General features: G+C 52.2%; 50 protein-coding genes and 2 pseudogenes (1 of these 52 running past the window's edge). 15 read left to right on the top strand and 37 right to left on the bottom strand.

From position 1 onward, the window contains the following. Together EO763_RS23835 and EO763_RS00260 are read left to right on the top strand one after the other, a co-directional pair. Positions 1-254 (top strand): annotated as a pseudogene (locus EO763_RS23835) (RHS repeat-associated core domain-containing protein) (its annotated part extends 2 nt beyond the left edge of the window); the annotation flags it as partial. Positions 255-642: 388 nt separating this feature from the next. Next, complete coding sequence (locus tag EO763_RS00260) at positions 643-1,074, top strand: hypothetical protein (RefSeq protein WP_103183549.1); 432 nt, start codon at positions 643-645, stop codon at positions 1,072-1,074. Positions 1,075-1,147: 73 nt separating this feature from the next. On the opposite strand, the gene EO763_RS00255 is transcribed toward EO763_RS00260, so the two are convergent. Further along, complete coding sequence (locus EO763_RS00255; RefSeq protein ID WP_244322104.1) at positions 1,148-1,237, bottom strand: SymE family type I addiction module toxin; 90 nt, start codon at positions 1,235-1,237, stop codon at positions 1,148-1,150. A gap of 177 nt (positions 1,238-1,414) precedes the next feature. On the opposite strand from EO763_RS00255, the pseudogene EO763_RS00250 reads away from it, so the two are divergent. Continuing rightward, positions 1,415-2,065: pseudogene (locus EO763_RS00250) on the top strand (RHS repeat-associated core domain-containing protein); the annotation flags it as partial. 105 nt (positions 2,066-2,170) lie between these two features. Here the strand turns inward: EO763_RS00250 and dppF are convergent. From dppF to dppA, 5 genes are all read right to left on the bottom strand, one after another. Continuing rightward, entirely contained in the window at positions 2,171-3,181 is a 1,011-nt protein-coding gene (dppF, locus tag EO763_RS00245; RefSeq protein ID WP_116186836.1) for a dipeptide ABC transporter ATP-binding subunit DppF, read from the bottom strand. After that, positions 3,178-4,158: a dipeptide ABC transporter ATP-binding protein gene (gene dppD / locus EO763_RS00240; RefSeq protein WP_010281083.1), complete on the bottom strand. Its 981-nt coding sequence runs from the start codon at positions 4,156-4,158 to the stop codon at positions 3,178-3,180. The genes dppF and dppD overlap by 4 nt, the downstream gene beginning before the upstream one ends. 13 nt (positions 4,159-4,171) lie before the next feature. Further along, entirely contained in the window at positions 4,172-5,074 is a 903-nt protein-coding gene (gene dppC, locus EO763_RS00235; RefSeq protein WP_039363567.1) for a dipeptide ABC transporter permease DppC, read from the bottom strand. 13 nt (positions 5,075-5,087) lie between these two features. Further along, entirely contained in the window at positions 5,088-6,107 is a 1,020-nt protein-coding gene (gene dppB / locus EO763_RS00230; protein WP_161527729.1) for a dipeptide ABC transporter permease DppB, read from the bottom strand. Between the two features lie 210 nt (positions 6,108-6,317). After that, positions 6,318-7,925, bottom strand: a complete 1,608-nt coding sequence (gene dppA, locus EO763_RS00225) for a dipeptide ABC transporter periplasmic-binding protein DppA (RefSeq protein ID WP_161527728.1) — start codon at positions 7,923-7,925, stop codon at positions 6,318-6,320. Between the two features lie 1,465 nt (positions 7,926-9,390). On the opposite strand from dppA, the gene EO763_RS00220 reads away from it, so the two are divergent. Beyond that, positions 9,391-10,734: a 2-hydroxycarboxylate transporter family protein gene (locus EO763_RS00220; RefSeq protein ID WP_044204080.1), complete on the top strand. Its 1,344-nt coding sequence runs from the start codon at positions 9,391-9,393 to the stop codon at positions 10,732-10,734. Between the two features lie 858 nt (positions 10,735-11,592). Here the strand turns inward: EO763_RS00220 and EO763_RS00215 are convergent. From EO763_RS00215 to ibpA, 7 genes are all read right to left on the bottom strand, one after another. Continuing rightward, positions 11,593-12,486 carry a hypothetical protein gene (locus EO763_RS00215; RefSeq protein ID WP_103157867.1) on the bottom strand — a complete coding sequence of 298 codons (894 nt, stop codon included), beginning with the start codon at positions 12,484-12,486 and terminating at the stop codon, positions 11,593-11,595. Between the two features lie 110 nt (positions 12,487-12,596). Further along, positions 12,597-13,319, bottom strand: a complete 723-nt coding sequence (dcuR, locus tag EO763_RS00210) for a two-component system response regulator DcuR (RefSeq protein WP_010281107.1) — start codon at positions 13,317-13,319, stop codon at positions 12,597-12,599. Beyond that, the gene (locus EO763_RS00205; protein WP_039493788.1) at positions 13,312-14,940 is read right to left on the bottom strand and encodes a sensor histidine kinase; all 1,629 of its coding nucleotides are present in this window, start codon (positions 14,938-14,940) and stop codon (positions 13,312-13,314) included. The genes dcuR and EO763_RS00205 overlap by 8 nt, the downstream gene beginning before the upstream one ends. A 189-nt stretch (positions 14,941-15,129) precedes the next feature. Then, positions 15,130-16,542: an anion permease gene (locus EO763_RS00200; protein WP_039533541.1), complete on the bottom strand. Its 1,413-nt coding sequence runs from the start codon at positions 16,540-16,542 to the stop codon at positions 15,130-15,132. A 572-nt stretch (positions 16,543-17,114) separates the two neighbouring features. Then, entirely contained in the window at positions 17,115-18,773 is a 1,659-nt protein-coding gene (locus tag EO763_RS00190; RefSeq protein ID WP_161527726.1) for a putative transporter, read from the bottom strand. A gap of 353 nt (positions 18,774-19,126) precedes the next feature. Further along, on the bottom strand, positions 19,127-19,579 hold the full coding sequence (gene ibpB / locus EO763_RS00185; RefSeq protein WP_039533543.1) for a small heat shock chaperone IbpB: 453 nt from the start codon (positions 19,577-19,579) through the stop codon (positions 19,127-19,129). Between the two features lie 166 nt (positions 19,580-19,745). Beyond that, positions 19,746-20,159 (bottom strand): small heat shock chaperone IbpA, encoded by a 414-nt coding sequence (ibpA, locus tag EO763_RS00180; protein WP_005976748.1) that lies wholly within the window; start codon positions 20,157-20,159, stop codon positions 19,746-19,748. A 266-nt stretch (positions 20,160-20,425) separates the two neighbouring features. Between ibpA and EO763_RS00175 the strand changes: the two genes are divergently transcribed. Continuing rightward, positions 20,426-20,812, top strand: coding sequence for a YceK/YidQ family lipoprotein (locus EO763_RS00175; protein WP_161527725.1), 387 nt, complete (start codon positions 20,426-20,428; stop codon positions 20,810-20,812). A gap of 35 nt (positions 20,813-20,847) precedes the next feature. On the opposite strand, the gene EO763_RS00170 is transcribed toward EO763_RS00175, so the two are convergent. Further along, positions 20,848-22,128: a YidR family protein gene (locus EO763_RS00170; protein ID WP_208851973.1), complete on the bottom strand. Its 1,281-nt coding sequence runs from the start codon at positions 22,126-22,128 to the stop codon at positions 20,848-20,850. Between the two features lie 235 nt (positions 22,129-22,363). Here EO763_RS00170 and bhsA (EO763_RS00165) point away from each other — a divergent pair, with 235 nt between their 5' ends. After that, positions 22,364-22,621, top strand: coding sequence for a multiple stress resistance protein BhsA (gene bhsA / locus EO763_RS00165; protein WP_161527724.1), 258 nt, complete (start codon positions 22,364-22,366; stop codon positions 22,619-22,621). A gap of 205 nt (positions 22,622-22,826) precedes the next feature. Here bhsA (EO763_RS00165) and EO763_RS00160 read toward each other — a convergent pair whose 3' ends face one another. Genes EO763_RS00160 through EO763_RS00150 form a run of 3 tightly spaced genes read right to left on the bottom strand, consistent with a single transcriptional unit; the run spans position 22,827 to position 25,907 of the window. After that, positions 22,827-24,239, bottom strand: coding sequence for a glycoside hydrolase family 1 protein (locus EO763_RS00160; RefSeq protein WP_161527723.1), 1,413 nt, complete (start codon positions 24,237-24,239; stop codon positions 22,827-22,829). Between the two features lie 25 nt (positions 24,240-24,264). Continuing rightward, on the bottom strand, positions 24,265-25,587 hold the full coding sequence (locus EO763_RS00155; protein WP_161527722.1) for a PTS sugar transporter subunit IIC: 1,323 nt from the start codon (positions 25,585-25,587) through the stop codon (positions 24,265-24,267). Further along, positions 25,584-25,907, bottom strand: a complete 324-nt coding sequence (locus tag EO763_RS00150) for a PTS sugar transporter subunit IIB (RefSeq protein ID WP_029367717.1) — start codon at positions 25,905-25,907, stop codon at positions 25,584-25,586. The genes EO763_RS00155 and EO763_RS00150 overlap by 4 nt, the downstream gene beginning before the upstream one ends. A 429-nt stretch (positions 25,908-26,336) precedes the next feature. On the opposite strand from EO763_RS00150, the gene EO763_RS00145 reads away from it, so the two are divergent. From EO763_RS00145 to bhsA (EO763_RS00125), 5 genes are all read left to right on the top strand, one after another. After that, complete coding sequence (locus EO763_RS00145) at positions 26,337-27,347, top strand: sulfonate ABC transporter substrate-binding protein (protein ID WP_425281368.1); 1,011 nt, start codon at positions 26,337-26,339, stop codon at positions 27,345-27,347. 59 nt (positions 27,348-27,406) lie between these two features. Beyond that, positions 27,407-28,549, top strand: coding sequence for an FMNH2-dependent alkanesulfonate monooxygenase (gene ssuD, locus EO763_RS00140; protein ID WP_161527720.1), 1,143 nt, complete (start codon positions 27,407-27,409; stop codon positions 28,547-28,549). Positions 28,550-28,559: 10 nt separating this feature from the next. After that, positions 28,560-29,354 carry an aliphatic sulfonate ABC transporter permease SsuC gene (gene ssuC / locus EO763_RS00135; RefSeq protein WP_161527719.1) on the top strand — a complete coding sequence of 265 codons (795 nt, stop codon included), beginning with the start codon at positions 28,560-28,562 and terminating at the stop codon, positions 29,352-29,354. After that, positions 29,351-30,151: an aliphatic sulfonates ABC transporter ATP-binding protein gene (gene ssuB, locus EO763_RS00130; RefSeq protein WP_161527718.1), complete on the top strand. Its 801-nt coding sequence runs from the start codon at positions 29,351-29,353 to the stop codon at positions 30,149-30,151. Before ssuC ends, ssuB begins: the two co-directional genes overlap by 4 nt. A gap of 172 nt (positions 30,152-30,323) precedes the next feature. Continuing rightward, a complete protein-coding gene (bhsA, locus tag EO763_RS00125; protein WP_039493767.1) occupies positions 30,324-30,581 on the top strand; it encodes a multiple stress resistance protein BhsA in 258 nt (85 codons plus the stop codon). A 75-nt stretch (positions 30,582-30,656) separates the two neighbouring features. On the opposite strand, the gene EO763_RS00120 is transcribed toward bhsA (EO763_RS00125), so the two are convergent. The 7 genes from EO763_RS00120 to EO763_RS00090 form a co-directional block, all read right to left on the bottom strand. After that, positions 30,657-32,462, bottom strand: a complete 1,806-nt coding sequence (locus EO763_RS00120) for an ABC transporter ATP-binding protein (protein ID WP_161527717.1) — start codon at positions 32,460-32,462, stop codon at positions 30,657-30,659. Between the two features lie 39 nt (positions 32,463-32,501). Next, positions 32,502-33,410, bottom strand: coding sequence for an ABC transporter permease (locus EO763_RS00115; protein WP_103862388.1), 909 nt, complete (start codon positions 33,408-33,410; stop codon positions 32,502-32,504). Then, positions 33,407-34,384 carry an ABC transporter permease gene (locus EO763_RS00110; protein ID WP_103943231.1) on the bottom strand — a complete coding sequence of 326 codons (978 nt, stop codon included), beginning with the start codon at positions 34,382-34,384 and terminating at the stop codon, positions 33,407-33,409. The genes EO763_RS00115 and EO763_RS00110 overlap by 4 nt, the downstream gene beginning before the upstream one ends. After that, the gene (locus tag EO763_RS00105) at positions 34,384-35,373 is read right to left on the bottom strand and encodes a nucleoside hydrolase (protein ID WP_161527716.1); all 990 of its coding nucleotides are present in this window, start codon (positions 35,371-35,373) and stop codon (positions 34,384-34,386) included. Before EO763_RS00105 ends, EO763_RS00110 begins: the two co-directional genes overlap by 1 nt. A gap of 1 nt (position 35,374) precedes the next feature. Beyond that, positions 35,375-36,328 (bottom strand): nucleoside hydrolase, encoded by a 954-nt coding sequence (locus EO763_RS00100; protein WP_161527715.1) that lies wholly within the window; start codon positions 36,326-36,328, stop codon positions 35,375-35,377. 101 nt (positions 36,329-36,429) lie between these two features. Further along, positions 36,430-37,314 (bottom strand): dihydrodipicolinate synthase family protein, encoded by an 885-nt coding sequence (locus EO763_RS00095; protein WP_161527714.1) that lies wholly within the window; start codon positions 37,312-37,314, stop codon positions 36,430-36,432. Positions 37,315-37,385: 71 nt separating this feature from the next. After that, positions 37,386-38,936 (bottom strand): ABC transporter substrate-binding protein, encoded by a 1,551-nt coding sequence (locus tag EO763_RS00090; protein ID WP_039493748.1) that lies wholly within the window; start codon positions 38,934-38,936, stop codon positions 37,386-37,388. 142 nt (positions 38,937-39,078) lie between these two features. Between EO763_RS00090 and EO763_RS00085 the strand changes: the two genes are divergently transcribed. Beyond that, positions 39,079-39,975: a LysR family transcriptional regulator gene (locus tag EO763_RS00085; protein ID WP_161527713.1), complete on the top strand. Its 897-nt coding sequence runs from the start codon at positions 39,079-39,081 to the stop codon at positions 39,973-39,975. 45 nt (positions 39,976-40,020) lie between these two features. On the opposite strand, the gene EO763_RS00080 is transcribed toward EO763_RS00085, so the two are convergent. The 8 genes from EO763_RS00080 to EO763_RS00045 all read right to left on the bottom strand — a co-directional run bounded on the left by EO763_RS00080 (position 40,021) and on the right by EO763_RS00045 (position 46,211). Continuing rightward, positions 40,021-40,446, bottom strand: a complete 426-nt coding sequence (locus EO763_RS00080; RefSeq protein WP_161527712.1) for a lysozyme inhibitor LprI family protein — start codon at positions 40,444-40,446, stop codon at positions 40,021-40,023. Then, the gene (locus EO763_RS00075; protein ID WP_072041017.1) at positions 40,443-41,063 is read right to left on the bottom strand and encodes a pesticin C-terminus-like muramidase; all 621 of its coding nucleotides are present in this window, start codon (positions 41,061-41,063) and stop codon (positions 40,443-40,445) included. The genes EO763_RS00080 and EO763_RS00075 overlap by 4 nt, the downstream gene beginning before the upstream one ends. A 10-nt stretch (positions 41,064-41,073) precedes the next feature. Next, on the bottom strand, positions 41,074-41,541 hold the full coding sequence (locus tag EO763_RS00070; RefSeq protein WP_010296920.1) for an Hcp family type VI secretion system effector: 468 nt from the start codon (positions 41,539-41,541) through the stop codon (positions 41,074-41,076). A gap of 254 nt (positions 41,542-41,795) precedes the next feature. Continuing rightward, positions 41,796-42,611, bottom strand: a complete 816-nt coding sequence (gene yidA / locus EO763_RS00065; RefSeq protein ID WP_161527711.1) for a sugar-phosphatase — start codon at positions 42,609-42,611, stop codon at positions 41,796-41,798. 154 nt (positions 42,612-42,765) lie between these two features. Next, entirely contained in the window at positions 42,766-44,208 is a 1,443-nt protein-coding gene (locus tag EO763_RS00060) for a 6-phospho-beta-glucosidase (RefSeq protein ID WP_161527710.1), read from the bottom strand. Positions 44,209-44,244: 36 nt separating this feature from the next. Continuing rightward, entirely contained in the window at positions 44,245-44,586 is a 342-nt protein-coding gene (locus tag EO763_RS00055; protein ID WP_103160421.1) for a PTS lactose/cellobiose transporter subunit IIA, read from the bottom strand. Then, entirely contained in the window at positions 44,576-45,889 is a 1,314-nt protein-coding gene (locus EO763_RS00050) for a PTS sugar transporter subunit IIC (protein ID WP_161527709.1), read from the bottom strand. Before EO763_RS00050 ends, EO763_RS00055 begins: the two co-directional genes overlap by 11 nt. Before the next feature lie 16 nt (positions 45,890-45,905). Continuing rightward, entirely contained in the window at positions 45,906-46,211 is a 306-nt protein-coding gene (locus EO763_RS00045) for a PTS sugar transporter subunit IIB (RefSeq protein WP_039275979.1), read from the bottom strand. Positions 46,212-46,422: 211 nt separating this feature from the next. Between EO763_RS00045 and EO763_RS00040 the strand changes: the two genes are divergently transcribed. Beyond that, positions 46,423-47,436: a LacI family DNA-binding transcriptional regulator gene (locus tag EO763_RS00040; RefSeq protein ID WP_161527708.1), complete on the top strand. Its 1,014-nt coding sequence runs from the start codon at positions 46,423-46,425 to the stop codon at positions 47,434-47,436. Between the two features lie 248 nt (positions 47,437-47,684). Then, positions 47,685-49,688, top strand: a complete 2,004-nt coding sequence (locus tag EO763_RS00035; protein ID WP_167521830.1) for a methyl-accepting chemotaxis protein — start codon at positions 47,685-47,687, stop codon at positions 49,686-49,688. 52 nt (positions 49,689-49,740) lie between these two features. On the opposite strand, the gene EO763_RS00030 is transcribed toward EO763_RS00035, so the two are convergent. After that, positions 49,741-50,109: a GFA family protein gene (locus EO763_RS00030; RefSeq protein ID WP_161530304.1), complete on the bottom strand. Its 369-nt coding sequence runs from the start codon at positions 50,107-50,109 to the stop codon at positions 49,741-49,743. A 160-nt stretch (positions 50,110-50,269) separates the two neighbouring features. Between EO763_RS00030 and EO763_RS00025 the strand changes: the two genes are divergently transcribed. Next, entirely contained in the window at positions 50,270-51,460 is a 1,191-nt protein-coding gene (locus EO763_RS00025) for an MFS transporter (RefSeq protein ID WP_161527707.1), read from the top strand. A gap of 137 nt (positions 51,461-51,597) precedes the next feature. Here EO763_RS00025 and gyrB read toward each other — a convergent pair whose 3' ends face one another. From gyrB to dnaA, 4 genes are read right to left on the bottom strand one after another with little or no spacing between them, the layout of a single operon-like run. Beyond that, positions 51,598-54,015 (bottom strand): DNA topoisomerase (ATP-hydrolyzing) subunit B, encoded by a 2,418-nt coding sequence (gene gyrB / locus EO763_RS00020; RefSeq protein ID WP_161527706.1) that lies wholly within the window; start codon positions 54,013-54,015, stop codon positions 51,598-51,600. A gap of 18 nt (positions 54,016-54,033) precedes the next feature. Next, positions 54,034-55,119, bottom strand: a complete 1,086-nt coding sequence (recF, locus tag EO763_RS00015; protein ID WP_039494037.1) for a DNA replication/repair protein RecF — start codon at positions 55,117-55,119, stop codon at positions 54,034-54,036. Positions 55,120-55,168: 49 nt separating this feature from the next. Next, the gene (gene dnaN / locus EO763_RS00010) at positions 55,169-56,269 is read right to left on the bottom strand and encodes a DNA polymerase III subunit beta (protein ID WP_161527705.1); all 1,101 of its coding nucleotides are present in this window, start codon (positions 56,267-56,269) and stop codon (positions 55,169-55,171) included. A 4-nt stretch (positions 56,270-56,273) separates the two neighbouring features. Further along, on the bottom strand, positions 56,274-57,671 hold the full coding sequence (dnaA, locus tag EO763_RS00005) for a chromosomal replication initiator protein DnaA (protein ID WP_161527704.1): 1,398 nt from the start codon (positions 57,669-57,671) through the stop codon (positions 56,274-56,276).

Here is a 57,671-nt window from a genome sequence, read left to right as displayed (position 1 = left end):
AATCCTCAAAAGCACCCTTTGGGGTCAGCGACAAGGCTCCACGGAAGACCCTGCCGACCCGGGCCTTGCCTTTGCAGGACAGTACCGTGACACCGAAAGCGGGCTATGTTATAACCGTTTTCGGTACTACGACCCAGCCGGTGGATGTTATGTCTCGCCGGACCCGATAGGGATAGCGGGGGGTGATAATAACTATGGGTATGTACCGAATCCGAATACGTGGGTTGATCCGTTTGGGTTGGCTGGTTGTGATTTACTATTCGGTCAAAAAAGGATTAGTAATACGTTTAGGAATGTTGGTTCTGATGCGCCTGACTATATTCGAGGACGAAGTATCTATGACGTTGCTGGTGATTTGAGAAGTGGCGTTTTGCATACAGACCAATTACCTGTTAGCTATTTTATTCATCCTCAAACAGGCCAAAGAATAGCTGAGAGCAATAGGACTCTCGCGGCAATATCTGCGGCGGGAATGAAGCCAACAATATTAAAAGAAGTTCCAGTTACAGAGACTTTGCTTAATAGATTGAAGGAAATACCTCTAAGGCAACGAGGTGAAGTGTTCTCTATGCCTGGCTCATCTATCCCTATTACCCCAGGACCAAACAACAACACTATTCTTGATGTTATAAGGTTGGTTAAATGAATTTATCACTAAAAAATATTGAATTCCCATGGATTATGGAAAGTGTAGCTGAACCATCCTTTTCTTATTTAGGAAGCTATTTGAATGTACATTTTTTGGTTTTTTTAGGTATCGATAGCCGAGAAAAAGATATTAATAGTTACCTTAAATGCAACGAGTTATATGACGAGTCAAACATGCCTGATGAAGTTTATAATAATGCTGGGTATAGAATAGCTAATTTTGACTTTAAAATTTTCGACTTCTTTTATTGCACTGACAAAAACTCTGGTTTATCTAATTATCTTAATGGCACTGAACTTCATCCTGGTGTCTATGAAGAGATTAATGAGAATAATGAGTTAGTAGGATATGTTTTCATTGGAAATGATCTACTTTTGTCAGTAAAAGCGAAAAAATACGTGATGTCTATTGATAATAATTTATAAATAAAAACCGGAAGCGATCCCAACTATCCTTCCGGCTTTATTTTATCTGTTATTTATTCCGTGATATTCGATATCAGAGATTAATCTCCGCCTCAATCACTATCCTTCCCCGCTCAACCATCACGGTTATCGGCATCCCGGCCATAAAGCCTGACTCCTCCAGCCAGCGACCTTTAAGGTTAATTGCTGACGGCGGGTTGGGCTTGCCGTTTTACTCGTCTCATTCTGAGACTCGCCCTTGCGGGCCAGCTCAAGCTGTTCAAACCTGTTATAACAGGTTTGTGCGGGCGTATCCCACCGTGTAGTAACGCGCTGTTTTGGTTGTTTTATTTACTATGACACCTGGCGTTACGAGTACGACAAAGAGAGCCAGCAACTGATCGCCGTTATCGCCCCGGACGGCAGCCGCTGGCAGTGGTGGCTGGATGCCGATGCGCGGGTTATCCGCGAGCGGGATATGGCCGGCACCGACACCCACTACGACTATGACGACGACGGCCACTGCATCGCCATCCGTAATGGCGAAGGCGAAACCCGCCACTTCCTGTATGACGGACGCGGGTTGCTCATCAAAGAAACCGCACCGGACGATACCCTGCACTACCGCTATGACGCGGCTGGCAGGCTTATCGAAGTCACCTCCGCCACCAGTCATCTCCAACTGGAGTATGACCTCCGTGACCGGGTAGTGCGGGAGTGGCTGAACGGCTCGCTTATCACCCGACAGTTTGATGATACCGCACGCACCGTAACGCGAACGCTGGCCAGAGAAGATGAGCGCGATGAAGAGCTGACCAGCACCTTCAGCTACAGCGCAGCGGGTGAACTGCGGCAGGTACAGTTGCCAGACGGCGCAGAGCTCACCCTTGCTCATGATGCCGCCGGGCGCGAAGCCTACCGTTCAGGCGGTGAGTTCATACAGCAGCGGGAATATGACGTGATGGGCAGGCTGACCCGTGACATGAGCGGTCAGCAACAGGAGAGACGAATCGCTGAAGTCAGGTTAAATTTAGCGGAATACATACACAGCAGCAGTCAGGTAAAATCCACTTCCCACTCACCTACGCCTTAACAGCGTAGGTGAGTTGAAGGCAAACTAGGCGACAGCGGTACCCTGTTCGTCCTGATCGACAGCGAAGCAGGCGACCTGCTGTTCACCGTAGGTTTTAAGCTGCGGCTGGAACTGGGTGCAGGTGCTGAAGCTGCGCTGACAGCGGGCATTGAACGCGCAGCCCGGTGGTGGATTCAGTGGACTAGGCAGCTCACCCGTCAGCTTGATACGCTCGCGGCGTAAATCTGGGTTCAGGCGCGGCGTCGCGGAAAGTAACGCCTGCGTATACGGGTGGCGCGGGTTGTTGAAAATGGCATCTTTACTGCCCTTCTCAACACAGCGACCCAGATACATCACCATCACTTCATCAGCGATATGTTCGACAACGGACAGATCGTGCGAGATGAAGACGTAAGACAGCCCCAGATCCTGCTGCAAGTCCATCATCAGGTTCAGCACCTGTGCACGAACCGACACGTCCAGCGCCGAAACAGGTTCATCTGCAATCACCACGTCCGGATCCAGCATCAACCCACGGGCGATAGCGATACGCTGACGCTGGCCGCCGGAGAACATATGCGGGTAGCGATCGTAATGCTCCGTTTTCAGCCCCACTTTCGCCATCATCGCCAACGCTTTTTCACGACGCTCAGCTTTTGACAGTTCCGTGTTGATCTGGAGCGGTTCTTCCAGGATCTGACCGACTTTCTTACGTGGATTGAGCGATCCATAAGGATTCTGGAAAACGATCTGGATCTTCTGCCGACGCAGTTTCTGCGCCTCAGGATCGTGCTTCAGCAGATCCTGCCCCTGATAGTACAGCTCGCCATCCGATGGGGTTTCAATCATCGTCAGCAGACGGCCTAGCGTGGATTTTCCACAGCCGGACTCTCCGACCACCGCCAGCGTTTTACCGCGTTCCAGCGTAAAGGATACGCCGTCCAGCGCTTTCACCATCCGCTCTGGCGCGAAAAAGCCCTTTTTCACTGGATAGTGTTTCTTCAAATCAATCGCATGCAGCAAATACGGCTGCGATGGTGCGTTCAGTTCACTCATAGGGTTGGCCTCCCCGCATCATCGAGCGGTGTATGACATTTCACCTGACGACCAGGAATATCGCGCAGTGCAGGTTCTTCCTGACGGCAGCGGTCCTGCGCATAGGGGCAGCGCGGGTTTAACAGACAGCCGTTCGGGCGGTCATATTTACCCGGTACCACACCCGGCAGCGATGCCAGTCGGGATTTATCTGCCGCAAACTCCGGCAGCGCACGCAGCAACGCCTGGGTATACGGATGACGCGGCGCACTGAAAATATCCGCCGCTTTGCCTGATTCCACCACCTGCCCGGCATACATCACGATGATGTGGTGTGCCGCTTCGGCCACCAGCGCCAAATCGTGCGTAATCAGGATCAGTGCCATGTTTTCGCGCTGTTGCAATTCGAGCAGCAGTTCGATGATCTGCGCCTGAATGGTCACGTCGAGCGCCGTCGTTGGCTCATCGGCAATCAGCAGCTTCGGCCGGCAGGCAATCGCCATCGCGATCATCACGCGCTGGCTCATCCCGCCGGAAAGCTGGTGCGGATACACATCAAGACGCGAACCCGGATCGGGAATCCCAACCAGCGTCAGCAGGTCAATCGCACGCTGACGACGGGTTTTGCGGTTACCGCCCTGATGCACCTTGATGGCTTCCATGATCTGGTAGCCCACGGTGTAACACGGGTTCAGGCTGGTCATCGGATCCTGAAAAATCATCGCGACTTCAGAACCCACCAGATTACGCCGTTCTTTCTCAGAAATTTTTGTTAAATCGCGCTGGTTAAATTCCAGCTTGTCGGCCATCACTTTGCCTGGGTAATCAATCAGCCCCATAATCGCCAGCGAACTGACGGATTTACCGGAGCCGGATTCCCCGACGATACCGACGACCTGACCTTGTTCAACCTGGTAGCTGATACGATCGACCGCACGAAACGGCAGATCCTCATCACCAAAGTGAACCGACAGTTTATCTACATTGAGCAACGCCATCTCTCTACCTCTACTACTGCTTGAGTTTGGGGTCGAGAGCGTCACGCAAGCCGTCCCCCATCAGGTTAAACGCCAATACCGTCAGTAAGATTGCCAGACCGGGGAACGTCACCACCCACCAGGCGCTTTGCGCAAACTGCAAAACGTCCGACAGCATGGTGCCCCACTCTGGCGTTGGCGGCTGTGCGCCCATACCGAGGAAACCCAAAGCAGCCATATCAAGAATGGCGTTAGAAAAACCGAGAGAAGCCTGCACAATCAGCGGTGCCAGACAGTTAGGCAGAATGTTGACGAACATCTGGCGTGCCGAACTCGCTCCCGCCACGCGTGAAGCCGTGACGTAATCGCGATTGACTTCCACCAGCACCGCCGCACGGGTCAAACGGACATAGTGCGGCAACGCCACAAAGGTCAGCGCCAGCGAGGCATTCACAATCGAAGGTCCGAAGACGGCCACCAGCACCAGCGCCAGCAGCAGGCTTGGCAGTGCCAGCATGATATCGACGATACGCATGATGAGCGCATCGACCACACCGCCGAAATACCCGGCCAGCAGACCGAAGATCACCCCCAGCACCAGCGACAGCGCGACGACCAGACAGCCGACCAGCAGCGACAGGCGTGCGCCGTACATCAGACGGGACAGGACATCACGTCCGACGTCATCCGTCCCCAGAATAAACTGCCAGCTTCCACCTTCTTGCCAGACTGGTGGACGAAGCAGCGCATCGCGGAACTGCTCGGCGGGCGCATGCGGTGCCAGTACGTTGGCGCCAATGGCGATAATCAGCATCAGCACGACATACACCATGCCAACGACCGCCCCTTTGTTACGTTTAAAATAGTGCCAGAATTCCTGTAGCGGGGTCATCGGCTTCGGTGCGCTATTTACAACAGGTTCAGTGACGTGTGTCATCTTAGCCTTCCCCTTATTTCTTGTGACGGATGCGTGGGTTAACCACGCCGTAGAGCACATCAACCAGCAGGTTAACCAGAATGATCATGGTTGCCACCAGCAGTACGCCCCCCTGAACCACCGGATAGTCACGACGCTGTAATGCATCGATCAACCACCGTCCCAGCCCCGGCCAGGAGAAAATGGTTTCCGTCAGAATTGCCCCGGCCAGCATGGTGCCAACCTGCAAACCTATGACCGTCACCACTGGCAGCATCGCATTACGCAACGCGTGCACGACAATCACACGCAGGCGGCTCAGGCCTTTAGCACGGGCGGTACGAATGTAATCCTCTCCCAACACTTCCAGCATCGCGGAACGCGTCATACGCACAATCACCGCCAGAGGAATGGTGCCCAGCACGATGGCAGGCAGGATCATGTGTTCAACCGCGTCGATAAAATCGCCTTCCTCGCCCCAGAACAGGGTATCGATCAGCATAAAGCCGGTCAGCGGCATGCTGTCATCGAGGAAAATCGTGTCGCTGATACGCCCCGAAACGGGCGTCAGGTTGAGCTGAACGGAGACCAGCATAATCAGCATCATGCCCCACCAGAAGATAGGCATGGAGTAGCCCGTCAGCGCCAGGCCAACAGAGGTATGATCGAAAATGGAACCACGTTTGACCGCAGCCAACACACCAACCGGAATCCCCACTGCGATAGCAAACAGCATCGCGCAGATACCCAGTTCCAGCGTCGCTTTGAAGCGAGGCACAAATTCTTCCCACACGGGGATACGGCTTTTGAGGGAGATCCCCAGATCGCCCTGCATCACACCGCCAATATAGTGGAGGTATTGCTGCCAAAGCGGCTTGTCCAGCCCCATTTCAGCCAGCAATTGCGCATGGCGCTCGGCGGAGATACCTCGTTCCCCTGCCATGATCATGACCGGGTCGCCCGGAATCATGTGCACGAATGCGAAGGTCAATAGGGTGATACCAATAAACGTTGGGATAACGAGCCCCAAACGCCGGAGTATGAACTGCAACATATCCCGAACTCTCTATTCATGCCCGTTGGCTCATTGGCCATCAGGCTTATCATTGCTCACAGCATAAAAAATCGTCAGGAACGATTTTAAACGTCGTGTACGACGGCCCACCATAAAATTTAACGGGCAAGAAACCCCGCCTCCACGGCTCCTCTAACGAGAAACCGCAAGGTCGGGGTTTTTAATGTCCGTGAAAAACGAGTGGCTGACTTAATCCAACGTCACGTTGTTGAAGCTATGCACGCCACGCGACTGAATCACATAACCTTTCACGTTTTTACGCACTGGCTCGTACACGGTGGAGTGCGCAACAATCAGTGCCGGAGCCTGATCGTGCATCACAACCTGCGCCTGCTTGTACAGCTCAACACGTTTTTCGTGATCGGAAACAGCGCGCGCCGGTTGGATCAAATCTTCAAACGGCTTGTAGCACCACTTGGAGTAGTTGGAGCCATTTTTGGCCGCGTCGCAGCTGAACAGGGTCGCGAAGAAGTTATCTGGATCCCCATTGTCGCCAGTCCAGCCCATCAGCACGGTCTGGTGCTCGCCGTCTTTCGCGCGCTTCAGATACTCGCCCCACTCGTAGGTGACGATCTTGGCTTTCACGCCCACTTTCGCCCAGTCGGACTGAATCATTTCCGCCATACGACGAGCATTCGGGTTGTACGGACGCTGTACTGGCATTGCCCACAGGTCGATAGAGAAACCGTCAGCCATACCTGCTTCTTTCAGCAGTGCTTTCGCTTTTTCAGGATCGTAGCTGTAGTCTTTAACGTCGTTGTTGTAGCCCCACATAGTCGGCGGGATCAGGTTAGTCGCGGCCTGACCAGCACCCTGATAGACCGCCTCAATGATGGCAGACTTGTTCACTGCATAGTTCAGCGCTTGGCGAATCTTGACGTTATCCAGCGGTTTTTTCTCAACGTTGTAGGCCAAATAACCAACGTTCAAGCCCGGCTTTTCCAGCAACGTGATGTTTTTGTCTTCTTTCATGCGGGCAAGATCGGCCGGGTTTGGATACGGCATGATCTGGCATTCGTCTTTTTGCAGCTTGGCGTAACGTACAGACGCATCTGGCGTGATAGAGAAGACCAGACGGTCAATACCCGGCTTGGTGCCCCAGAAGCCTTCAAAGGCTTTGTACAGAATACGAGAATCTTTCTGGTACTGTTGCAGCTGGAACGGGCCTGTACCAATTGGGTTCAGGTCAACTTTCTCTGGCGTACCCGCTTTCAACATCTGATCCGCATATTCCCCCGACAGGATGGAAGCGAAGTCCATCGCCAGGTTTGCCAGGAACGGCGCTTCAGGGCGGTTCAGCACAAAGCGGACGGTGTAGTCGTCGACTTTTTCGATTTTGCTGACCAGCTCTGGCATGCCCATACCTTGATAGTATTCATAGCTGCCGCCAGATACTTTATGGTACGGATGGTTAGCATCCTGCTGACGCATGAAGGAGAAAATCACGTCATCGGCATTGAATTCACGGGAAGGTTTGAAATCCTTGCTATCTTGCCATTTCACGCCTTTGCGCAAATGGAAAGTGTAGGTTTTGCCGTCTTCGCTAATATCCCATTTTTCAGCCAAACCCGGACCGGTGTCCGTGGTGCCGTCCTTAAATTCCACAAGACGGTTATAAATAGGAATAGAGCTGGCATCAAACGTCGTACCAGAGGTGAACAGCTGCGGGTTAAAACCTTCTGGGGAGCCTTCTGAGCAGTAAACCAGCGTTTTTGCCTGAACACCTACCGCGACGGACATGGCGAGTAAGCCAAGGCCGAACTTCAATACCCTTGATCTAACGAGGGATTTTTCCATTACTTGTGCTCCATTGTAGATGATGTTGTGTGCTATACCCGCCATACTCCAAGCTGCATACGCGTTAATACTGTCGTTAAAAACGCAGTGGTTAACAGCGCTGATATTCCGTCCTGCATCTCGAAATCAATTGGGTATGGTTGGCCAGACCTGTATTTTTACGAACTGTGGTCTGTACCCTGTCGCCCGAAGGCAAAATCAAAATAGTGGGGAGAGGAATGATGGTTACCAAAACCGATGGCCGTCACGCTGTTGGATACAGTCATAATAACTACAACGTATACCTCGAAACGCCACAACCCGCTCACGGATGCTGGATGAAGACGTAGAATCATTCAGACAAGCCGCTGCTTTCCTCCTTATATCCCTATGACGCCCTCAATTTCTCAACAGATAGCGGTGACGTCAATATAAGCTGTAAGGATTTACAAAATTTCCTTACATTTTCTTAAAAGAGAAAATACAAGCTCACCACCTCAAGAAAGGCATATTCTCTGTCTTTTGATGAAAAAACAGCGATAGAAACTGATACATTGCGGACATAAAGAAATTATCACCATTAAAAAAACTATAGTCATCTGGTCTTACATGTCCAAGATTTGAGCACTATTTTTTGTTAAAAACGTTAACAACAGGTGAAAATCCTGAAGGATAATAAGAAATTCTGATATTTACCACGGCACCATAAGTAGACAAATGACTATCTACGCTACATAAAAAAACTCTATGCGACATAAAAAACGTGGTTTCCCCCTCCTTTAACGGGCAGCAAGCGCGCTCTACATCGTTTTTTATCTGTGGGATAGCCGTTACCAGAGATCCGTTGCTGGATACACCCGTTAGATAAAGCATAGATAAAAAGGCGACTGACATAGGGTCGAGAACGCATTTTGTCCTGCGGCAGCGTCGTCAGGGCGACGGCCAGCGAAACAATGATATTGCTCAATAATTACCCGGCTACTTTAGTTAAATAAATATTTTCACTAAAATGAAAACACGCTATTTACTTATTCTCATAAAGTGGTATTTTTCACTCAGTGCGTTGCCTCTCCTTCTGCTTTAATCCCCCACACTCCCTCAATAAATTATTTTAATTACAAAAAAACAATATAAGTTATTTAAAATAGAGTTGCTGATAAGTTCACAAATACGTAATTAACGTATTATTTTTAACATTCCCTCATGCTAGATTACTCTCCAACATGATTCATTGTTAAATAACATCAACCATTCCTTATCTTTTTGTTACTAACTGATAAAAAAACAAAAAAACGAATCTTTCTGCTTTCTGATAATAAACATCCCGCCGTCATTGGCATTAGCGACGCTCGATAGTCACACAGATATCGGCGAGAAAAAAGCCAATAAAATGTGTCGATAACGATGCACTACCAATATCACAACGATATAAAACGGCAGGTATGTAATTTCTTTCTGTACCAACTGTCCTAGCAGGGTGAATATAATGAAAAAAATTGAAACTGATATTTTATGTGAGAACGATCTCGCTCTGGAAACACAAGAATCGTTTATCGGGGGCTTTTTTAAAAAGAAAATCGGCTCCGTTCCCGTTGCGCTTTTTATGGCGATTGCCGCCATTGTCGCTATCGCGGCCTACGAAGGATATTTGCCTAAAAATATGATTGGCGGTTTCGCCGTCATCATGACGATGGGTTTTTTGCTGGCACACATTGGCAGCAACATTCCCGTGTTCAAAGATATCGGCGGCCCGGCCATTCTGTGCCTGATGGTGCCTTCCGTTATGGTGTATTTTGAGCTGTTCAACGACAACACCATGAAAACCGTCCACCTGCTGATGAAAGAGGCGAATTTCCTGTATTTCGTCATCGCCTGTCTGGTGGTCGGCAGTATTCTGGGTATGAACCGCAAAATCCTGATTCAGGGGATGGTGCGCATGTTCGTCCCGCTGGTTATCGGCACCGCAACCGCACTGGCAACCGGTTTACTGGTCGGTAAACTGTGCGGCTACAGTTTCTACCACACCTTCTTCTTCATTATCGTGCCGATCATCGGCGGCGGTATTGGTGAAGGCATCCTGCCGTTATCCTTAGCCTATTCTGCGATTCTGGGACAAAGCCCAGATGTGTATGTCGCTCAGCTAGCGCCCGCAGCCGTCGTCGGTAACATCTTCGCGATTCTGTGTGCCGGCGTGCTGTCCCGTCTGGGTATGCGCCGCAAGGATCTGAACGGCGAAGGCCGTCTGGTTCGCAGCGATGAAGACAATGCAATGTTTGCCGTCAACGACGCGCCAAAACCGGTCGATTTTCACCTAATGGGCGGCGGGCTGTTGATGATTTGCGCCTTCTTCATCGTCGGTGGCCTGTTTGAGAAACTGGTACACATCCCAGGCCCAGTTCTGATGATTCTGATCGCCGTCTTCTGCAAATACGGACGCGTGATTCCTGCAATTATGGAAACTGGCGCGCACAGCGTTTACAAATTCGTATCAAGCTCTCTGGTATGGCCGCTGATGATCGGGCTGGGCATGCTGTATATCCCACTGGAGAGCGTCGTCGCGGTATTCTCTGTGGGTTATGTCATCGTCTGTGGTTCTGTGGTGCTGTCTATGGCGCTGGTGAGCTTCCTGATTGCGCCTTACCTGAACATGTACCCAATTGAAGCGTCCATCGTGACCACGTGCCACAGCGGGCTGGGCGGTACGGGTGATGTGGCTATTCTGTCCGCTTCTAACCGTATGTCTCTGATGCCGTTCGCACAGATCGCTACCCGTATCGGCGGTGCCTCTACCGTCATCGCCGCAACGCTGCTGCTGGGCTGGGTTGTCTAACCCAACCACGGTTCCCCACTAACGAAAACGCCACGGTGATTGCCGTGGCGTTTTTATTTATTCAGCGCTATTTATTTGCCACTCTTTATTCACAGTACTGGCGCAGCGAGTCCTGCTTTTCCGGCAGCAGCCATTGGTAACGGTTTGGCTTACCGCAACTACCTAACCTTTTTGAAAATGATCAGAATCAGAGCCACGCAGATGGGAAAAGCTATGAACGCAGCTAAATACACCGAATTAGTATGTTCCTGCATAATTTCTAGGCTAGCTCTGTGATATTCAACAGATATAGTTTTTTCTGAAAAATACATAATATCCTTATCAAAGGAAATCGCACCCCCCCCCCTACCAGTAGATAATAAAATAGAGAGACAAGGGCAATACTGACCCATCGAATAAATGACTTGCACTTACTTGTTAACATCATGCATCCCTTCTAATAACCCACCGATAGTACCACCAGAATAAGGTGAAACCTTATTGCATGCACGACCCTGTTCGGTCCGACCTCTGCACCTATTCCGATCACTGCCGACTTGAATCCAACCCACAAAAACGCCACTGCCAGCCGCCATTGGTAACGGCTTGGCTTACCGCAACTACCTAACCTTTTTGAAAATGATCAAAATCAGGCTCATACAGATGGGGAAACCAATTAATACAGCTGAATACATGGAATCCATAGACTCTCGCATATCAGCTAATATCGCAAAATGGTATTCAACTGGCACTGTTTTATCAGATAAAAAAACCATTCTTTCCTTATCTTGAACATGTCCAAAAGAAAAAAGAGCAATACTTATCAAATAAAAAAAAGAGACAAGGAAGATACTGAACCATCGAATAAACGTCTTGCATTTACTTGTTAACATCATGCATCCCTTCTAATAACCCACCAACAGTACCACCAGAATAAGGTGATATTTTACCTATACCAGAAACAACCTCGGAGACGACCCTTAACGCGGTATCTTCGCTTATCGGTGTGTAGTTATCGGTATTCGGGTACTGCTTTCTAAACTCATTGGTCATATCAACAACAAGCATGGATGACTCACCGCTTTTTCGTTCTAAATACCGCTGTAGCGATACCGGCACGGCAAAATCTTCTTCGTAATTAATCCGTATCTGAGTGTGAGTGGTATATCCTCCCTCAAATACTTGTGATCCCGCGACCTTCACGCCCTTTTTTGTATGCGTTGTACAGTTAACCCCTGTCACATCATATTGATCGACTGTACGGCCATTTCTTTTAGTGCTTTCTCCCATCTTGATTGTTTCTTTCACTTTGCCCCCTGAGCGCCATAGCTTTTCAAAGTACAATCGAGCAATCGTAGGATCCGCATCTGTAATAAGAAAAACCTTAGCTTCTGTTTGGTACAGCTCTTCTCGGTAATATGTTCGCGCATCTTCAAACTGCAAAAAATTTAAGATGCCATCACCGACAGCCCCTGCAACACCAGACCGTCTACCGAATCGACCATAAGTGAAAACAGAAGCATTATTACCCTCATGCACAGAGACAAAGGCGTGACCTGTACCCTTAATTTCTGTCCAGATAAATACACCGTTCTCTAACGGGTTATTTTCTTTTTTGCACTCTTGAATTTGATTAACCCATTCCCCTTTTGAAGGCGTGAGGTAAATCGGGTCATCTCTGAAGTAATTTGTTGGTTCGGGCTTAATATTTTCCCGTGGGTTACGCCACAGCCCTAACCCGCGGCCGTACTGCATAAATTTATCGTGTTCCACTCAACCAACTCCATTTGGTTTCATCGTCACTGAATGGTGTATAGCACAAGGCGGGATCGCTCCCGCCTCGTTTCTGTTTACCTTATTTACTGCTAATTACTCACCGCTCTTTATTCACAGTATTGGCGCAGCGAGTCCTGCTTTTCTGGCAGCAGACGATACAGATAAACCGGGCGACCGGTAGAGCCGTACAGGATATTGGTGGTCAGGATGCCGGTATCGGACAGATAGATCAGGTATTTACGGCAGGAGACGCGAGAAATACCAATCGCATTCGCCAGCATTTCGGTAGAGAACTCAATGCCCTGATTGCCTTCAATCCACTCACAAACGGTACGCAACGTCAGGCTGGTCAGCCCTTTCGGCAATTTCTTACGTTCGCTAACCGTGCTGCTGCTGGTACGGCGAATCAGGTTATCAATATCCGACTGCCCAACAAAATCGCGGTGTTTGAACAAATTCGCCTCTTCGCGATAAGCGGTCAGCGCCTGTTCGAAACGCGAGAACTGGAAAGGCTTAATCAGATAATCCACCACGCCGTAGTGCAGCGCTTTTTTGATGGTATACACATCGCTGGCAGAAGAGATGATGATGACGTCCGTTTTCTCACTAAATTCACGGATAGTCGGCAGCAGGTCCAGTCCATTATCCTGCTGCATATAAATATCCAGCAGTACCAAATCGATTTCCGAGTCAGGTTGCATCAGCAGGTTTCGCGCCTGCTGCAACGTGGGGACGGTCGCATAGCAGCTAAATCCAGAAACCTGGTTCAGATAAGATTTGTTAAGCTCTGCAACCATGGCATCGTCATCAACAATCAGTACATTAATCATGGTCAAACAGCCTTGCTTGATAAGGAATAGTAACGAAAAACTGGGTGTACACCTCAGGTTCTGATTCAAACTCGATAGTGCCGCCAATCTTCTCCAGACTCTGCTTGGTCAGGTACAGGCCGATACCGCGCCCGCTGCCTTTGGTAGAGAATCCCTGTTCATAAATGCGCGCCTGACTCTCCGGTGAAATGCCGGGGCCGTCATCCCCCACGGTACAGTGAAGGCGGCCATTCTGATGATGGAAGCTCACGCTGATTTCGCAGTTTTCCTGCCGATCAATCGCGTCCATCGCATTCTCAATCAGGTTACCCAATACGGTAATCAATTCATTCGTGGCATCGACATCATCGGTATCCGGCAGCAGACTCTCCTCGCTGATGGAGAGCGTGATGCCGAGATCGCGTGCGCGGTTGATTTTACCCAACAGGAAGCCGGCAATCACTGGCGATTTCACTTTACGAATAATCGAACCAATTTCCGCCTGATAATTATTGGCGGTCTTCAGGATATACTCTTCCAGTTGCGAGTAATATTTTAAGTGCAGCATCCCCAGGATAACGTGCAGCTTGTTCATAAACTCGTGCGACTGCGCCCGCAGCGCATCCGCATAGTAGGACATCCCGCTCAACCGTTGCAGCAGCTGGCTGATCTCCGTTTTATCACGGAATGTCGCAATCGCGCCGATAATGTCGCCCTTCACAAAAACCGGAACGGTGTTGGTCAGCAGCAGGTGACCGTTAAAGTTAATCTCTTCATCGCGTCGTGGTGTACCGCTCTCCAGTACCTGTTTCAGGTGCAGATGTTCAAGCCATTGTTCGCTAACGCGTTCGGCTGGCTTCGGAGCCGGCGTTTCACTGCCCTGCGGCTTATTCTGCCGGAAAAGCCGTCGCGCCTCATCATTGATGACCGTAATCCGGCCATGCTGATCGACCGCGATAACGCCTTCTTTGATGTGTTTGAGCATCGCGTTACGCTGTTCAAACAGGTTCGAGATCTCAAACGGCTCGAATCCCAGCATAATGCGCTTAAGCACCTTCACCAGAATCAACGTGCCCAGCCAGCCGACCAGCGCTCCTGCCAATAGCGTCCAGGGAATCATCCAGCGGTTATCGCTGATCACCTTCTGCACGCTGGTTAAGGCAATACCAAGCGCGACGACGCCAACCTGCTTATGGTTGCTGTCGAAAACCGGCGTAAAGACCCGTAGCGCGGGATCGAGCGTACCTCGGTTGATGGAGGTATTTTCCATGCCCAACAGCGCCGGATAGATATCCCGACCGGCAAAATGCTCGCCTATTCTTTCCGGTTCTGGGTGGCTATGGCGCACTGTATCCATGTCCGTGACGGTGACGAAGAGCAGTTGATTACGCTGGCGGATCGCCTCCGCAGCAATCTGCACTTCCTCCGGTCGGCCAATTCCTTTCAGTTCATCAATAACCACAGGAGAGGACGCAAATGTGCGCGCAATGGCAAAGGCTTTTTCTCGCAGATGATCTTCTGAAAGCTGATTAATGCGAAAAAACAGCAAGGAATAGACCACCAGCAACACCGCGCCAAGCACAACCGACACCATCAGAAACACCGATGTTCCCAGCTTTAGCGGTGCCTTTTTCTTGCCCATGTCACTCTCCGAAACCACCATCATCACACCGTTATCTTATACTGTTTCGTCGCGTTTCGCGTGCCGTGAGTGCATACGCCCCGTCACAAGGACAGGGCGTAGGCTTGAAGAAAGGAAATCGGGCTTAATGTTGCGGTACATTTTTTGTGTCAGGAATGTTTCGCATCAGGAAAGCCAGCAGTACTGCGTTTACCAGAAACCGAGCAGTTTCCACCACATTCCGCCAACACCCAGCCAGATAGGGATGATGACCAGACTGACCAGGAAACCGATCTTCCACCAGGTTCCCAGCGGCACGTAACCGGTGCCGAACAAAATCGGTGCCGGACCACTGGAGTAGTGGGTCGTGGACATAAACAGGTTACTGAAGATACCGAATACCAGTACGGTCAGCATCGGCGGCGCACCAGCGGCCAGCGCGATAGAGACGAAAATCGCATACATGGCACTGATGTGGGCAATCGCACTCGCCATCAGGTAGTGGCTGTAGTAGTAAACCAACAGCAGCAGACCCAGCATTGGCAGCCAGTGCATCCCGCTGACCGCATTACCGGCCAATCCGCCCAGCCAGGCAATCAGGCCCATCTTGTTGAGCTGGCCAGCCAGCGTCATCAGTACGGCAAACCACACCACGGTGTGCCAGGCTTCTTTCTCACTGACCACATCGTCCCAGGTCAGCGCACGGCTGAGCAACAGCACGCTCAGGCCCGCCAGCGCGGTCAGGGTTGCATCGATATTCAGCGTGGAACCCAGCACCCAGAACGTCACCAGACCCAGGAACACGCCCAGTACCACCCACTCGTCGCGGGTCATTTTGCCCATTTCACGCAGTCTTTCGACGGCGATCGCACGCATTTCTGAGGTTTTCTTCAGTTCAGGCGGATAGAAACGGTAGATCAGGTAAGGAATCAGCGCCAAAGACAGGAAGCCCGGCAGCAATGTCGCCAACGCCCAGTCCGTCCAACTGATGTGAATACCAAACTGAGAAGCCAGCTTCGCCACCATCGGGTTACCCGCCATGGAGGTCATGAACATCGCGGAAGTCACGGCGTTACACTGGAAAATGGACTGCACCAGAAACGCACCAATACGACGCTGCGTGCCTTTTTCCGGCGTGGAGTCATAGGCTTCGGCAATGGACCGGAACAGCGGGGTGATGATCCCGCCGCAGCGTGCAGACGTAGAAGGCATCGCCGGAGCGAACATCAGGTCGGTAAACACCAGACCATACGCCAGACCGAGAGAGCTATTCCCCAGCTTGCTGATGAACAGCAGACCAATGCGTCGGCCAAAGCCGGTTTTGATAAAGCCGCGAGAGATAAAGAAGGCGCAGGCGATCATCCAAATGGTGGGATCGCTAAAGCCCGCCAGCACATCTTTAATGGGTAATAACCCTAATATGGCGACCGAGGTCAGGCTGAACATCGCCATCGCGCCAAGCGGGTAAGGAGAGAGAATCAGACCGACAACCGTGGCAATGAAAATCGCCATCAGATGCCAGGCATCGGGTTTAACCCCATCAGGAACCGGCAATAACCATAAGCCACCGGCAATACAAAGGATAACTAGAAGCTTTATCAACCTGCTGTTATTCGCAGACATAAGAACACCACTCTTCATTAAAACGGATTCTGTATTCCCCGTCATACTTCGAGTCACACTCAAATTATTCAGGAGATATTCACGACGGATGTCCCGTGCGGAGGAGTGGGTATTTCGTTATTCTTCCTTCGTCACCCTGCTGAAAACAACGCAACAGGAATCATCTGCGGAAAAAAAAGACGAGAAAACAAGGGTTCAGGGTGCTTTTCTCGTCTTATCAAATCAAGTGATTAATGAAGAGATAGTATTATAATGCGCCTACAAAATAGCGTAACTTTAGTTACTAAAGGGGTTCATTAATTTATTTAAGAAACCATCACGGTTTTAATTCCCCGATAAAAAACCCTTAAAATTCAATAATAATTGACATTTAAAGAACATAAAATTAACGAAATTAACGACAAATAAATGATAAAAAAACCTTATATATAATAGTGGAAATATAATTCTTTTCCAGACAGTCAGTTATCCATTCCTTATTTTTTCACTCAGGTATTCCACTATTCAAAAATAAAGAAATAAATCGCCATTATTCGGCGAGAAAATAGTAGTTTTTATCCAGCTGATAACATTTAGAGGGTCAGGAACAGTACGGCTAGTAACTGCGGCGACATAATTCGCAGAAACATCGCCAACGGATAAACCGTCGCATAAGACAATGCCGCCGCACCGCTGGTCGGGTGTAGCCCATTGGCAAACGCCAGCGCAGGCGGATCGGTCATGGAGCCCGCCAGCATGCCGCACAGCGTCAGGTAGTTCATCTTACCCAGCGTTCGCGCCAGTATGCCCACAAGCAGTAGCGGCACAATGGTAATCAGCGCACCATAGCCAATCCACCACACCCCGTCGCCGTCCAATAACGTCTCGACGAAGTCGCCGCCGGATTTCAGCCCCACCACCGATAAGAACAGCACAATGCCGAGTTCACGCAGTGCCAGGTTCGCGCTGGGCGGCATAAACCAGTGAAGTTTACCAATCCCGCCAATGCGCCCCAGCACCAGCGCGACCACCAGCGGCCCCCCCGCCAGCCCAAGCCGCAGCGCGACGGGAAAGCCGGGAATCATCAGCGGTACTGACCCCAGCAGGACACCTAACCCAATGCCGATAAAGACGGGCAGCATCTGTACCTGCTGGAGTTTTTGCTGCGCGTTTCCCACGATATCCGCGACGGCATCAATCGCCGCTTTTCGTCCGACCAGATTCAGAATATCGCCAAATTGCAGGCTGGCCTGATTGCTGGCGACCAGCTCGACGCCCGCACGATTCAGGCGCGAGATCACCACATCATAGTTTTGCTTCAGATTCAGCTCGCGAATCTTGCGTCCCAGCACCTTCTCATTCGTCACCACCACGCGTTCAACGTGAAGATCCGTGCCGCGCGTCGAGAGCGACGTCTCAACTTCATTACCAATGACCAGACGCGCTTGTTCCAGATCGTTTTTCGCACCAACCAGATGCAGGTAATCGCCCAGTTGGATCAGCGTCTGCGGCGACGGCACCATCAGTTCATCGCCGCGTTTCAGGCGGGAGCAGACGATGGTGTCGCGGTTCAGAATCGGCACATCCTGAATCGCCAGCCCTTGCAGATTGGTATTCGTCACCGACACATTCATCGTGTGCAGTTGCTCATGATTCAGACCATTGCTGACTTCAAACTGCTTTGCCTCGTTCTCCACCGCCACGCGAAACAGGACGCGCATCAGCCACATCACCAATAGAATGCCGCAGATCCCCAGCGGGTACGCCATTGCGTAGCCTGTTCCCATCTGGTTAACCAATGCCGAACTCGACCCAAGATCGGTCAGAATCTGTTGACCCGCGCCGAGCGAAGGCGTGTTGGTCACCGCACCGGAGAAAATACCGAGGATAATGGGCAAAGGAATATTAAGCAGCTTGTGCAGCAGCACGGTCACCACGCAGCCGAGGAACACCGTCAGCAGAGCAAACGCATTGAGGCGCAGGCCAGATACCCGTAGAGAGGAAAAGAAACCCGGCCCGACCTGAATGCCAATGGTATAGACAAACAGGATCAGCCCGAACTCCTGGATGACGTGCAACATGTCATCATTCAGTTGAATCTGGTACTGATGGGCAACATGCCCGACGATGATCCCACCGAACAGGACCCCGCCAATCCCTAAACCGACGCCGTAAATCCGCCAGTTGCCGATCCATAACCCCAGAACCGCCACCAGCGCCAGCATACTCACAGTAAGTGCGATATCACTCATGCCCATATCCTTTGCGGACGTTTTTATTGGGAAATGCCACTACCGCTACACTCTAAATAATTCGAGTTTCAGGCTGGCGGCAAGAGAAGGACAAATTCGTCGGGAACGAATTTGACCAGCCCACGGCTGGCCTTCGGTGAGAGACAGGACGTCTCTCATTTCATCACGATGAGCTTACTCAAGTAAGTGATTCGGGTGAGTAAACGCCGCCAACGCACATGCAACTTGAAGTATGACGAGTATATTTTGATTCTGGCAGAATGCCGGAGAGGGAAACGTGGCGGGCAACACAAAAGCGCGCCCGTAATGATACGAGCGCGGGAAATCATCAAACGAATGACATGGATATCGCGTTATGACGCATCGTCAGCAGGTTGCTGGTTCAAGGCCGGACGACCACCGCCGATGGCGATACGCTGAGGCTGCAAGGCTTCCGGCACGTCACGCACCAGATCGATATGCAGTAGGCCATTTTCAAAATGTGCATCGGACACATGCAGGTGTTCGGCCAACGTAAAGCTCAGCGTGAAAGGTTTAAACACCAGCCCCTGATGCAGATATTCCACGGCTTTTTCGGACGGTGCCGGGCTGCCTTTCACCGTCAGGCGCGGGCCTTCCACTTCAATATCCAGATCGGCTTGCCGGAACCCCGCCAGTGCGAGCGTGATGCGGTAGTGGTTGTCGTCTTTCTTCTCGATATTATACGGAGGAAAATCAATCGGTTCCTGGCTGCCCTGCATTGAGCTGGCTAATTTGTCAAAACCGATCCACTGACGCAGTAAAGGTGATAAGTCGTAGTTACGCATAATATGACTCCTTCTAAGAAGCGAGATAAGTGATGCCCTTGTGGGCGTACCTTATGCCAGCCACGATGCCATAGCTGGCGTCGTCCCCATTCGGCAGACGAAGCATTCATTCATAGCGCTGCCGTTTCAGGCAATGCGCGATTCGTGCAAATAACGTGATGTTGGTTTACTTGATTTCAATCCGACGCGGCTTCATCGCTTCCGGCACGATACGTTCGAGATCGATATACAGCAGCCCGTTTTCCAGATTGGCGCCTTTTACCTGAATATGTTCGGCCAGTTGGAATTTACGCTCGAAGTTGCGCTCAGCAATCCCCTGATACAGGTAGTTGCGGGCAACCTGCTCACCGGCGTGGGCACCTTTTACAATCAATAAATTGTCGTGCGCGGTGATGTCCAGTTCCTGCTCGGCGAAGCCAGCGACAGCAATCGCAATGCGGTATTGGTTCTCGTCAACCAGTTCGACGTTGTAGGGAGGATAGCCGCCGTTACTCTGGGTCTGGCCGGTTTCTAATAGATTGAACAGGCGATCGAAACCAATAGCAGAACGGTACAGTGGGGAAAAATCGGGGTTACGCATAAAACAGCCTCCTAAACATGCAGCGAGGATTTATTTTTACCTTCCTTATAAGGACAGGTTCACAGCCGAGACAGATACCCTGACGGCGTATCGTTTTTTTCCGGCTTATTATCAATATGGTGACCCCCCTCAGACTTTCAAGAGGCAAAAAGGAAAAATCGCTGGGTTTCATGCAATATTCACTCACACTGCGGGCGTTATCACATACACTCAAGATAGGCAGGCTCTGGAACCCGCTCTGGCAGCGGTTCTTAATGGACAGGAATATGACCTTACTGAAAAGTGCGTTGTTCTCTTTCATCATTACCGGTAGCGGTGCGGTGGCAACCAGCGGTTGCTCCAGCGTGATGACGCATACCGGAAGCGATCAGGGATATTATTCCGGCACGCGCGCCAGTGTGGATATGTTGCGTGACGACGATACCAGTTGGGCCATGATGCCGCTGGTCGCTATCGACCTGCCGTTCTCGGCGGTGGCTGACACGCTGCTGCTGCCCTACGATTACTACCGCACAGGCAGCGATAAGAACAAACTGTCGACGCGCGAGCGCATTTCGCACAGTGAAGAGCAAAACCAGACCGCCAGTTCACAACTCGCCACTATGCCGCATAGCACTATGCCTCATAACACCATGCCTCATAATCAGCTTTGATAGCACCGCACTCGCCATGAACTCGCGCGTACCGGTTACGCCGTTGCCACGACGAAAAGCTGATTAAAACCGTCAATCTCCCGCATATACGCAATCTGTTTCCCATCAGGGGAAAAGACCACAGCATCCGCACTCGGTGCGCTGTCCGTCCGCGCCGTCAGTCGAGCAAGCTCCCCGCTTTTCGCATCACACAGCATGATGCTGTTGTCACACACAAACGCCAGAGAACGCCCGTTCGGGTGCCAGTTAAAGGCAGACTGTACACCGTGTTCCGTGCGCGTTACCTGTCTCGGTTCACCGCCGTTCGGAGAAATCATCCACAGCTGCACCACGCCAGCCTCATCCCGCATCAGGAAAGCAATCTCACTGCCGTCGGGCGAGGCTCGCAGCCAATGGCGCGGCTGATTCACCAGACCAGGATAACGGCGCTGATGTGTAAACGTTAAACGCCGTTGCTGCACGCCTGCTGGCGGCGCAGGCATTGACGTTGCCGTGCCAGCCAGTGGCGCATCACCCGTTTTGGCGTACTCTTCCAGCGCCTCCGGCAAGTCGACGATAAAAATCTCAGGCACCGTTGTCCCGTCCGCCGCCTGCGTATCGCCAATAAACGCCAGCGCCCAGCGCTGCCGCGAGCCATCCTGTCGGATATAGCCCGCCGTTCCTACCCAGCCTTCTTCATAGGCGCGATTGATCTCATCGCTGTCGGGCTGCGGTTGCGGCGTCGTTCTACTGACCAGCACACAATAGTGGCTGCCGTCATATTCTCGCGGATGGCTTTTCTCAACCATAACACCCTGTAACGGCACGGCTACGCCCACGTTACGCAAGTTCAAGGCAGGATCATGCTCATGCAGTACATGGTCGTTATAGGTAAAACTCAGGCGGCTGGCATCCGGGCTGAAGACGTGGACATGCGTGCCACCGCGCAGCGCACCAGCCTGATAAGGCGGCGTAATGGAGAAGGCATCAAGCGTGACGGCTTCATCATGCTGACGATCCGCCACTATCGTTCCACGGCGATGGTGAAAATCATACTGCCACTCGCTATCCGGATTTTCCGGCCCGTGGATAAAAACATAGCGCAGCGGTTCCCGCGGGCTACAGGTCACCACGCCCACATGCGCCCCCGCCGTTGCCCGATAAACTACCTCGGTTTTGCGGCTTTTCAGGTGTACTCGCTCAATGGTCAGCCCTGTGAATGAAGATCCATAAGGCCGAACGTCATAAACCAGCCACTCTCCATCACATGACCAGCAATTAATGTTGGTAAGTTGATGACCAGCAGCATTAAACGTTAGTTGAACATCAATAGACAAGACATCACCCCACCTATTCAATATCAGTCAATAGTTTGTAAATCAATTTCAATTTTATGTATAACTCATTGTTTTTTATTTAAAAAAAACAAACAATAAGCGATGTTTTCATTCAAAAAAATAGAAAGACTCTCTCAATAACATCCGTTTTTTAATTCATTAGCATCGGCGTAACATTCTTCCTATCGAAAGGGCAGCCCCCTTTCACCTATCAAACAGAAAAGGATAAGACACCATGAAAAACGTAAAAACCATCGCCGCTGCTGTTGTTCTCGCTACCATGACTTTCGGTGCTTCTGCTGCTGAATACGTATCTGCTTCTCAGGCTCAGAACCTGGAAAAAGTGGGCGTCGTTACCGCGACGGCTCAGGACCTGAGCTCACTGCAAGCTCAGCTCGCAGCGAAAGCAGAAAAAGCGGGCGCTAAAGCTTATACCATCACGTCTGCAACCGGTAACGATCAGCTGCGTGGCTCTGCGGTAATCTACAACTAATCGTTGTTTACCCTGAATGTTTATCCCGCTATGCCATTATAGAAACACCTGAAAAACATCGCGTATTACCCTCTTTCCGGCTTGCCTCCTCATCAGGGCAAGCCGTTTTTTTATGTGTGATTTTTATGTGGAAGGGAGACTGTGGGGAAGCTGGAAGGACGATTAATACGGTGTGGCAGAGTGCCACACCGACGTGGATAAAGCCTTACGACGTTGAACCTTGAAAGCCATTCTCGGCCGCTGTCGCCGCGAACCATTTTCCACTTTTCTTCACCGTGCGCTTTTGCGTTGCCAAATCCAGCTGCACAAAACCATAGCGATTCTTGTAAGCATTCGACCACGACCAGTTATCGATAAACGTCCACATATGGTAGCCGAGACAGTTGCTGCCTTCCGCGATCCCTTTGTGTACATACTTCAGGTGTTCGCGGACAAAATCGATGCGGTAATCATCCTGAATCTGACCGTTGGCGTCGAAACGCTGTTCGTTCTCGACGCCCATGCCGTTTTCCGAAATAAAGCAGCGTGGATTGCCGTAATTCACCCGCAGGTTGGTCAGAATGTCATAGATACCCGGTTCGTAAATTTCCCAACCGCGATAGGGATTCATTTTTCGTCCCGGCATGTCATAGCTGGAAAAGAACCACTCGGGCATAAACGGACTATCGGGATTGACCAGACTGTCGCGGCATTGGATTCGGCGCGGCTGGTAGTAGTTAATCCCCAGCAGATCGACAATCCCATCGGCCAGCAGCGCGCGATCGTCAGGTTGGCAGCTCGGCAGTTGGCCGTATCGATGCAATAGATCGACCAGTTCCTGCGGGTATTGGCCCCTCAGCGCGGGATCGAGGAAGCTGCGGTTAAACATCAGATCGGCGATGTTGGCGGCTTTCACATCAGCCGGATGTTGGGAACGCGGGTAGGAAGGCGTCAGGTTGAGGATAATGCCGATTTCCCCACCCTGAGACTGCTCGCGATACGCCCTCACCGCCAGCGCATGCGCCAGCATCGTGTGGTACGCCACCGTTGCAGCACGCTTGAAGTCCACCACATTCGGGTAGTGGAAATCATACAGATACCCGCCTTCCACCGGCACCACCGGCTCATTGAACGTAAACCAGTGTTTTACCCTGTCGCCAAACAGGCGGAAGCAGGTCGCCGCATAGCCCGCATAGGCCACGACCACCGCCCGATTTTCCCAGCCACCCAGCCGCTGCATCACCATCGGCATATCAAAATGGAACAGATTGATAAACGGCGTGATGCCCTGCGCCAGCATTTCATCAATGATCTGATTATAAAACGCCACCGCCTGCGGATTCGGTTCACCGACGCCATCAGGAATCAGCCGCGCCCAGGAGATCGACGTTCGGAACGTGTTGTGATTCAGCGTCTTCAGCAGCGCGATATCTTCACGCCAGTGCTGATAAAACGTGGAAGTATCCGCCGGCCCTACCTGCTGGTGAAAACGGCCGGGCTGCGTGGCAAACCACTCGTCCCACACGGTGGCGCTTTTACCATCGTTGAGGCTTTCGCCTTCCGTTTGCGGTGCCGAACTGGCGCTACCCCACCAAAAATTCGCGGGAAAGCGAAAATCGTTCTGAAGATGATCGTGCATACGTTCCTCTCTGCTTCACTCGTGTTTATGCGCTGGCGCTGGCTTCGCCTGCGGCCTGCTGTTGTTTCTCCTGCTCCTGTTTGAGCAACGTGCGCTCATAGACTTTCAGGAACGGGTAATACATCGCGGCCGACATCACCATGCAGAGCAGACACATGATCACTGGGCTGAACGCCCAGTTCGCCGCCCATGATGCACCAATTGGCGCAGGCGTCGTCCACGGCGTCAGGGAAACCACCTGCGCGATCCAGCCGAGCTTCGTCGCCGTATAGGCAATGACAGCATTGACCATCGGCACGAAAATAAACGGCAGGAATAGCAGCGGGTTCATGATGATCGGTGCACCAAACAGAATCGGCTCGTTGATGTTGAAAAAGCTCGGCACCACGCCCATACGGCCAATCGTACGCAGATGAGCCACGCGGCTACGCAGCAGCAAAAAGGCCAGCGGCAGCGTGGAGCCGACCCCGCCGATCAACAGGTAGTGATCCCAGAATCCCTGCAAATAAATATGCGGCAGCGGCGCACCGGCCGAAAGCGCAGCCTGGTTCAGCGCCAGGTTGGTCATCCAGAACGGGTTCATGATCCCGGTGACGATCAGCGCGCCGTGAATCCCGGCAAACCACAAAATCTGGCAGATGAATACCGAAATCAGAATCGCGGGCAGCGAATCCGACGCCGAAATCAGCGGTGCCAGCAGGTGCATGATGGCTTCTGGGATAATCATGCCAGTTGCGGACTGGATGAACAGGTTAAACGGATGCAGCGTCGCGACGATGACCAGCACCGGAATGAGGATTTCAAACGAACGCGCGACGCCAGTCGGCACCTCTTTCGGCAGGCGAATCGTGATGTTGCGTTTCTTCAGCCAGGCATACACCTCACCCGCATAAATCGCGGTCAGAATCGCGGTAAAAATCCCTTCCCCCGAGAAGTACTGGGTGGAAATTTGCTTCTCCTGATAAGGCGCGGCCACCAGCAAGAATGCCATCAGTGCCAGCAGGCCGGTCATGATCGGATCCAGCTTGTAATGCTTGCCAAGGCTGGCCCCAATCCCCACCGAGATAAAGAAGGTCATGACCCCCATACTGAGGTAGTACGGCAGCATCAGCTGTTCACGGTAGGCAATGGAGAAATCGAGCCACGCGCGGGCAAATCCCAGCGTGGTATCCGGTGCAAACGGCGGGAAGATAAACACCAGCATAAACGAGCCGATGATCATGAAAGGCAACGCGGCGATAAAACCATCACGAATCGCGATGATATGGCGTTGTTGCCCTACCACACCTGCCAACGGGGTAATTTTTTTCTCGATGATATTCACCATCGACTGATAGAGGCCACTCATAGCGGTTGTCCTGATTTTTCGATCAGTGAAAAGGCAAAATCCAGTACGTTGTCACCGCGCTGCATACCGTAATCCATCATGTCTATCGCTGCCACGGGCACGCCTTTTCCCTCGGCTTTCTCCTTGAATGACGCCAGCATATATTTCACCTGTGGCCCCAGCAGCACAACGTCATACTTCCCGACTTGCTCGTCAAACTCATGGGCGGCGTAGGCGGCAATCTCAACGTCCAGACCACGTGCGCTGGCCGCCTCCTTCATCTTTCGCATTAAAAGGCTGGTGGACATCCCAGCGGAACAACAAAGCATGATCCTTTTCATTTTCAACACCCCGTCGTACGTACGTTATGAATAAAAAACGTCATCAATAAAAGCATCGTGAATAAACACGGTCATTGGACATACATCCATTGGAAACACGCCTATGGAAACACAACGGAAACCGTTTTCCATGAAAAAAAACAATATATGAGAATGGGTTCACGAAATGATAGACATTGCGGGAAACAATGTGAGGCAGGTCATGTAAAACGTATTTCAGATGTGAATGACGGGTAAAACCTACTATTGCAGCGCTTATTACGCTAAGTGTACTGATTTCAGGCATTTTCTACTTTTGGCTATAAAAACGACAAATTGAGATTTAAAAAGCCCACCGTCCCCCTGCTATGTTTATCACCTGATGTTGCATTTTCTCGCTGTATTTTAATTTTTCGTTATAAGGGAGAGGCCATAAGCATGTCATTGATGATGAAACAATCGGTCACGGAAGGACGTGGAGAAAGCGCGTCATTATGGAACAACGTGACGGCGTGGCTGCGCCAGCTCCCCGCCATTCTGGCCGCTGGTGCCGTGCTGCTCATGTCCACTGCCCATGCGCAGGACAGCGTACCGACGCAGCTACGCGTCGGTTATCAGAAAGGTTCGGTCAGTCTAGTACTGGCAAAATCGCACCAGCTGTTGGAAAAGCAGTTCCCCAACACCAAAATCAGCTGGGTTGAATTCCCCGCTGGGCCGCAAATGTTGGAAGCACTCAATGTTGGCAGCATCGATCTAGGTGGCACCGGTGACATTCCCCCTATTTTTGCGCAGGCCGCCGGCGCTGACCTGCTGTATGTCGGCGTGGAACCACCTAAACCTCAGGCCGAAGTGATTCTGGTGCGGGAAGACAGCCCAGTGAAAACCGTTTCCGACCTGAAAGGTCGCAAAGTCGCCTTCCAGAAAGGCTCCAGCGCGCACAACACGCTGCTGCGGGCGCTGCAACGCGAGGGGCTGAAATTCACCGATATCAAACCGACCTACCTGACCCCAGCTGACGCCCGCGCGGCCTTCCAGCAAGGCAACGTCGATGCATGGGCAATCTGGGATCCCTACTATTCTGCCGCACTGCTGGAAGGCGGCGTCCGCGTGCTGATCGACAGCAGCGGGCTGGAGAAAACCGGCTCCTTCTATCTGGCTGACCGTCCTTACGCCGAGGCGCACGGCACCTTTATTCGTCAGGTGCTGGACGTGCTGACCAAGGCGGATGCCTTAACGATCAGCGACCGGGCGCAAAGCGTCACGCTGCTGGCAAACGCGGTAGGGCTGCCGGAAAAAGTGATTGAAACGGCGCTCGATCATCGCCCACCGACCACCGTCGAACCGCTGGATGCCGCCACGATCAAGGCACAGCAATCCACCGCCGACCTGTTTTATGAAAATCGTCTGGTGCCGGTGAAGGTCAATATCGCAGAGCGCGTCTGGCGTCCTCAGGCGAACTAATCCGCCTATCGCACACATTTTTGCTTACCCCAAACAAGACTGTTCAAGGAGTTCACACCATGAGTCTTAACGTATTCTGGTTTCTGCCCACCCACGGAGACGGTCGCTATCTTGGTAGCACCGAGGGCGCACGTCATGTTGACTATAGCTATCTGCAACAGGTGGCACAGGCCGCCGAGCGACAAGGATTTGGCGGCGTGCTGCTGCCGACGGGGCGCTCATGCGAAGATTCCTGGCTCGTTGCGGCCTCGCTCATTCCGGTGACGCAGCGGCTGAAGTTTCTCGTCGCCCTGCGCCCCGGCGTGATTTCCCCCACCATCGCCGCGCGTCAGGCCGCCACGCTGGACAGGCTGTCTAACGGACGCGCGCTGTTCAATCTGGTGACTGGCGGTGATCCGGAAGAGCTGGCTGCCGAAGGGCTGTTCCTCAGCCATGAAGAACGCTACGAAGCCTCGGCGGAATTCACCCATATCTGGCGCAGATTGCTGGAAGGCGAAACCGTCGATTTCGCAGGCAAACACATTCAGGTCAAAGACGCCAAGCTGCTTTACCCGCCCGTGCAACAGCCGCGTCCACCGCTCTACTTTGGTGGATCTTCCGAGGCAGCACAGAATCTGGCAGCAGAACAGGTCGATCTCTACCTGACGTGGGGTGAACCGCCTGAGCAGGTTAAAGAAAAGCTGGCGGAAGTCCGCGCCAAAGCGGCGGCACAGGGGCGTGAGGTTCGTTTCGGTATTCGCCTGCACGTTATCGTGCGGGAAACCACCGAGGAAGCCTGGCAGGCTGCCGATCGGCTGATTTCCCATCTGGACGAAAAAACCATTGCCGACGCACAGGCGGCGCTGGCGCGTTTCGATTCTGTCGGGCAACAGCGCATGGCGGCCCTGCACGACGGCAAAAAGGACAAACTGGAGATCAGCCCAAATCTGTGGGCAGGCATCGGTCTGGTACGCGGCGGCGCAGGCACAGCGCTGGTTGGCGATGGCCCAACGGTGGCCGAACGCATTCAGGAATACGCCGATCTCGGGATTGATACCTTTATTCTGTCCGGCTATCCGCATCTGGAAGAGGCGTATCGCGTGGGCGAACTGCTGTTCCCACACCTCGATCTGGCGCAGCAACCCACACCGCTGCATACGGTGAACACTGCGGGAGAGCTGATTGCTAACCGCTATGTGCCGCGCAAAGTCTCGCAAAGCTGAGGAATCGATCATGGCAAGAACGCTCTCTTCACTGGCACAGCGGTTTGCGCCTTTCCTGCTCCCCGTGACGCTACTGGTCGCGTGGCAGATCTCCGTCGAATTTGGCTGGCTATCCAACCGGATTCTACCTGCGCCCAGTTCGGTGATTACCGCAGGCTGGTCGCTCATCACTAGCGGCGAACTGTGGCAGCATCTGGCTATCAGCGGCTGGCGCGCCCTGATCGGGTTTGCTATCGGTGGCAGCATCGGATTGGTGCTCGGTTTTATCACTGGGCTATCACGCTGGGGCGAGCGTCTACTGGACAGTTCGGTGCAGATGATCCGCAACGTTCCCCATCTCGCCCTCATTCCGCTAGTGATCTTGTGGTTTGGCATTGATGAGGCGGCCAAAATTTTTCTGGTCGCGCTGGGTACGCTGTTCCCGGTTTATCTCAACACCTATCACGGCATTAAAAACATCGATCGCGGCCTGCTGGAAATGGCGCGTAGTTATGGCCTTTCCGGTATTAGCCTGTTCTCTCAGGTGGTGCTGCCCGGTGCGCTACCGTCCATCATGGTCGGTATCCGCTTTGCGCTGGGCTTTATGTGGCTGACGCTGATCGTCGCAGAAACCATTTCTGCCAACTCCGGCATCGGCTACCTTGCCATGAACGCCCGCGAGTTCCTGCAAACGGACGTGGTGGTGGTCGCCATCATCCTTTACGCCCTGCTCGGCAAACTGGCCGATATCAGCGCTCAGGGGCTGGAGCGCATTTGGCTGCGCTGGAATCCGGCTTATCAAACCTCATCGGGGGACGCATCATGACCGCTGTTACCGATTCTGCAACGCAGTCCCATTCACCGTCGCCGCTCACCAAGGGGACGCCGCTGACGCTCGATGCCATCACCAAGCACTACGGCCACCGCACCGTGCTGAATGACGTACAACTGCGCATTCCGTCCGGGCAGTTTGTTGCCATCGTCGGGCGTAGCGGCTGCGGCAAAAGCACCCTGCTGCGCTTGCTCGCCGGGCTGGAAGCGGCCAGCAGCGGCGAACTACTAACCGGTACCGCACCGCTCAGCAGCGCGAAAGACGACACGCGACTGATGTTTCAGGAAGCGCGGCTGCTGCCGTGGAAAAAGGTGATCGATAATGTCGGACTAGGGCTGCGCAGCAACTGGCGTGAAAAAGCGCAGGAGGCGCTGGTCTCAGTCGGGCTGGCGGATCGCGCTAACGACTGGCCGGCGGCGCTGTCCGGTGGTCAGAAGCAGCGCGTCGCGCTGGCGCGTGCGCTCATTCATCATCCGCGTTTGCTGCTGCTGGATGAACCGCTGGGGGCGCTGGATGCCTTAACCCGCATCGAAATGCAAAGCCTGATCGAAAATCTGTGGCTCCAACATGGGTTCACCGTGCTTCTAGTGACGCACGATGTGTCCGAAGCCATTGCGTTGGCCGACCGAGTTATTCTGATTGAAGAAGGCCGCGTAGGGCTGGACATCACGGTCGATTTACCCCGACCACGGCGTCGCGGCTCGGCAAAGCTGGCGGAACTGGAAGCCCGCGTGCTGGAGCGCGTACTGGCACCCACCTCACCGCCGTTACCTCAGCAGGCAGCGATATAACCGTCATTCTGGCGATCGAGATAGTGTATCTTATCGCCAGATTTAACATCAAAAATATTGACAGATATTCTCAAAACACTCCGTTTTTCCTTCTCTCTGCATCGGCGTAATATCCTCTTCATCGAAAGGAAATGACCTTTCACTCCAAACAACATTGAACAGGATACATCACATGAAAAACGTAAAATTCTTCGCCGCTGCTGTCGTACTTTCTACTCTGTCTTTCGGTGCTTTCGCTGCCGATCAGGTGTCTTCACAACAGGCGCAGAGTCTGGAAAAAGTGGGTGTAGTCACCGCAACGGCACACAGCCTGGATTCACTGCAAGCGCAACTGGCTCAGAAAGCAGAAAAAGCGGGTGCCAACGCCTTCACCATCACCTCTGCTACCGGTGATAACCAACTGCGCGGCACTGCCATCATTTACAAATAATGCGCACAAAAAGACAATCAAAAAATTAAACGGACTTTCCTCAATCAAGAGGAAAGTCCGTTTTTACATTCAGTGTTACGCCTGTTCCAGTACGAAATGCCCTTCCCCGACCTGCTTATAGCGGCGTGCGGGAGGGTGGAAATCGGGGGCGCGTACCGGGCTGCGCAGTTCATCATTGGTGATATTACGCACCGGACGGGTATCTGGATCAGGCACGGGCACCGCAGAAATCAGACGTCGAGTGTAATCATGCTGCGGATTATCGAAGATCGCCGAACGTGGCCCGATCTCCACGATTTCACCGAGATACATCACCGCTACGCGGTGGCTGATGCGTTCGACCACCGCCATATCGTGCGAGATAAACAGGAATGACAGCCCCAGCTTCTGCTGGAGATCCAGCATCAGGTTGATGACTTGCGCCTTGACGGACACATCCAGCGCCGATACCGATTCATCAGCAATAATCACTTTCGGCTCCAGCGCCAGTGCGCGGGCAATACACACGCGCTGCCGCTGCCCGCCGGAGAACTGATGTGGGAAACGCGAGGCCATATCGCCGGATAAACCCACCTGTTCCAGCAGCGCGCTCACTCTTGCACTCACATTCTGTCGGGTCGCCAGACCGTGCAGCAGCATCGGTTCAGCGATAGCTTCCCCTATCCGCATGCGCGGGTTCAGGCTTTCATACGGATCCTGAAACACCATCTGAATCTGCCGCCGCGAATCCGTCAGCTCATGCTTATCCGCCGTCAGGATATTTTTTCCCAGCAAATGAATGTCGCCACTGACGGCGTCGTTGAGGCGAATAATCGACCGACCAGTAGTGGATTTACCGCAACCCGACTCCCCAACCAGCGCGAGCGTTTCTCCTGGCCAGAGATCGAACGAGACATTCTCCACCGCGTGAACGCGCCCCGACAGCCGACGGAAAAATCCTGATCGGATATCAAATCGAGTAACCAGATTTTTTACCGTCAGCACCGGCTCCTCGCCCGAAACGGTATTCACCGCCTCCGGCACTGGCTGGCGCTCGCCCGTCTTGAGGTCGACCAGCGGGAAGCGCTGCGGCCACGCGCTGCCGGACATCGATCCGAGCTTAGGCACGGCAGACAGCAGCATGCGGGTATAGGGCTGTTGCGGATGGTGGAAGATCTCCCGCGTGACGGCGTTTTCCACCATTTCGCCCTGATACATCACCAGCGTGCGGTCGGAGACTTCCGCCACTACGCCCATGTCGTGGGTGATAAACAGCACCGACATCCCTTCTTCTTCCTGAAGGGTTTTTATCAGCGTCAGAATTTGCGCCTGAATCGTGACGTCCAGCGCCGTCGTCGGCTCGTCGGCAATCAGCAGTTTCGGGTGGCAGGCCAACGCAATCGCGATCACCACGCGCTGGCGCATCCCGCCGGAGAAGCTCTGCGGATATTCGTTCAGCCGTGATTTCGCCGCCGGAATACGGACTTTTTCCAGCAGGCGCACCGCTTCGGCACGTGCTTCGGCTTTGCCCATGCCTCGATGGCGACGCAGCACTTCTGTAATCTGGTAGCCAATCGGCAACACCGGATTCAGGCTGGTCATTGGCTCCTGGAAAATCATGCCGATGCGGTTGCCGCGCACATCCTGCATCGCTTTATTAGGGAGCGACAGCAGTTCGGTGTCACCAAAATGAATCTGACCTTCAACCCGGCTTTGGCCAGGTGGCAGTAAGCGCATGATGGATTTCGCCATCACGCTTTTCCCTGAACCAGATTCTCCCACCACGGCGACCGTCTCTTTCTCGCCAATCGTGAAGGACAAATCCCGCACCACGTTCATCCACTCGCCGTTCACCTGAAAGGCGGTGGTCAGATGCGAAACGGACATAATCGGCGCTGTCATGTGTTCGTTACCCCTTATTCCTATGGGCGTTCCCACAGATTAATTCCGCGGGTTGAGGATATCGCGCAGCGCATCCCCGACCAGATTGATCGCCACAATCAGCAGCAGCAGCGTCAGCCCCGGAAAGAAGCTGATCCAGTAATCGCCCGACATCAGGTATTCAAAACCGTTTGAGATCAGCAGCCCCAGCGACGGCTCCGTCACTGGCAGCCCGATCCCCAAAAACGAGAGCGTGGCTTCCAGCATGATGGCGTAGGCGATGCGCATCGTTGCCACCACGATCAGGGGTGCCAGACAGTTCGGTAAAATATGGCGAAACAGGATACGGCGGTTGGAGAGCGCCATGCTGCGCGCCGCGTCCACGTAGCTGCGGCGACGCTCCACCAGTGCCGAACCGCGAATCGTCCGCGCGTAGTAAGCCCACTGGGTCACCACCAGCGCCATGATGATCTTATCGACCCCTTGCCCCAGCACGGCCAGCAGGATCAGCGCAATCAGGATCGGCGGGAAGCTAAGCTGAATATCCACGATACGCATGATCGTGGCATCCGTTTTTCCACCGACGTAGGCGCTAATCAGCCCCAGCGAGGCACCAATCAGCAGCGCAAGCACTGCACTGGAGAAGCCCACGATCAGGCTGATGCGGGTGCCGTACAGAATGGCGCTGAACAGGTCGCGCCCTTGATCGTCCGTCCCCAGCCAATACGTCATGCCCGCCATGCTCTGTGCTCCCGGCGCAAGCCGGCCATCCATAATGTCGAGCTGCATCAGATCGTAGGGATTCTGCGGCGACAAAAGCGGGGCAAGCAGCGCCAGCAGCACGAAAATCGCCAGCATGATCAGCCCACACAGCGCTAGCCGATCGTTGATCAGCGCCATCATAACGCGCATCACCGGATGGGCCGTTTTTTGCACGGCAGCGGGCTGGTGTATCGTATTCCCTGTCATCCCTTGTCTCCTCCCAGCCGCACGCGCGGATCGACCAGCACATACAGCAAATCAACCAGCAGGTTAATCACGCTGAACATCACGACAGTAATCATCAGATAAGCCAGGATAACCGGACGGTCGAGCACGGCGATCGAGTCGATAATCAGCTTACCCATGCCCGGCCAGGCATAAATGGTTTCCGTGACCACGGCGAACGCGATCAGCGATCCCAGCTCCAGCCCCAGCACGGTAATCAACGGAATCAGCGTGTTGCGCAGCACATGAACCAGCACAATGCGGGTTTCCGACAGCCCTTTAGCACGAGCAAACTGTACATAATCCTGTTGCAGACACTCCATCACGCCCGCACGCATTAGGCGGATAACCAGCGAGATTTTAAACAGTGCAAGGTTAAACGCGGGTAAAAGCAGGTGTTCGAGACCATCGCGAGTCAGAAAACTGAATGGAATACCGAAGAGATCGTGAGTATCGCCCCGGCCAGAGGACGGCAACCAGCCGAGCTTCACGCTGAACAGCATGATCATCACCAGCCCGATCCAGAACGTGGGCAGGCTAAAGCCCAGGATGGAAAAGGTCATGATGGATTTGGACACCGCGCTGTCCGGCTTCAGGCCAGCGTAAATCCCCAGCGGAATACCGACAACCAGCGCCATCACGAACGCGACCATCGCCAGTTCGAGCGTGGCGGGCATGCGCTGAAAAATGAGCGTCAGCGCGGGTTGGTTAAAGATAAACGAGTTGCCCATGTCGCCCTGAAAGGCGTTCCAGACAAATAGCCCGTACTGTTCCCAGACGGGCTTATCCAGACCAAAGGACTGAATCACCGCCAGCCGTTCCGCTGGCGTGGCCGTCGCACTCAACAGCATATCGACCGGATTACCGACCATGTAAACACCTACAAACACCAGCACCGACATAACAGCAAGCGTCAGCAGCGTTTGTCCGATTCGGCTCAGCAGGTAGGCGACCATCAGCGCTCCTCAGATCCATTGATTGCTTCAACATCATTGATTGTTTCAGAGCCATAGCAACGCAGGCGATCGGCAATCAGCCCGAGGAATCCTTGTTCGTCGATTTCCCGCATGATCAGCGCATTCTCCGGCTCGCTCAGTTTGTGATAAAAATCGGCGAACGCGTAACCCGCCGTCTTACCGGAAACTTCTACCCCTACGTGAGCGCGTTTTGACTTGAACAGCTCAGGTTTCAACAGCCACGCAATGACGGTCGCATCATGAATCGGTCCACCTTCACGGCCAAAGCGCTCCACCTCGCTACGATCAAACATGCGCAGCAGTGCGGCCATCGCCTTACCCGGCGCACCGCCGCTGCGTGCGATATCATCAACCTGTGAAGTCTGAATCAATGCCTGAAAGGTCACATCCAGCGGCATGATGACAATGGGAACGCCAGAAGAAAAAACGATTTCCGCCGCATGTGGATCGGCATAAACGTTAAAATCCGCCCACGGTACGCGATTCCCCATTGCGGTAAAGGCACAGCTCATGGACACAATCTGTTTAATGCCGCGTGCGACATCAGGGTGGAAACACAGCGCCAACGCCAGATTCGTCAGTGGGCCGAGTGAACAAATGGTGATCGGGTTATTGTCGGCCGCCGCCTGACGCGTCATCCGCACCAAAAAATCGACGGCGTGTTCCTCTTCCGGCGACAACGTGCTTTCTGGCACCCACTCAGAGGTGAACTTGCCGATATGGGCGTACTTACCGAACACCTGATCGCGGAGGAGTGGGCGCGAAGCGCCAGCAAAAATCGGCACATCGGTTCTGCCCGTCACCCCCACCACATTGCACGCATTCGGCAGCGTGGCAGCAAGCGGTACATTACCTGCCACAACGGTAATCCCGAGTACATCCAGTTCAGGTGAAGCCAATGCCAGCCAGATGGCTATCGCATCATCAACGCCGGGGTCAGTATCAATAATTATGCGTTCTCGAACCATGTCAGACACCCTCTCCGTAGCGGCTCAATAGGTCAGCAAACAGTTCGACAACCTGTTTGGCATCTACCCCCGTCACCACATCCACATTCGGCTGCCGATCGGTTTTTCCGTACCAGTCAGCAACGGTCTGCCCCATGCATAGCTCGCTTTCCTGTTCAATGTAAACGCTGGCTTTTTCCGTCGTGAAGCAATGTGGTGCCAGCACCCAGGCGATGACCAACGGATCGTGTAGCGGGCCACCGCGTGAGCCATAGCGACGGATGTCATTGCGATCCCAAAACGCCATCATTTCACCCAACGGAGCAGAAATGCGCCCGGATAGCGCAATGAAACGCGCCACCAATTCCGGCGTTAAAATCACCTGATGCGTGACATCCAGCGGTAGCGCAACGATGGCAATCGACGAGTCAAACACCACCTTGGCGGCCTGCGGATCGGCAATCATATTGAATTCAGACGTCAGGCTACGGTTGCCCGCTTCGCGGTACGCGCCGCCCATCATCACAATGCGTGCAATACCGTCAGCAATCTCAGGCGCCATACGCAACGCCGTTGCTACGTTGGTTAACGGCCCTAACGTACAGAGCGTGATCGGCGTGCCGTCAGCGATCGCCTGCTTACACTGCGCAATAATAAAACTCACCGCATGCTGCGTGTCGGCCTGTTTTTGTGGCGCAGGCAGCACCGTCTGGCCCAGTCCGCTTTCGCCGTGAAACTGGCCATGAATAGGGTCGCGCAGCAGCGGCCGATGACAGCCGGCGAAAACGGGGATATCCGTGCGCTGACCCAGTTCAACAATTTGCAGCGCATTACGCACCGTCTTGTCCAGTGACTGGTTACCGCACACTGTGCAGATACCGCGAATATCCAACTCTGGTGCCACAAATGCACTTAATAACGCAATCGCGTCATCTATCCCCGGATCACAATCAATAATAATAGGTAAAGCGCTCATCCTTCGATGATTCCTTTTCTCTTTTTAATAGGTACTGCCAAACATTAAGGTGCGGAAAGACCCACACCTCTACAGCGTGAAAAATAATAAGTAAATTGACGTTATAGAGAATCGACAGACGCCAAAACGTCAGCGATCTCCTTACGCGCCTTTTCATCCAACGGTTGCTGAGGCGGCAACGGATCGCCTACCGCAAATCCCTGCAATTGCAGCGCTGCTTTAATACAACCGGCAATGGAATAACGGGCAAAGATTTCATTGATGCGCCACAGCGGACGCTGAAGTTCCATTGCTCTGTTCCAGTCACCCGCGCGGGCGGCTTCATACAAAGCAATACTCTGTTTGGGAACGATACACGCCGGGCCAGCCATCCACCCCACGCCGCCAATCAGCATGACGCAAGCGGGAATATGGGCGGACGCGGAGAAGACATCCATTCGGCCACGGGTACGTTCGATGATGGAAAGCAAACGCCCAGTATTGGTCGAGGCGTCTTTGATATAGCGGATATTATTAACATGGCTCAGGCGTTCGATGACGGGCAAACTCAAATCAGAACGCTGGAACTGAGGATTGGTATAGAGCACCACCGGTTTACCCTGTGCGGCTTCGGCAATGGCGCGGAAATACTGTTCGACGCCCTCGTCTTTCAGGGGGAAATAGGCTTCCAGTACCGCAAGAATGCCATCCGCACCCAGTTCGACGTAGCGTTTCGTTTGCTCAACAGCATCCTGAATCGTTGTCGACGCGACACCAGCGATAACCGGCACACGACCCGCCGTCGTTTCGATCACCGTGTTGACAACATCCAGACGCTGAGCCGCGGAGAGATAGGCAAATTCACCGGTGCTGCCTAACGGCACAACGCCATGTACACCGCATTGAATAAGATGTTCAGTGAGCTGCGCCAGAACGGGCTTATCAACCTGACCATCGGGCCTGACGGGTGACACCAGATAGGGAAAAACACCGCTAAATGTATTCACTCCGCTCTCCTTGTTACGGATAGATAAGGGGTGAATACTCACCCCTTATTTGAATCATAAATGACAGGTGACTATTTCGCAGAACGAACGAAGTACGGCAGCGTGTAGGCATCGGAACGGCCCACGTAGGTATACTGCTTTTTCATCGCCCAAGTGTTGGACAGGAACATCACTGGAATGACGCCCAGATCGTTCATGCCTATGTTCATCGCCTCAGCCAGCAGCGCATCACGTTTGGTTTCATCCAGCGTGACACGTGCTTCGTTCAGCGTTTTATCAAAGACAGGATTGGAATAGCGACCACGATTCCCCTGTCCTGCATTGGGGCCAAAGGTTTCTAACAATGGCCCCAACACGCCAGAAGCTTCCCCGGTTTCAATCGCGGCCCCGCCCATAATCAAACTGAATTCGAGACGAGACGCACGTGAGAAGTACACACTGCCGGGCATCGTAACAACCTCGGTTTTGATACCAGCACGTGTGAACATTTGGCCAATGGCCTGAGCAATTTTAGAATCATTAGGATAACGATCGTTCGACGCGTGGAAGGTCAGCGTGAAGCCGTCGGGGTAACCCGCCGCCGCCAGTTCCTGTTTGGCTTTCTCCGGATTATAAACCGGCGCAGGAATGGAAGCGGAATAGCCTGGGTACCCCTTCGGTACAAGCTGAGAGGCAACAACAGCCTGCCCCTCCATCACACGGTCGACGATTGCCTGACGATTAATAGCTAAAGACATCGCCTGGCGTACTTCTTTTTTTAGTAATGGGTTTTTACCATCAGGACCTTTGGCGAACGGTGATTCCTCTCGCTGCTGGTCCATGTGAAGGTAAATAACACGATTCCCTGGTGTTGAAATCGTTTTTAACTGCTGATTTTTTTCAATATTACTGCTGTCGGCTGTTGGAACGTTTTCAATCATGTCCACATCACCGGATAATACGGCTGCTACACGTGCACTACTGTTTTTAAATACACGGACAGTAACGTTGTCCCACTCTGCTTTTCCTCCCCAGTAATCGTCATTACGACTAAGGACTACCCGGTCGTCCGGCACCCAGGAAACAAATTTGAATGGCCCTGTACCAATCACATCTTTTCCTGAATTCAACGTTTCCGTCGGGACGTTTTCAAGTCGGGCAGGTAAAATAGAAACCCGACTTAAATTATTCAGCAGCAGCGGCGACGCCTCTTTTGTCTTAATCCGCACCGTTAGTGGATTAATTTCTGTTACTTCAGCAATGTCGCTGACGTAAGGTGCGTAAGAACTTGGGCTGTTTTTTGAGGCCAGCGCAACACGTTTAATGCTGGCAATCACATCTTTAGCCGTAAAATCACTGCCGTCGTGAAACTTAACGTCAGGACGCAATACAAACTCCCACGTCTTGTCGTCAATCACTTTCCAACTGGTTGCCAGGGCAGGTGCAATCTGCTGTTTTTCGTCCTGTACAACCAAACCGTCAAAAATATTGCGCGCCATTGCGCTATTCGCTCCACTCACATAAAACTGCGGATCCATTGATGTGGTGGAGGAAGCCAAACCGATACTCAGGTCCGCGCTATAAACCAAAGGTGAAGATGAAAATAAAACGGTAAACAATAACGCCAGCGTTGATTTCTTCATTTACTAACCCTCTATTCCATGACTGAGTAATAATGAAGTGTATTAAATCTTATGATTGTGAGTCTATGCGCTAGATTAGATAATGAAAAATTGCATTTTGTGTTAAATTGATAACCAAATGTTATGTTTCAAGGTGGCTAGCATGCGTATCAATCCCCGTCAGGTTGAAGCCTTCCATAAAGTCATCCTCACCGGAGGCATCACCGCTGCCGCCAATATGATGTACATCACCCAGCCTGCGGTCAGTCGACTCATTAAGGACTTTGAAGACGCACTGAATCTGAAGCTGTTTGATAGAGACGGACGCGGCCTGATTCCACGTGCGGAGGCGATGAAGCTGTATCGGGAAGTCGAGCGTATTTATCTGGGGTTGGATCATATAGGAATGATTGCGGATGAAATTCGCCACGCCAAGGGCAGCGTGCTGCGCATCGCTGCTGTTCAGGCGCTCTCGTTTCTTTGTTCAGATCAGGTTCTCCCTACTTTACTCAAGAAATACCCCGATCTTTCCCTGTTTCTAGACATCGAAAGCAGCAGCCACATTACGGATGCGATTGCTGAAAATCAGTATGACATCGGCTTTATTTTCGGCCAGCCTGGTACTAAAGGGCTGGAAGCAGAACCCTTGGCGGATGCCAGCGCGGTCGCGGTGTTAGCATTGGATCACCCCCTTGCCACCGCGGATGAAATTACGCTCGCCGATCTAGCCGCCACCCGCGCCATCCTACCCGGCAGAACCACGCCGCTGCGGGCGCAGATCGATATCTCCATCAGAAAAGAGCAGAGCTATCTGCATAACCCTATCGAAACTTCAATGGTGAACTGCTGCGTGCTGGCATCAAGAAACGTCGGCATCGGCGTAGTCGATTTTATTACCGCCCTAAACAGCCCTTCGCCGGTTATCGTTAAGCCTTTCAATCCTGATATAAAAATGGCGTATTGCGCGGTTTATCCCCCGCAAATTCCCCGCAGTCAGGTGGTTAATCACATCACTCAGGTTATGAAAGAAAAAATAGCGGAGAGTTTGGCGTTGAAATAGTGTTTGGGCGTGCCACACTGAATGCTTGAATATTTAACATGGCAATTATGGGAACCCAGGCTCATCTTCCAACGTCTCGATTCTTCGGTAGTTTTCGGTTGCATTACAGAGATTTAAGTGGAATTGATACGCTGCGCTATCTTTTTCCGTGCCTGATGTTACGTATGTACATCGGTCTTTTTTATACCTTTCCCATGAACGTTGATGCTTCTTGAATGCCTTGATGATGTCGTTGTCATTTATTTTAACTAATTCTAAAGTTCTTTCTGACAACCTTTTATTGAGTTTTTTATCAGACTCTTTCACCATTAAATAAGCACACTCATACACGCTAGTTTCGCCCTCTTGCTCTATCATTTCTTTGCATATTCCCATTTTACTCTCGTTCAGATAATCGTCAGTCGTTTTTGCATTTAAAAAAAATGGAAATAGAAGAAAAAAAATGAAAAGTACTTTTTTTATAATCATCATCTAGCCCTGCTTTCGTTTAGATATTTCACCCTATTCCTGCTATTTTCATCCCTTCTAAGCTCAGATGAGTTCATTATTAAAGAAATGATATCATCTATGTTATTCGTTGTTGCTGCCAACATTATTGTATCCCCCCTATAGCCTTGGTATACGATATCAATCAAGATATCTCTTATCGCTGGCTGAAGCTCTTCCCAGTCAGGCTTTTCCCGCATATCTTTTGTCTTTTGATTGTATACCGATCTCGCTCTTATTACATAACTTCTATACGTGTGTTTAAATAAAGAAATCTGCTGTTGCTCTGTTATTTCTCCAATTTTATCCTTATTCACCCTAACAAATTCTTTAGCTTGAAATCCTATCAGTCCTGCTGAATGAGATATTATAGTGGATTTTTCCTGAGAAATTCCAGCCATCGTTAAATCCGAATAAATTTCTTGTCGTGTTCTTTTCCCCATATCGTATCCTCGGCCAATGGTCACACCCGACAACCCACCTCTTTCTGGATAGTGAATAACCCTACTATAATATTTTGAGCCTTTTATATTATTTCCTTCAGAGTTAAATGTTAATTTCCCATCCGTTATTAGTGATGCTCCATCATTTATATCGCTCATAATCAGCTCTCTAATTCCAAATGCTATAACCCGATGTGCCTGCTATTTTATGCGACCAAGATATACTGGCATACTTCAGCATGACTTCCTCATAAGGAATAGAATCATTATTATTTATTGAGTTAGGATATGATGAAGAAACAGATACAATTCGCGCATCAGTCAATATTAACTCGTAGAATACTTCTAATTGCCCTGCCATATTGGTTCGATAGAAGAAAAAACTCGCCGTTAGCTTTTCATTTGATGTCACTGACACGCCGAGTAATGGAGACGACTTATCTATAGGTTTAATGAGTTGTATAGGATGATGCGATATATTCTCTTCCCTCGTTATTGTATGGTTTAACCCTAAGACTTGAATTTGATTCTCATGCCCAGATTGATAACGATTGCCAATAGAATTAACCGTCGAACATCCAGAGGAAATTAACCCCTGCTGATCACCTTCTAAGGTGAGATAAATGAGGTGTGACATATACACTATCCTTGTTAGTTTAGATTAAATTATTTTTATCAAGGAAATCATACACCACATAAATAGCAAGAGAAAATGATAAAACAGCTCAATATAAAATTTAAATTAATAACAGATTTTATTTTATTAAACAGTATTTAATTTTAGTATTTTTTGACTGGCTACCATTAAAAACCATGATATTAAATATCGTGAAAAGTAATTAGTCATGGAATAGCCATCGTTGATGGCTATTCGGCGTTATATCTCTCTAATCAAGCATTCAGCACAAATTTCTCGATCGCGTAAGCGACGCCGTCTTCCATGTTGGTTTTGGTGACAAACTGGCTGGCTTCTTTCACTTCGTCGATGGCATTGCCCATCGCGACGCCGATACCCGCATAGCGAATCATCGCCAGATCGTTCTGCTGGTCGCCCAGCGTCATAACGCTTTCGCGTGGAATACCGAGGTGTTCCGCTAGCATCTTCACGCCTTCACCTTTGTTGACGCGCTTATCCAGAATTTCCAGATAGTATTCGGCGCTCTTCATGATGGTGTAGTGTTCAAAGGCTTCCGGTGGCAGCTGGCTGATGGCGCGATCCAGAATCTCTGGTTCATCAATCATCATCACTTTCGGGAACGTCAGGCTGCGATCCATTTCTTCGACCGCACGATACTTCAACGGCATCCCGGTCAGGTGAGATTCATGAATGGTGTAAGGGCTGATGTCTTTATTGGCGGTATAGACGAAATTGAAGTCCAGCGCGTGGAAATGGACGCCAAGTTTGCAGGCCAGCGCTTCGAAATAGAGATAGTCGTCGAAGCTCAGCGCTGTTTGCGCCACACAGTCGCCGTTGACCGTACGCTGTACCAGCGCACCGTTGTTGGTGATGCAGTAACAGCCTTCCTGCTGCAAATCCAGCTCCATCAGGTAGCGCTCGACGCCGATGTAGGGGCGACCGGTAGCCAGCACAACTTGCACGCCTTTCTCTCTGGCAGCGGCAATCGCGGCTTTTACCGCAGGTGAAATTTGATTTTGGGGCGTCAGTAACGTCCCGTCCATATCAATAGCGATCAGTTTTACAGACATAATTTTTCCAGCATCAAGTTATCTGTTTTCATGCTAACGCGATTCAGCGATGAAGTCGTTAGTGAAATACGGCAGGGTGACAAGCGTATTACACGCAACGTAAAAAGCCGTGCGGTTAAGCACGGCCTGTGACCAACGTTTCCTGCAATCGCTGTTATAGCTCGGTACCGTTGCTGGAGATCACTTTCTTATACCAGTCGAAGCTCTTTTTCTTCGAGCGCTTGAACGTGCCAGTGCCATCATCGTGTTTATCCACGTAGATAAAACCATAGCGCTTGTTGTACTGCCCCGTGGTGAACGACACGCAGTCGATGCAGCCCCACGGGGTATAGCCCATGAGTTCCACGCCGTCTTCCACGACAGCTTTCTTCATCTGATCGATATGCGCTTTGAGGTATTCGATGCGGTAATCGTCGTTAATGCTGCCGTCGGCTTCCGCCTTGTCTACCGCGCCGAAGCCGTTTTCGACGATGAACATCGGTTTCTGATAACGCTCGTAGAAGCTGTTCAGCGTATAGCGCAGGCCAACTGGGTCGATCTGCCAACCCCATTCCGACGCCTTCACATGTGGGTTTTTCACGCCGCCGTCAAAGCCCGTAATCGCATCTTCTTTTTTCTGGCCTTTCGCCGCCAGTTGCACCGCGCTGCTCATGTAGTAGCTGAAGCCCAGATAGTCCGTACAGCCTTCGCACAGCGTCTGTTCATCTTCCGGCTGCATATCAATCTGATAGCCTTTACGCGCCCACTCTTTCAGGATGTAAGACGGGTAGTAACCACGCAGTTGCACATCACCAAACAGGTGGCGTTCGCGCATCGCTTCCTGGGCAAACATCACGTCATCTGGATGGCATGACCACGGATAAATCGGCACCAGCGCCAGCATGCAGCCAATTTTGAAATTCGGATTAATTTCATGACCCAGCTTCACCACTTTCGCACTGGCGACAAACTGGTGGTGCAGCGTTTGGTACATCGCCTGCTCTGGCTTGTCGTGATCGGTGAAAATCACGCCGGAACAGCAGTAGCCAAACAGCGGATACTGCCAGTTACGCTGGTTGTTGATTTCATTGAAGGTCATCCAGTATTTCACTTTAGACTGGTAACGCTTCATGACCACTTCGCTGTAGCGAACAAAGAAATCCACCACTTTACGGTTCAGCCAACCGCCGTATTGCTTAACCAGATGATGCGGCATCTCAAAGTGAGACAGCGTAATCACGGGCTCAATGTTGTATTTCAACAGCTCATCAAACAGGTCGTCATAGAATTGCAGGCCTGCTTCATTTGGCTCCAGCTCATCGCCATTGGGGAAAATACGCGTCCAGGCAATCGAGGTGCGGAAGCATTTGAAGCCCATTTCAGCGAACAGGGCGATATCCTGCTTATAGTGGGAATAGAACTCCACCGCCTGATGGTTTGGATAACTGACACCAGGCTGTACGCCATCGGTAATCACACGGTCAACGCCGTGGGCACCGCCGGACAGGACATCGCAAATGCTAACGCCTTTGCCGCCTTGATCCCAACCACCTTCAACTTGATGCGCCGCTACCGCGCCGCCCCACAGAAAGTCTTTCGGTAATTGTTCAGCAGACATCTTATTTCCTTCTCGTGAGTTCAAATTTACATGTTGTTAATTTATAAGCTGTTTAAGGGTGGAGATTTCCCGATGCAGTTGAATCAGCTCCTCCACCAGTTCACGGCATAGCATCGCGTTCATCAGGTGATCTTGAGCGTGAACCAGAATCAGGTTGACTGGGATTTTTCCGCTGCCCTCATCGGCACCAATTAAGGCCGTCTGGATTTGATGGGCTTTGCGCGCCGCAACGGAAGCGGTGTTCAGCCGTTCTTCAGCCTTGTCCCAGTCGTATTTTCTGGCGGCACTCAGCGCTTCCATCGAGCTGGAGCGCGCCTCTCCCGCATAGATAATCAGTTCCATTACTGTCGTTTCATCAAGAATGGTTTCATCGCGCATCACTCACTGCCTCCTCCGCTGTACCCACTTCTTGGGCGACCAGCTGACGTTCATACATTTTGAAGAAGGGGTAATAGATTAAGGACGAGACGATAATCAGTACCCCCACCAGCACCACCGCACGCCAGTCCCATCCCGTAGACCAAGCTGCGCCAATCGGACCCGGCGTTGTCCAAGGCGCAAGAGAAATCACGCGATGCACTAAGTCGGTTTTCAACGCGATATAGGCGAGGGTGGCGTTCACCAACGGCGCGGTAATAAACGGAATAAACAACAGCGGATTCATCACAACAGGTGAACCAAAAATCACTGGTTCGTTGATGTTGAACATGCTCGGCACTACGGCCAGCTTGCCGATGGAGCGCAGGTGAGCAGAACGGCTACGCAGATAGAGAAAGACCAGCCCCATCGTCGCTCCCGAGCCGCCCACCGTAATGAAGAACTGCCAGAAGGGTTCAATAAAGATTTTGGTGATCGGTGCACCCGCGTTAAACGCTTCCTGATTGATCCCTAAATTGGTCAGCCAGAATGCCTGCAAGATGCCGCCGACGATAACGGCCCCATGAATCCCAGCAAACCACAGCAGGTGGCAAAGCAGCACCGCAATCAGGATGGCGGGAAGCGAGTCGGATGCTGAGATAATCGGCGCGAAGACAGCCATGATCGCCTGCGGTAATAACATGTCGAACTGGCTCTGCATAAACAGGCTAAGCGGGAAAAGCGTAAGAAAGATGGCAAGAATCGGGATCAGCAGATCGAAAGACTGGCGGATTTTCGGTGGCACCTGTTCCGGCAAACGGATACCAATATTGCGCTTCTGCAAAAAATGCATCAGCTCCGTCGAATAGATCGCCACGATAATCGCGGTGAAAATCCCCTCGCCACCCAGCGACCCAACCGGCAGACTTTTGTCGATTTGCGGAGCCGCCACCACCATAAACGACATCAGTGCCAGACTAGCAGCCATAAAACCGTTCATTTTATAGCTCTGCGCCAGGTTATAGGCGATGGCACCGGTGATATACACCGCCATAATGCCCATTGTCATGTTGTAGGGCATCATGATTTGTTCGCCGTGGCGTTCAACCATCCCCAGCCACCACTGCGCAAAAGCCCATTCACTATTCGGGCTAAAAGGTGGATGAGCGAATAACATCATAAAAGAACCGACAATTAAAAAGGGCATGGAAGCAATGAAGCCATCTTTAATTGCCACAACATGGCGCTGACTAGAGAGTTTTGCCGCAATGGGGCTAATACGGTTCTCGATAACGCTGAATAATGACTCGCTTAATTTACTCATTATTCCTCCCGTTATACTAATTGATCATCGCCAAGGCATCATTGAGGACTTTTTCCCCATTCATCATGCCGTAATCAACCATATTAATGACCGCAATCGGTTTCTCTTTCTCGTCAGCTATCACCTTGAATTCAGGCAATTTATACTTGATCTGCGGCCCCAAAAGGCAGCAATCATATTCATCAATCAGCTCATTAAACTCTTCAAAACCCACGGCTTTTATTTCAACAGCGATCGCATTTTTCTCAGCAACCTTTTCCATTCGCTGTACCAGCATGCTGGTAGACATTCCTGCTGCGCAACAGAGTAAAATCTTATTCATACTGCACCTCACCGTCTGTTTTTTTATTATTCAAGCAAGACACAAAATAATATGCAACCGGTTTCATATTGTTTTTACTGTTTTTTGAAGGCGATCATAAATAGCGCAATCGGGGAATATTTTTATCCCTACACTTGTTATTGGTGATAAAAAAGGAGGATTTTTCCCTATAATGACGACATAAGGCAGTACAGGAGAACGGGAAAATACAATGGTTACCATGCTCGATGTAGCGAAAAAAGCCGGTGTATCCAAAGCCACCGTATCACGCGTGCTGACAGGGAATAACTATGTCAGCAAAACCACGCGAGATCGGGTATTTCGGGCGATTGAAGAGATTGGCTACCGGCCCAACCTGCTGGCGCGCCAGCTCGCCACGAGCAAATCACAAATTATTGGTTTGGTTGTGACCAACACGCTGTACAGCGGCCCCTATTTCAGCGAATTGCTGTTCCAAACGGCAACGATGACGGAAAAATACGGGCGGCAGCTTATCATGGCGGATGGCAAGCACAGCGCGGAAGAAGAGCGCGAAGCGATCCAGTTCCTGCTCGATTTACGCTGCGATGCCGTCATTATCTATCCGCGTTTTCTTTCCACGAATGAGCTGGAAGAAATTATTGAACAGCACGATCAGCCGATCATGGTTGTGAATCGCACACTGCATCAGCACGGTGATAACGGCATCTGCGCCGATCACCAGCAGCACTGCCATGATGCTGTCAATTACCTGATTGAACAGGGCCACCGTGATATCGCCTTTGTCTGCGGATCGGCGAACTCTCCCACGGGTACAAGCCGACTGGCAGGCTACCGACAGGCGCTGGAGGAAAACGGGGTTCCCTATAACAACAGGCTGGTTGCGTCAGGCGACTGGACTCATGACAGCGGTTATGCGGCGGCACAAACTCTGCTTCAACGGACAACCACCTTCAGCGCACTGGTTGCCAGCAATGACGATATGGCGATTGGCGCGGCCAAAGCGCTGCGCGAACACGGCCTCACCATTCCGCAGGATGTCTCGCTGCTGGGGTTCGATGATTTACCGATGGCATCCTGGTTCTATCCGCCGCTTACTACCGTGCACGTCCCCGTCGCCGAGATGATCAACTACACCCTTGAGAAACTGCTATGTCGGCTGGAAGGCGAAGCCGTCACGCCAGCCCCCGACTTCAAAGGCGAACTCATTATCCGCGATTCTGTCAGCAAAGGTCCTGCCGCCTAATCCTCGCTCACACGGTGAGGCGTCATGCCTCACTGCTATCTCGATTTAAACACCATGCTGATTTGTGACATTTTCGTGAATAACCTAAAGAGATATTGTTTCCCGCCGATAATTTATTTGTGACTTACATCACAAAAAATGACGAGTCGCGCAAGGGAATGGCCCAAAAACAGAAAGGAAGACAATCGATTGATTTTTTATGAAAAAAGGTGCCTATGGGCGCTTATATCCCAGGGGATATTACGCATATGTCTACAACACTGTTACCGGTTAACCACAGCAACCCATCCATCCACGCCTCACCAATCACATCAAAAAGAAAGCTCAGCACACGTATGCTGATGCTCCTGGCGGGCGTCACCACCATTTCACTCGGTTTTATTCTCACTATCGGCCTGCTGATCTGGCAATCTGGCCAGCAGCAAAAAGCCATTGCACAGCAGTATCTTGAGCAAACGGCATATACCAACAGCTATCTCATTCAACAAAAGCTGGATGTCGCGCTACATGCGGCGCGCAATCTGGTGCAGAGCGTTGTCAGCCTGCAAGAAGCAGGTAACGCCGACCGAAAAACCGCTGAGACGCTGCTGAAGAATGCGCTGAAGAGTCATCCCGACTTCCTTTCGATGTCGCTGGCGTGGGAGTCCGATGCGTTTGACGGCAAAGATAGAGAGTACGTCGGTCAGCCCGATCAGGACCCGCAAGGTCGCTTCGTCCGCTATGTTGACCGCGATACCGCAGGCAACGTAGCCCTGCATAATTTGGTGGATTATGAAACGCCCGGCAGCGGCGACTACTATCTGCTGCCGAAGAAACTCCAGAAAGAAGTGATTCTGGAACCGTATAGCTACCCCTACAACGGCGTCGATGTCCTGCTGACCTCCATTGCCGTGCCCATCATCATCAACAATAAATTTTACGGCTCCGTCACAGCGGATTTTTCGCTGGATACGCTGCAACAGCTCACCAACAATATAAAACCCTATCAAGGCACGGGCTACGCACAGCTGTTGTCCCACACTGGTGCCTACATTTCTCATCCCGACAACGCTCGGATAACCAAGAAAATTGAAAACGACCCAACGCTGCTTGAGCATGTCACCACAGGTCAGTCTTATCAGATTGAACGTGATAATGCCGTACTGAACACGCCAGCGTTTAACGTGTATGTACCAGTCACCATCGGCAATACCGGCACGCCCTGGATGCTCGGCCTGTCCGTCCCCGTCAATGTGGTGATGGCGGAAACCGCACAGCAGCGTAACGTGGGGCTGCTGCTTATGGTGTTGAGTATCGTGGTGGTTTCCGGCGTACTGGGCATCATCTTTAATCGCAAGGTTGCTCGTCCGATCGGTGGCGAACCCGCTCAGGCCGCGCAGATCGCCCTGTCCGTCGCACAAGGAGATTTAACGCAGACCATTCCTGTGCAACCGAAGGACGACAGCAGTATTTTTTACGCCATGAACGCTATGCAGACACAGTTGAGAGATATCGCCGAGCAGCTGATTAGCACCAGCGAATCCGTCAGCCACGGTGCGACGGAAATTGCCGCAGGCAATACCGATCTGGCTTCCCGCACCGAGCAACAAGCGGCGGCGCTGGAAGAAACCGCCGCCAGCATGGAACAGATTACAGCAACGGTGAAACAGAATGCGGATAACGCCCATAACGCCACAACGCTGGCGCAGAATGCTGCGCACATCGCTCAGAAAGGCGACAAGATAGTGGGTCAGGTTGTCCACATCATGAGTGAGATCGACGATAGTTCGAAGAAGATTGCCGACATTACCAGCATCATCAACGGCATCGCGTTCCAGACCAATATTCTGGCACTTAACGCGGCGGTGGAAGCCGCCAGAGCGGGCGAACAAGGGCGCGGTTTCGCGGTCGTTGCCAACGAGGTGCGTAACCTCGCACAGCGTAGCGCCAGTGCCGTAAAAGACATCACCGCGTTGATTACGGAGTCCGCCAGCCGCGTCAACAGTGGCGTCACGCTGGTTCAGAACGCCGGTGAGACCATGCAAGAAATGCTGCAAGCCGTCACATCGGTAAAAGACATCATGGATGAGATCGTCTCAGCGTCAGATGAACAATCGCGCGGGATCAGTCAGGTAACACAGGCCGTTCACGAGATGGACGGCGTCACCCAGCAGAACGCCGCGCTGGTGCAGGAAGCCACGGCTGCCGCTGCGTCGCTGGAAGAACAGGCCAGACAGCTCGCGCAGACGGTGCTGGTATTTAAGCTTTCGTAATCACAGTCCTTCACCCGTAGAAATCCCGCACAGGCCGGAAACGGCCTGTGACTTATTCCCAGCGTGGACAACAATCCTCAAACGAATGTGACGTTGGCCTCAGCTCCGGGCTATTTTTCTCATCAAAATTTCCAATCGTCAGCGCAATGATTGGTTCATCATCAATCGCCCCCAGCGTGCTACCACAGTGCGGACAAAAAGCTCGGCTGGAATAATCAGACGAGCGATAGCGCGCGGGTTCCCCACCTTCGCCAATCCACTGAACCGCTGCTTTAGAGAACTCCACCCACAGCAACGTTGGCGCACCGGAATGCTGCTGGCAATGAGTGCAGGAGCAGGCATGTGGATTATCCGGTTCGCCCGTTGCCCTGAACCGAATCTGACCACATAAACACCCACCCAAACACGATTTAATCACTATGCTGCTCTCTCCCTATCTCGCCGAAAAGTCAGGTATCAATATTCGCCATAGATGATATAAATAACATGCTAACCTTATGATCCCTTTGCCAGGGAGTGACGCCCTGTTCTTGCGCCAGCTCTCACGATAATAAAATCTACAGACCCGTAAGCTGCAATATATGAAATTCATAAGACTACCGCTACTGGCGCAAATTTCATCCGCTCATCTGGTGAGCCACTTCCATATGATGGTGCTGCCCGCGCTCATTCCGCTGCTGTCAGCCCAGCGTGATATCAGCTTTGTCGAGCTCGGGTTTGCGCTCAGCGTATTCAACATTGTCTCCGCCTGCGTGCAGACGCCGATTGGTTTTATGGTGGACCGCATCGGCGCGCGCCGCACGTTAACCGCAGGAATTACGCTCGGGAGCCTCTGTTTTCTCTCGCTCGGTTTCTCAGGCAGCTACGTTTGGCTGGTCGCCGCGATGGGGCTCGCCGGGGTGGCGAACGCGGTTTATCATCCGGCGGATTACGCCTTGCTGTCGCGCGGGATTGATGAAAAACGCATGGGTCGCGCGTTCTCGGTGCACACGTTCTCCGGCTTTCTGGGCACCGCGATTGCGCCCGGTATTTTGCTGTCCGTTGCCGCCTTTTCCGGCATCAGTAGCGCATTCATCGTCTCTGGCGTCCTCGGCTTACTGACGATACCGCTGCTTCTGACGGATCGCGATGAACCCAGTCGGGTGAAACCTGCGGCGGCAACAGGCACCCAGCCGGGCAAATCGCGCGCCCCCGTTTTCACACTGCCGATTCTGTCGCTGCTGATTCTGTTCCTGCTGCTGAATTTAAGTACGGGCTCGATCCAGAACTTCTCAGTTACCGCGTTAGTCACGGGCTACGATTTGTCGCTTTCACAGGCTAACGTGGCGCTTACCGCATTCCTGTTCGCCAGCGCCTTTGGCGTACTGGCTGGCGGTTCACTGGCGGATAAAACCAAGCACCACGGGCTGGTGGCAACGGCGGCGCTGGCCGTCACCGCCGTGCTGGTCAGTATCATTGCGATGTATTCCTTACCGACTCTCGTGCTCGTGCCGTTGCTGGCTGCTGCTGGATTCCTCTCCGGCATGATTGCCCCTTCTCGGGATATGCTGGTGCGCGCCGCATCACCACCGGGGGCAGAAGGAAGGGTATTTGGGATTGTCTCCACCGGCTTCAACATTGGCGGTGCCGCAGGACCGGTGCTGTTCGGCTGGCTGCTGGATAACGGCCATCCTCACGCCATTTTCTGGTCTGCCGTTATCTTTATGCTGATCACGTCTTTCATCACCCTGCTACAGGAAATGCGCAGCGCCAAACGACGTGCATTGGCCTAATGAAAGCATAAAAGACCTAGGGAACGTTTTTCAACGTCGCTTGCGACGGCCCAAAGGGTGGCGGGCAGGACGCTCGCCATAAAAAAAGCCAGCTCCGCAGGGAGCTGGCTCAGATAACGATAACAATGTAGATCGAATCAGATATCGATATTCATCGCTTTCAGGGCGTTCTCTTCGATAAACGCACGACGCGGCTCAACGGCATCACCCATCAGGGTCGTGAACAGCTCATCGGCAGCAATCGCGTCTTTCACCGTCACGCGCAGCATGCGGCGGCTGGTCGGATCCATCGTGGTTTCCCACAGCTGATCCGGGTTCATTTCACCCAGACCTTTATAACGCTGTATGGTCAGGCCGCGGCGGGACTCTTTCACCAGCCACTCCAGCGCCTGTTCAAAGCTGGCAACCGGCTGACGACGCTCACCACGTTCGATGTACGCATCTTCTTCAATCAAGCCACGCAGTTTTTCACCCAGCTGATTCAATTTACGGTATTCGCTACCCGCGATGAAACCTGTACCCAGCGCATAATCGGTATCCACACCGTGCGTACGCACACGCAGCGCCGGTTCAAATACGCTGCGCTCTTCATCATGATGAATGACAAAGCTGTATGTGCTGCCATGAACCTCGTTTTCGTTCAGGCTGCTAACCAGCGATTCCGCCCACGCCTGTACTTTTTCACGCTCGCCCAAATCGGCTTCAGCCAACGTTGGTTGATAAATCAGATGGTTCAAGAACACACGCGGGAAGCGACGTTCCATACGGCCAATCATCTTCTGTATGGCGTAATGTTCAGAAACCAGTCTCTCCAGCGGTTCACCCGCCAGCGCAGGAGCCTGTGCATTGGTGTGCAGCGTTGCACCGTCCAGCGCCAGTGCGATCTGGTACTGGTCCATCGCTTCATCATCTTTGATGTACTGTTCCTGCTTGCCTTTTTTCACCTTGTACAGTGGCGGCTGCGCAATATACACGTGGCCACGTTCAACGATTTCAGGCAGTTGACGATAGAAGAAGGTCAACAGCAGGGTACGGATGTGCGAACCATCCACGTCAGCATCGGTCATGATGATGATGTTGTGGTAGCGCAGTTTGTCCGGGTTGTATTCATCGCGGCCAATGCCGCAACCCAGCGCGGTGATCAGCGTCGCGACTTCCTGTGAGGAAAGCATTTTGTCAAAACGGGCTTTCTCAACGTTCAGAATTTTACCCTTCAGCGGCAGAATCGCCTGGTTCTTACGGTTACGCCCCTGCTTGGCAGAGCCGCCCGCGGAGTCCCCTTCCACCAGATACAGTTCAGACAGCGCCGGATCACGTTCCTGACAGTCCGCCAGTTTGCCCGGCAGGCCAGCCAGATCGAGCGCACCTTTACGACGCGTCATATCACGCGCTTTACGCGCCGCTTCACGGGCACGTGCGGCATCAATAATCTTACCGACCACGATTTTGGCATCCGATGGATTTTCCATCAGATAATCCACCAGTTTCTCATTCATCAGCGATTCAACCGCCGTTTTCACTTCGGAAGAAACCAGCTTGTCTTTGGTCTGCGAGGAGAATTTTGGATCCGGCACTTTCACGGAAACGACGGCAATCAGCCCTTCACGCGCATCGTCACCGGTAGCGCTGACTTTGGCTTTCTTGCTGTAGCCTTCTTTATCCATGTAGGTATTCAGCGTACGGGTCATCGCGGCACGGAAACCGGCCAGGTGCGTACCACCGTCGCGCTGTGGAATGTTGTTGGTAAAGCAGTAAATGTTTTCCTGGAAACCATCGTTCCACTGCAGTGCCACTTCCACGCCGATGTCATCTTTCACCGTCGAGAAATAAAACACGTTCGGGTGAATTGGCGTCTTGTTACGGTTCAGGTAATCAACAAACGCCTTAATGCCGCCGTCATAATGGTAATGATCGGCTTTATCTTTCTCACGTTCGTCGATCAAGCGGATGGAGACACCGGAGTTCAGGAACGACAGTTCACGCAGACGCTTAGCCAGGATTTCATACTCGAACTCCACCACGTTGGTGAACGTCTCATGGCTCGGCCAGAAGCGTACCGTCGTACCGGTTCTGTTGGTTTCACCCGTAACCGCCAGCGGAGCCTGCGCCACGCCGTGTTTATAGGTTTGCTCGTGAAGTTTCCCGTCGCGGTGGATAACCAGTTTCAGTTTTTCCGACAAGGCGTTAACCACGGAAACCCCTACGCCGTGCAGGCCGCCGGAGACTTTATACGAGTTATCATCGAACTTACCGCCCGCGTGCAGCACGGTCATGATGACTTCAGCGGCGGAGATCCCTTCTTCTTCATGAATGCCGGTTGGAATACCACGGCCATCATCCTGCACCGATACCGAGTTATCAGCATGGATGGTGATGATAATGTCTTTACAATAGCCAGCGAGTGCCTCGTCGATAGCGTTGTCCACAACCTCGAATACCATATGATGCAGGCCGGTACCGTCGTCCGTATCGCCGATATACATACCTGGGCGTTTACGTACCGCATCCAGCCCTTTCAATACCTTGATACTTGAGGAGTCATAAGAATTCGACATCAACGTTTCTCGCTCATTTTAGTCCTGTGATTGAACCGTTATTTTACCCTGTTCTACGCGGAACATCTTGCCCTTTTCACCAATCATGTCCTCTATCTGCTCAGCGCTAACCGCACTGACAAAAACCTGTGCATGAGTGGCTTTTAACCGTTCAGCCAGCAAACGGCGGCGGGTACTATCCAGTTCGGAAGCAAAGTCATCGATCAGATACAGACAGCGCAGTCCGTTCTGACGGGTGAGAAATTCACCCTGAGCCAGCCTCAGCGCGCACATCAGCAGCTTGAGCTGGCCACGGGACAGCATATCCTCAACTGCCACGCCGCTGGCGCGGATGCGGAAGTCGGCTTTATGCGGCCCCAGCGCCGTATAACCTAACATACGGTCGCGTTCGAACTGCCGTTCCAGCAGTTCTGCATACTCACTTTCTTTATCCCAGCCGCGCTGGAAAGAGAAACTGAGAGAAAATTCAGGCAAAAATTGCGTACAGGTCGCGGCGATATCATTGGCAATTGCCGCGCTGTATTGCGCACGCCATTCGCTGATACGTTCCGCCAGCGGCACCAGTTCCTGATCCCAGGCTCTGAGCTGCCCATAGTGACTCACCTGACGCAGCGCTGCATTACGCTGGCGCAACAAACGCTTCATGTTGCTCCAGGCTGCGAAAAAGCCGGGCTCGTTATGGAAACAGCCCCAGTCGAGAAAGGCACGGCGATACTTCGGCCCACCGTTGAGCAGGGTGAATCCTTCCGGGGTGATCAGCTGTATCGGTAGCAGTTGCGCCAGTTCAGCGACTTTATGGCCGTCGCTACCGTCAATCCGTACCTTGCTGTCACCCTGACGGTTTTTGCTTAACCCGACGGATCGCTCCGTTTCAGTACCGTCAATACGACCATGCAGCACAAATTCCGGCTGCTCGTGACGAATCACGCGCCCCGCCTGGATGCTACGAAACGCCCGCCCGTGCCCCAGCGTATAAATCGCTTCCAGCACGCTGGTTTTACCACTGCCGTTGGCACCGACTAAAAAATTAAAGCCTGGAACCAGCGCCAGATCGGCCGCCTCGATATTGCGGAAATCTTTGATGAGAAGACGAGTAAGGGCCATGTTGCAGTTATCTTAATGATGAAAGGGCAAGTAAACTTGCCCGATAATTCTACAACCGCATTGGCATGACGACATAGGCCGCCGCCCGGCTGGCGCTATCTTCGATTTGCACGCTGGAAACGGAATCGGTCAGCAGTAAACGCACACCTTCGCATTTCAGCGCGTTTAGCACATCCAGTACGTAGCTAACGTTAAAGCCGATTTCCATCTCAGTGCTGTCGTACTGTACATCCAGAATCTCTTCCGCTTCTTCCTGCTCTGGGTTGTTCGCAGTAATTTTGAGCTGATTCTTAATTAGATGCAGACGCACACCGCGGAATTTTTCATTCGATAAAATCGCCGCACGGGAGAAGGCCTGTTTGAGCAGATCGCAGCTGGCTTCCAGCGTTTTATCCGGGTTCTTCGGTAATACGCGGCGATAATCAGGGAAACGACCATCGACCAGCTTCGACGTGAAAATGAAGTCGCCGACATGCGCGCGAATGTTGTTGCTGCCGATTTGCAGCTGCAGCGGGGTATCACCACCATCCAGCAGACGCACCAACTCCATCACGCCTTTACGTGGCACGATCACCGAATGTGACGGTAAGGATTGACCAACTGGCATGGAGCAAACCGCCAAACGGTGACCATCGGTCGCGACCGTGCGCAGCTCTTCGCCTTCAGTTTCAAACAGCATACCGTTGAGGTAGTAACGGACATCCTGATGCGCCATCGAAAACTGCGTCGCTTCGATCAAACGCTTCATCGTCGCCTGCGGTAGAGAGAATTCAACCTCGCTCTGCCAATCGTCCAAATTAGGGAAATCCACGGCGGGCAGCGTGGACAGCGAGAAACGGCTGCGGCCAGAGCGCACCAGCATGCGATCGCCATCCAGCATAATCGTGATTTCCGCGCCCTCCGGCAGACCCCGGCAAATATCAAACAGTTTGCGGGCAGGGACGGTCGTGGCACCCAGTTCATGCGGCTGCGTCAGCGCAACCTTCGCCACCATCTCCATTTCCAGATCGGTACCGGTCAGCGACAGCACGCCTTCCGTCACCTGAATCAGCAGGTTGCCCAGAATCGGTAAAGTCGGCCGGCCGCCCAGCGGGCTGCTGACCTGTTGTAATGGCTTTAACAGACGTTCGCGTTCAACAATAAATTTCATAGTGTTATGACGATAGAGTTCTGATTAAATTGGAAAAATCTTCTTTGATGTCGTGGCTTTCTTCACGCAGCTGCTCAATCTTGCGGCAGGCATGCAACACCGTCGTATGGTCACGCCCACCAAAGGCATCGCCGATTTCCGGCAGGCTGTGATTCGTCAGTTCTTTTGCCAACGCCATCGCCATCTGGCGCGGACGCGCCACCGAGCGGGAACGACGTTTAGACAGCAGGTCGGCTACCTTAATTTTATAGTATTCCGCCACGGTCTTTTGAATATTGTCGATAGTAACCAGTTTTTCCTGCAACGCCAGCAGATCGCGCAGCGCCTCACGCACAAAATCAATGGTGATCGAGCGGCCGGTAAAATTGGCATTCGCGATAACGCGGTTCAGTGCGCCTTCCAGCTCACGCACGTTAGAACGCAGGCGTTTGGCAATAAAGAACGCCACTTCGCCAGGCAGACGAATGTCGTTTTCATCCGCTTTCTTCATCAGAATCGCCACGCGGGTTTCCAGCTCTGGCGGTTCAATCGCGACCGTTAATCCCCAGCCGAAGCGGGATTTCAGGCGATCTTCCACGCCGTTGATCTCTTTCGGGTAGCGGTCAGATGTCAGGATGATTTGCTGGTTGCCTTCCAGCAACGCGTTGAAGGTATGAAAGAACTCTTCCTGCGAACGCTCTTTATTAGCAAAGAATTGGATATCATCGATCAGCAACGCATCCACAGAACGGTAGTAGCGTTTGAATTCTTCAATCGCATTGTTCTGCAACGCTTTAACCATATCCTGCACGAAACGCTCAGAGTGCATGTAAACCACTTTCGCGTTGGGCTTGCGGGCAATGATGCCATTCCCGACCGCGTGCAATAAGTGCGTTTTACCCAAGCCAGTGCCGCCATAAAGAAACAGCGGGTTATATGCGCCACCAGGGTTATCGGCCACCTGACGTGCCGCTGCGCGGGCTAACTGGTTTGATTTACCCTCAACGAAGTTATCAAACGTATGCTTGGGGTTCACATTCGAACGGTAGGTATGCTCTGCCTGTACAGGCGAGTTATCCCAGCTTGGCCGTACCGGTGCCGTACGCACTGGCTGTTGCCGCGCCACGCTGACAGGATTGTGGGGGGATTGCGCAGGCTGGCTGACTGACTGAACCAACGGTTTGCTCCCCACTTCAAAACGCAGTAAAGGGGCATCCATTCCGCAGAAATCATTCAGCAGGACATTGATATTATTTAAGTATTTATCACGGACCCAATCCAGCACAAAGCGATTGGGGGCGTAGAGCGCCAGAGTGTTATCACTCAGCTCCGCCTGCAACGGGCGTATCCACATACTGAATTCTGTGGCAGGTAACTCATCCTGCAAACGGGCAAGACACTGCTGCCAAAGCGAAAGTGACAC

It is taken from the genome of Pectobacterium odoriferum, assembly GCF_009931295.1.
GTDB classification, from domain to species: Bacteria; Pseudomonadota; Gammaproteobacteria; order Enterobacterales; family Enterobacteriaceae; genus Pectobacterium; species Pectobacterium odoriferum.
Note: the sequence above shows the minus strand (reverse complement) of the source record. Positions and strands in the feature narration are given on the sequence as shown.

What these genes read in the sequence shown, in the direction of transcription:
- EO763_RS00260 (WP_103183549.1), top strand. Translation starts at nt 643, where the DNA reads ATGAATTTATCACTAAAAAATATTGAATTCCCATGGATTATGGAAAGT.
- dppF (WP_116186836.1), bottom strand. Translation starts at nt 3,181, where the DNA reads ATGAGTGAACTGAACGCACCATCGCAGCCGTATTTGCTGCATGCGATT.
- dppD (WP_010281083.1), bottom strand. Translation starts at nt 4,158, where the DNA reads ATGGCGTTGCTCAATGTAGATAAACTGTCGGTTCACTTTGGTGATGAG.
- dppC (WP_039363567.1), bottom strand. Translation starts at nt 5,074, where the DNA reads ATGACACACGTCACTGAACCTGTTGTAAATAGCGCACCGAAGCCGATG.
- dppB (WP_161527729.1), bottom strand. Translation starts at nt 6,107, where the DNA reads ATGTTGCAGTTCATACTCCGGCGTTTGGGGCTCGTTATCCCAACGTTT.
- dppA (WP_161527728.1), bottom strand. Translation starts at nt 7,925, where the DNA reads ATGGAAAAATCCCTCGTTAGATCAAGGGTATTGAAGTTCGGCCTTGGC.
- EO763_RS00220 (WP_044204080.1), top strand. Translation starts at nt 9,391, where the DNA reads ATGAAAAAAATTGAAACTGATATTTTATGTGAGAACGATCTCGCTCTG.
- dcuR (WP_010281107.1), bottom strand. Translation starts at nt 13,319, where the DNA reads ATGATTAATGTACTGATTGTTGATGACGATGCCATGGTTGCAGAGCTT.
- EO763_RS00205 (WP_039493788.1), bottom strand. Translation starts at nt 14,940, where the DNA reads ATGGGCAAGAAAAAGGCACCGCTAAAGCTGGGAACATCGGTGTTTCTG.
- EO763_RS00200 (WP_039533541.1), bottom strand. Translation starts at nt 16,542, where the DNA reads ATGTCTGCGAATAACAGCAGGTTGATAAAGCTTCTAGTTATCCTTTGT.
- EO763_RS00190 (WP_161527726.1), bottom strand. Translation starts at nt 18,773, where the DNA reads ATGAGTGATATCGCACTTACTGTGAGTATGCTGGCGCTGGTGGCGGTT.
- ibpB (WP_039533543.1), bottom strand. Translation starts at nt 19,579, where the DNA reads ATGCGTAACTACGACTTATCACCTTTACTGCGTCAGTGGATCGGTTTT.
- ibpA (WP_005976748.1), bottom strand. Translation starts at nt 20,159, where the DNA reads ATGCGTAACCCCGATTTTTCCCCACTGTACCGTTCTGCTATTGGTTTC.
- EO763_RS00175 (WP_161527725.1), top strand. Translation starts at nt 20,426, where the DNA reads ATGACCTTACTGAAAAGTGCGTTGTTCTCTTTCATCATTACCGGTAGC.
- bhsA (WP_161527724.1), top strand. Translation starts at nt 22,364, where the DNA reads ATGAAAAACGTAAAAACCATCGCCGCTGCTGTTGTTCTCGCTACCATG.
- EO763_RS00160 (WP_161527723.1), bottom strand. Translation starts at nt 24,239, where the DNA reads ATGCACGATCATCTTCAGAACGATTTTCGCTTTCCCGCGAATTTTTGG.
- EO763_RS00155 (WP_161527722.1), bottom strand. Translation starts at nt 25,587, where the DNA reads ATGAGTGGCCTCTATCAGTCGATGGTGAATATCATCGAGAAAAAAATT.
- EO763_RS00150 (WP_029367717.1), bottom strand. Translation starts at nt 25,907, where the DNA reads ATGAAAAGGATCATGCTTTGTTGTTCCGCTGGGATGTCCACCAGCCTT.
- EO763_RS00145 (WP_425281368.1), top strand. Translation starts at nt 26,337, where the DNA reads ATGAAACAATCGGTCACGGAAGGACGTGGAGAAAGCGCGTCATTATGG.
- ssuD (WP_161527720.1), top strand. Translation starts at nt 27,407, where the DNA reads ATGAGTCTTAACGTATTCTGGTTTCTGCCCACCCACGGAGACGGTCGC.
- ssuC (WP_161527719.1), top strand. Translation starts at nt 28,560, where the DNA reads ATGGCAAGAACGCTCTCTTCACTGGCACAGCGGTTTGCGCCTTTCCTG.
- ssuB (WP_161527718.1), top strand. Translation starts at nt 29,351, where the DNA reads ATGACCGCTGTTACCGATTCTGCAACGCAGTCCCATTCACCGTCGCCG.
- bhsA (WP_039493767.1), top strand. Translation starts at nt 30,324, where the DNA reads ATGAAAAACGTAAAATTCTTCGCCGCTGCTGTCGTACTTTCTACTCTG.
- EO763_RS00120 (WP_161527717.1), bottom strand. Translation starts at nt 32,462, where the DNA reads ATGACAGCGCCGATTATGTCCGTTTCGCATCTGACCACCGCCTTTCAG.
- EO763_RS00115 (WP_103862388.1), bottom strand. Translation starts at nt 33,410, where the DNA reads ATGACAGGGAATACGATACACCAGCCCGCTGCCGTGCAAAAAACGGCC.
- EO763_RS00110 (WP_103943231.1), bottom strand. Translation starts at nt 34,384, where the DNA reads ATGGTCGCCTACCTGCTGAGCCGAATCGGACAAACGCTGCTGACGCTT.
- EO763_RS00105 (WP_161527716.1), bottom strand. Translation starts at nt 35,373, where the DNA reads ATGGTTCGAGAACGCATAATTATTGATACTGACCCCGGCGTTGATGAT.
- EO763_RS00100 (WP_161527715.1), bottom strand. Translation starts at nt 36,328, where the DNA reads ATGAGCGCTTTACCTATTATTATTGATTGTGATCCGGGGATAGATGAC.
- EO763_RS00090 (WP_039493748.1), bottom strand. Translation starts at nt 38,936, where the DNA reads ATGAAGAAATCAACGCTGGCGTTATTGTTTACCGTTTTATTTTCATCT.
- EO763_RS00085 (WP_161527713.1), top strand. Translation starts at nt 39,079, where the DNA reads ATGCGTATCAATCCCCGTCAGGTTGAAGCCTTCCATAAAGTCATCCTC.
- EO763_RS00080 (WP_161527712.1), bottom strand. Translation starts at nt 40,446, where the DNA reads ATGATGATTATAAAAAAAGTACTTTTCATTTTTTTTCTTCTATTTCCA.
- EO763_RS00075 (WP_072041017.1), bottom strand. Translation starts at nt 41,063, where the DNA reads ATGAGCGATATAAATGATGGAGCATCACTAATAACGGATGGGAAATTA.
- EO763_RS00070 (WP_010296920.1), bottom strand. Translation starts at nt 41,541, where the DNA reads ATGTCACACCTCATTTATCTCACCTTAGAAGGTGATCAGCAGGGGTTA.
- yidA (WP_161527711.1), bottom strand. Translation starts at nt 42,611, where the DNA reads ATGTCTGTAAAACTGATCGCTATTGATATGGACGGGACGTTACTGACG.
- EO763_RS00060 (WP_161527710.1), bottom strand. Translation starts at nt 44,208, where the DNA reads ATGTCTGCTGAACAATTACCGAAAGACTTTCTGTGGGGCGGCGCGGTA.
- EO763_RS00055 (WP_103160421.1), bottom strand. Translation starts at nt 44,586, where the DNA reads ATGCGCGATGAAACCATTCTTGATGAAACGACAGTAATGGAACTGATT.
- EO763_RS00050 (WP_161527709.1), bottom strand. Translation starts at nt 45,889, where the DNA reads ATGAGTAAATTAAGCGAGTCATTATTCAGCGTTATCGAGAACCGTATT.
- EO763_RS00045 (WP_039275979.1), bottom strand. Translation starts at nt 46,211, where the DNA reads ATGAATAAGATTTTACTCTGTTGCGCAGCAGGAATGTCTACCAGCATG.
- EO763_RS00040 (WP_161527708.1), top strand. Translation starts at nt 46,423, where the DNA reads ATGGTTACCATGCTCGATGTAGCGAAAAAAGCCGGTGTATCCAAAGCC.
- EO763_RS00035 (WP_167521830.1), top strand. Translation starts at nt 47,685, where the DNA reads ATGTCTACAACACTGTTACCGGTTAACCACAGCAACCCATCCATCCAC.
- EO763_RS00025 (WP_161527707.1), top strand. Translation starts at nt 50,270, where the DNA reads ATGAAATTCATAAGACTACCGCTACTGGCGCAAATTTCATCCGCTCAT.
- gyrB (WP_161527706.1), bottom strand. Translation starts at nt 54,015, where the DNA reads ATGTCGAATTCTTATGACTCCTCAAGTATCAAGGTATTGAAAGGGCTG.
- recF (WP_039494037.1), bottom strand. Translation starts at nt 55,119, where the DNA reads ATGGCCCTTACTCGTCTTCTCATCAAAGATTTCCGCAATATCGAGGCG.
- dnaN (WP_161527705.1), bottom strand. Translation starts at nt 56,269, where the DNA reads ATGAAATTTATTGTTGAACGCGAACGTCTGTTAAAGCCATTACAACAG.